Annotated in this window: 53 protein-coding genes and 1 pseudogene (1 of these 54 running past the window's edge); 37 read left to right on the top strand and 17 right to left on the bottom strand. The window is 55.4% G+C overall.

What is annotated here, in order from left to right; genetic code table 11:
* Positions 1-528: the 3' portion of a flagellar basal body L-ring protein FlgH gene (gene flgH, locus Q8O73_RS00965; RefSeq protein ID WP_305553542.1), read on the top strand. It extends 246 nt beyond the left edge of the window; only the last 528 of its 774 coding nucleotides appear in the window; its start codon lies beyond the left edge, outside the window; it ends in the stop codon at positions 526-528.
* A 248-nt stretch (positions 529-776) separates the two neighbouring features.
* Here the strand turns inward: flgH and dksA are convergent, their stop codons facing one another.
* The gene (gene dksA / locus Q8O73_RS00960) at positions 777-1,196 is read right to left on the bottom strand and encodes an RNA polymerase-binding protein DksA (RefSeq protein WP_305553539.1); all 420 of its coding nucleotides are present in this window, start codon (positions 1,194-1,196) and stop codon (positions 777-779) included.
* A gap of 149 nt (positions 1,197-1,345) precedes the next feature.
* Positions 1,346-1,789: a flagellar assembly protein FliX gene (locus tag Q8O73_RS00955; protein WP_305553536.1), complete on the bottom strand. Its 444-nt coding sequence runs from the start codon at positions 1,787-1,789 to the stop codon at positions 1,346-1,348.
* A 299-nt stretch (positions 1,790-2,088) separates the two neighbouring features.
* Between Q8O73_RS00955 and Q8O73_RS00950 the strand changes: the two genes are divergently transcribed.
* The 25 genes from Q8O73_RS00950 to Q8O73_RS00830 all read left to right on the top strand — a co-directional run bounded on the left by Q8O73_RS00950 (position 2,089) and on the right by Q8O73_RS00830 (position 32,745).
* A complete protein-coding gene (locus Q8O73_RS00950) occupies positions 2,089-3,231 on the top strand; it encodes a flagellar basal body P-ring protein FlgI (RefSeq protein WP_305553533.1) in 1,143 nt (380 codons plus the stop codon).
* A gap of 2 nt (positions 3,232-3,233) precedes the next feature.
* Entirely contained in the window at positions 3,234-3,572 is a 339-nt protein-coding gene (locus tag Q8O73_RS00945) for a rod-binding protein (RefSeq protein ID WP_305553531.1), read from the top strand.
* 1 nt (position 3,573) lies between these two features.
* Positions 3,574-4,035: a hypothetical protein gene (locus Q8O73_RS00940; RefSeq protein ID WP_305553528.1), complete on the top strand. Its 462-nt coding sequence runs from the start codon at positions 3,574-3,576 to the stop codon at positions 4,033-4,035.
* Between the two features lie 15 nt (positions 4,036-4,050).
* Positions 4,051-6,465, top strand: a complete 2,415-nt coding sequence (flgK, locus tag Q8O73_RS00935; protein WP_305553525.1) for a flagellar hook-associated protein FlgK — start codon at positions 4,051-4,053, stop codon at positions 6,463-6,465.
* Between the two features lie 27 nt (positions 6,466-6,492).
* The gene (locus Q8O73_RS00930; protein ID WP_305553522.1) at positions 6,493-7,704 is read left to right on the top strand and encodes a flagellin; all 1,212 of its coding nucleotides are present in this window, start codon (positions 6,493-6,495) and stop codon (positions 7,702-7,704) included.
* Between the two features lie 64 nt (positions 7,705-7,768).
* Positions 7,769-8,236: a flagellar assembly protein FliW gene (gene fliW, locus Q8O73_RS00925; protein ID WP_305553519.1), complete on the top strand. Its 468-nt coding sequence runs from the start codon at positions 7,769-7,771 to the stop codon at positions 8,234-8,236.
* Positions 8,237-8,373: 137 nt separating this feature from the next.
* A complete protein-coding gene (locus tag Q8O73_RS00920; RefSeq protein WP_305553517.1) occupies positions 8,374-9,543 on the top strand; it encodes a flagellin in 1,170 nt (389 codons plus the stop codon).
* 139 nt (positions 9,544-9,682) lie between these two features.
* Positions 9,683-11,920: a class I SAM-dependent methyltransferase gene (locus tag Q8O73_RS00915; RefSeq protein WP_305553514.1), complete on the top strand. Its 2,238-nt coding sequence runs from the start codon at positions 9,683-9,685 to the stop codon at positions 11,918-11,920.
* A gap of 328 nt (positions 11,921-12,248) precedes the next feature.
* Complete coding sequence (locus tag Q8O73_RS00910; RefSeq protein WP_305553511.1) at positions 12,249-13,418, top strand: flagellin; 1,170 nt, start codon at positions 12,249-12,251, stop codon at positions 13,416-13,418.
* 86 nt (positions 13,419-13,504) lie between these two features.
* Positions 13,505-13,882, top strand: a complete 378-nt coding sequence (locus Q8O73_RS00905) for a flagellar protein FlaG (protein WP_305553508.1) — start codon at positions 13,505-13,507, stop codon at positions 13,880-13,882.
* 125 nt (positions 13,883-14,007) lie between these two features.
* Positions 14,008-15,780 carry a flagellar filament capping protein FliD gene (gene fliD / locus Q8O73_RS00900; protein WP_305553505.1) on the top strand — a complete coding sequence of 591 codons (1,773 nt, stop codon included), beginning with the start codon at positions 14,008-14,010 and terminating at the stop codon, positions 15,778-15,780.
* A 57-nt stretch (positions 15,781-15,837) separates the two neighbouring features.
* Complete coding sequence (gene fliS / locus Q8O73_RS00895; protein WP_305553503.1) at positions 15,838-16,350, top strand: flagellar export chaperone FliS; 513 nt, start codon at positions 15,838-15,840, stop codon at positions 16,348-16,350.
* A 227-nt stretch (positions 16,351-16,577) separates the two neighbouring features.
* Positions 16,578-18,215 carry a flagellar hook-length control protein FliK gene (locus Q8O73_RS00890; protein ID WP_305553501.1) on the top strand — a complete coding sequence of 546 codons (1,638 nt, stop codon included), beginning with the start codon at positions 16,578-16,580 and terminating at the stop codon, positions 18,213-18,215.
* A 15-nt stretch (positions 18,216-18,230) separates the two neighbouring features.
* Entirely contained in the window at positions 18,231-19,022 is a 792-nt protein-coding gene (locus tag Q8O73_RS00885; RefSeq protein ID WP_305553498.1) for a flagellar hook assembly protein FlgD, read from the top strand.
* Between the two features lie 52 nt (positions 19,023-19,074).
* Positions 19,075-20,775 carry a flagellar hook protein FlgE gene (locus tag Q8O73_RS00880; protein ID WP_305553496.1) on the top strand — a complete coding sequence of 567 codons (1,701 nt, stop codon included), beginning with the start codon at positions 19,075-19,077 and terminating at the stop codon, positions 20,773-20,775.
* Between the two features lie 316 nt (positions 20,776-21,091).
* The gene (fliF, locus tag Q8O73_RS00875) at positions 21,092-22,696 is read left to right on the top strand and encodes a flagellar basal-body MS-ring/collar protein FliF (RefSeq protein WP_305553493.1); all 1,605 of its coding nucleotides are present in this window, start codon (positions 21,092-21,094) and stop codon (positions 22,694-22,696) included.
* A gap of 164 nt (positions 22,697-22,860) precedes the next feature.
* Positions 22,861-23,841, top strand: a complete 981-nt coding sequence (locus tag Q8O73_RS00870; RefSeq protein WP_305553490.1) for a FliH/SctL family protein — start codon at positions 22,861-22,863, stop codon at positions 23,839-23,841.
* Positions 23,842-23,941: 100 nt separating this feature from the next.
* Entirely contained in the window at positions 23,942-24,196 is a 255-nt protein-coding gene (fliN, locus tag Q8O73_RS00865; RefSeq protein WP_371135026.1) for a flagellar motor switch protein FliN, read from the top strand.
* Positions 24,197-24,218: 22 nt separating this feature from the next.
* Positions 24,219-25,013 (top strand): motility protein A, encoded by a 795-nt coding sequence (locus Q8O73_RS00860; RefSeq protein ID WP_305553484.1) that lies wholly within the window; start codon positions 24,219-24,221, stop codon positions 25,011-25,013.
* A gap of 64 nt (positions 25,014-25,077) precedes the next feature.
* Positions 25,078-26,634 (top strand): sigma-54 dependent transcriptional regulator, encoded by a 1,557-nt coding sequence (locus tag Q8O73_RS00855; RefSeq protein ID WP_305553481.1) that lies wholly within the window; start codon positions 25,078-25,080, stop codon positions 26,632-26,634.
* A 53-nt stretch (positions 26,635-26,687) separates the two neighbouring features.
* Entirely contained in the window at positions 26,688-28,838 is a 2,151-nt protein-coding gene (gene flhA, locus Q8O73_RS00850; RefSeq protein ID WP_305553478.1) for a flagellar biosynthesis protein FlhA, read from the top strand.
* A 21-nt stretch (positions 28,839-28,859) separates the two neighbouring features.
* Positions 28,860-29,849 carry a GTP-binding protein gene (locus Q8O73_RS00845; protein ID WP_305553475.1) on the top strand — a complete coding sequence of 330 codons (990 nt, stop codon included), beginning with the start codon at positions 28,860-28,862 and terminating at the stop codon, positions 29,847-29,849.
* Positions 29,846-30,634: a MinD/ParA family protein gene (locus tag Q8O73_RS00840; RefSeq protein ID WP_305553472.1), complete on the top strand. Its 789-nt coding sequence runs from the start codon at positions 29,846-29,848 to the stop codon at positions 30,632-30,634. The genes Q8O73_RS00845 and Q8O73_RS00840 overlap by 4 nt, the downstream gene beginning before the upstream one ends.
* A 7-nt stretch (positions 30,635-30,641) precedes the next feature.
* Positions 30,642-32,312 (top strand): hypothetical protein, encoded by a 1,671-nt coding sequence (locus Q8O73_RS00835; protein WP_305553470.1) that lies wholly within the window; start codon positions 30,642-30,644, stop codon positions 32,310-32,312.
* 31 nt (positions 32,313-32,343) lie between these two features.
* Positions 32,344-32,745 carry a hypothetical protein gene (locus tag Q8O73_RS00830; protein ID WP_305553467.1) on the top strand — a complete coding sequence of 134 codons (402 nt, stop codon included), beginning with the start codon at positions 32,344-32,346 and terminating at the stop codon, positions 32,743-32,745.
* On the opposite strand, the gene rraA is transcribed toward Q8O73_RS00830, so the two are convergent.
* Both rraA and Q8O73_RS00820 read right to left on the bottom strand, forming a co-directional pair.
* The gene (gene rraA / locus Q8O73_RS00825) at positions 32,746-33,237 is read right to left on the bottom strand and encodes a ribonuclease E activity regulator RraA (protein ID WP_305553465.1); all 492 of its coding nucleotides are present in this window, start codon (positions 33,235-33,237) and stop codon (positions 32,746-32,748) included.
* A gap of 75 nt (positions 33,238-33,312) precedes the next feature.
* Positions 33,313-33,702, bottom strand: coding sequence for a RidA family protein (locus Q8O73_RS00820; protein WP_305553462.1), 390 nt, complete (start codon positions 33,700-33,702; stop codon positions 33,313-33,315).
* A 101-nt stretch (positions 33,703-33,803) separates the two neighbouring features.
* Between Q8O73_RS00820 and Q8O73_RS00815 the strand changes: the two genes are divergently transcribed.
* Positions 33,804-34,295: an Lrp/AsnC family transcriptional regulator gene (locus Q8O73_RS00815; RefSeq protein ID WP_305553459.1), complete on the top strand. Its 492-nt coding sequence runs from the start codon at positions 33,804-33,806 to the stop codon at positions 34,293-34,295.
* Here Q8O73_RS00815 and Q8O73_RS00810 read toward each other — a convergent pair whose 3' ends face one another.
* The 4 genes from Q8O73_RS00810 to Q8O73_RS00795 form a co-directional block, all read right to left on the bottom strand.
* Positions 34,296-34,850, bottom strand: coding sequence for a 2OG-Fe(II) oxygenase (locus Q8O73_RS00810; protein ID WP_305553456.1), 555 nt, complete (start codon positions 34,848-34,850; stop codon positions 34,296-34,298).
* An 85-nt stretch (positions 34,851-34,935) separates the two neighbouring features.
* Positions 34,936-35,607: an ATP-binding cassette domain-containing protein gene (locus tag Q8O73_RS00805; protein WP_305553454.1), complete on the bottom strand. Its 672-nt coding sequence runs from the start codon at positions 35,605-35,607 to the stop codon at positions 34,936-34,938.
* A 14-nt stretch (positions 35,608-35,621) separates the two neighbouring features.
* Positions 35,622-37,337 (bottom strand): ABC transporter permease, encoded by a 1,716-nt coding sequence (locus Q8O73_RS00800; RefSeq protein ID WP_305553451.1) that lies wholly within the window; start codon positions 37,335-37,337, stop codon positions 35,622-35,624.
* 15 nt (positions 37,338-37,352) lie between these two features.
* Positions 37,353-38,612 carry an ABC transporter substrate-binding protein gene (locus tag Q8O73_RS00795; protein ID WP_305553448.1) on the bottom strand — a complete coding sequence of 420 codons (1,260 nt, stop codon included), beginning with the start codon at positions 38,610-38,612 and terminating at the stop codon, positions 37,353-37,355.
* 311 nt (positions 38,613-38,923) lie between these two features.
* Between Q8O73_RS00795 and Q8O73_RS00790 the strand changes: the two genes are divergently transcribed.
* From Q8O73_RS00790 to Q8O73_RS00765, 6 genes are all read left to right on the top strand, one after another.
* Complete coding sequence (locus Q8O73_RS00790) at positions 38,924-39,262, top strand: hypothetical protein (protein WP_305553446.1); 339 nt, start codon at positions 38,924-38,926, stop codon at positions 39,260-39,262.
* Positions 39,262-39,990: a hypothetical protein gene (locus tag Q8O73_RS00785; RefSeq protein ID WP_305553443.1), complete on the top strand. Its 729-nt coding sequence runs from the start codon at positions 39,262-39,264 to the stop codon at positions 39,988-39,990. The genes Q8O73_RS00790 and Q8O73_RS00785 overlap by 1 nt, the downstream gene beginning before the upstream one ends.
* A 171-nt stretch (positions 39,991-40,161) precedes the next feature.
* On the top strand, positions 40,162-41,103 hold the full coding sequence (locus tag Q8O73_RS00780; protein WP_305553440.1) for a hypothetical protein: 942 nt from the start codon (positions 40,162-40,164) through the stop codon (positions 41,101-41,103).
* Between the two features lie 183 nt (positions 41,104-41,286).
* Complete coding sequence (locus Q8O73_RS00775) at positions 41,287-42,018, top strand: TerC family protein (protein ID WP_305553437.1); 732 nt, start codon at positions 41,287-41,289, stop codon at positions 42,016-42,018.
* On the top strand, positions 42,015-42,494 hold the full coding sequence (locus Q8O73_RS00770) for a YbaK/EbsC family protein (protein ID WP_305553434.1): 480 nt from the start codon (positions 42,015-42,017) through the stop codon (positions 42,492-42,494). Before Q8O73_RS00775 ends, Q8O73_RS00770 begins: the two co-directional genes overlap by 4 nt.
* Positions 42,495-42,655: 161 nt before the next feature.
* Positions 42,656-43,234, top strand: coding sequence for a hypothetical protein (locus Q8O73_RS00765; RefSeq protein WP_305553431.1), 579 nt, complete (start codon positions 42,656-42,658; stop codon positions 43,232-43,234).
* 10 nt (positions 43,235-43,244) lie between these two features.
* Here the strand turns inward: Q8O73_RS00765 and Q8O73_RS00760 are convergent, their stop codons facing one another.
* On the bottom strand, positions 43,245-43,673 hold the full coding sequence (locus Q8O73_RS00760) for a flagellar FliJ family protein (protein ID WP_305553428.1): 429 nt from the start codon (positions 43,671-43,673) through the stop codon (positions 43,245-43,247).
* Between the two features lie 35 nt (positions 43,674-43,708).
* Positions 43,709-45,166, bottom strand: coding sequence for a flagellar protein export ATPase FliI (gene fliI / locus Q8O73_RS00755; RefSeq protein ID WP_305553425.1), 1,458 nt, complete (start codon positions 45,164-45,166; stop codon positions 43,709-43,711).
* A gap of 367 nt (positions 45,167-45,533) precedes the next feature.
* Here fliI and ctrA point away from each other — a divergent pair, with 367 nt between their 5' ends.
* A complete protein-coding gene (gene ctrA, locus Q8O73_RS00750; RefSeq protein WP_305553422.1) occupies positions 45,534-46,235 on the top strand; it encodes a response regulator transcription factor CtrA in 702 nt (233 codons plus the stop codon).
* Positions 46,236-46,300: 65 nt separating this feature from the next.
* Here the strand turns inward: ctrA and Q8O73_RS00745 are convergent, their stop codons facing one another.
* The 7 genes and pseudogenes from Q8O73_RS00745 to Q8O73_RS00715 all read right to left on the bottom strand — a co-directional run bounded on the left by Q8O73_RS00745 (position 46,301) and on the right by Q8O73_RS00715 (position 54,384).
* Positions 46,301-46,939, bottom strand: coding sequence for an isoprenylcysteine carboxylmethyltransferase family protein (locus Q8O73_RS00745; RefSeq protein WP_305553419.1), 639 nt, complete (start codon positions 46,937-46,939; stop codon positions 46,301-46,303).
* Between the two features lie 507 nt (positions 46,940-47,446).
* A pseudogene (locus tag Q8O73_RS00740) lies at positions 47,447-48,256 on the bottom strand (protein-glutamate O-methyltransferase CheR); the annotation flags it as partial.
* A 9-nt stretch (positions 48,257-48,265) separates the two neighbouring features.
* Positions 48,266-49,915, bottom strand: a complete 1,650-nt coding sequence (locus Q8O73_RS00735) for a chemotaxis protein CheB (RefSeq protein ID WP_305553416.1) — start codon at positions 49,913-49,915, stop codon at positions 48,266-48,268.
* Positions 49,916-49,989: 74 nt separating this feature from the next.
* Positions 49,990-50,355, bottom strand: a complete 366-nt coding sequence (locus tag Q8O73_RS00730; RefSeq protein WP_305553413.1) for a PleD family two-component system response regulator — start codon at positions 50,353-50,355, stop codon at positions 49,990-49,992.
* A gap of 85 nt (positions 50,356-50,440) precedes the next feature.
* Positions 50,441-50,947 (bottom strand): chemotaxis protein CheW, encoded by a 507-nt coding sequence (locus Q8O73_RS00725; RefSeq protein WP_305553410.1) that lies wholly within the window; start codon positions 50,945-50,947, stop codon positions 50,441-50,443.
* Positions 50,948-50,962: 15 nt separating this feature from the next.
* Positions 50,963-53,632, bottom strand: coding sequence for a chemotaxis protein CheW (locus Q8O73_RS00720; protein ID WP_305553407.1), 2,670 nt, complete (start codon positions 53,630-53,632; stop codon positions 50,963-50,965).
* 140 nt (positions 53,633-53,772) lie between these two features.
* Positions 53,773-54,384: a histidine phosphotransferase family protein gene (locus Q8O73_RS00715; protein WP_305553403.1), complete on the bottom strand. Its 612-nt coding sequence runs from the start codon at positions 54,382-54,384 to the stop codon at positions 53,773-53,775.
* Positions 54,385-54,526: 142 nt separating this feature from the next.
* On the opposite strand from Q8O73_RS00715, the gene Q8O73_RS00710 reads away from it, so the two are divergent.
* From Q8O73_RS00710 to moaA, 3 genes are all read left to right on the top strand, one after another.
* Positions 54,527-54,712: a DUF3553 domain-containing protein gene (locus Q8O73_RS00710; protein ID WP_305553400.1), complete on the top strand. Its 186-nt coding sequence runs from the start codon at positions 54,527-54,529 to the stop codon at positions 54,710-54,712.
* 121 nt (positions 54,713-54,833) lie between these two features.
* Positions 54,834-55,682 (top strand): hypothetical protein, encoded by an 849-nt coding sequence (locus Q8O73_RS00705; protein WP_305553397.1) that lies wholly within the window; start codon positions 54,834-54,836, stop codon positions 55,680-55,682.
* A 156-nt stretch (positions 55,683-55,838) separates the two neighbouring features.
* The gene (moaA, locus tag Q8O73_RS00700; RefSeq protein WP_305553394.1) at positions 55,839-56,837 is read left to right on the top strand and encodes a GTP 3',8-cyclase MoaA; all 999 of its coding nucleotides are present in this window, start codon (positions 55,839-55,841) and stop codon (positions 56,835-56,837) included.
* Positions 56,838-57,671 lie beyond the last annotated feature (834 nt).

Raw genomic sequence — 57,671 nt, 5'->3', positions numbered from 1 at the left:
TCTTTCTTCAAGGATCAGCGTGCCAGCCAGGTGGGCGACATCCTGACCGTGATGATCGAAATTGATGACAAGGCAGAACTGGCCAATACCACCGAGCGGTCACGCACCAATTCCGAAGATCTTGCCGTTCCGAACTTTTTTGGACTTGAGGCTGAATTGACCGGTGTCCTGCCCGAGGCGATTAACCCCGCCAACCTGTTTGACATGAACAGCGCCAATTCCAATCGCGGCAGCGGGTCTCTTGACCGTGAAGAAGCGATCAACCTCAAGGTTGCCGCCATCGTGATACAGGTGTTGCCGAACGGCAATTATGTCATTCATGGTCGCCAGGAAATCCGGGTGAATGCCGAAGTCCGCGAAGTTCAGGTCGCAGGCGTAATCCGGGCTGCCGACATCACATCGGCCAATACCGTTCCCTATGAAAAAATTGCCGAGGCCCGCATTTCGTATGGTGGACGCGGCACCATTTCCGATGTCCAGCAGCCACGCTATGGCAGCGAGGTCATGGATATCGTTCTGCCCTTCTAAACCGAATTTCCTCCGGTTCCGCCCCCCTGTTTTTTTCGACCAGTCAACAGACTGTTGGCTGGTCTTTCTTTTTGCGTAATCATGTAAAAACAAGGGGCAGGCACCAAGGTGCCTGCCCCTTAATTCGGGTTATCCCGATCCGTGCGCTTCTCCCACCAAAAGGCAGCTTTTTGTGCCTTTCCGGGCTTTTCCAAATGTCATTGCGAATGACATTATTCCCGCTTGCGCTTTTATTTACGTTGCGACGGTTAATCGTCGCGACGGGTGCGTTCCATCCGTTCGTGACGTTCTTGCGCTTCGATGCTCAGGGTCGCAATCGGACGGGCCTCTAGTCTCTTCAGGCTGATCGGTTCGTCGGTTTCTTCGCAGTAACCATAAGATCCGTCTTCAATTCGACGTAAAGCAGCATCAATTTTAGAAATCAGTTTGCGCGCCCGGTCACGGGTCCGAAGTTCAAGCGCCCGTTCGGTTTCCGCAGAAGCGCGGTCCGTAATATCAGGCTCTTGCAGTCCTCCGCCATCCTGGAGGCTCGCCAGTGTTTCAGATGAATCGTGCAAAAGCTCGGCCCGCCAGGCCAGAAGTTTCTGCCGAAAATACTCCCGCTGACGCGGGTTCATGAACTCCTCGTCCTCTGCAGGACGATAGTCAGGTGCTAGCGTGATAGTCATGTATGCCCTCTATACAAGACTCACCGATCGCGCGGGAATATAGAAGGACCGGGCCACAGGTGCAAGCTGATTGCGTCGCACAACCGGAAAAACAATTAGGTGTTTGAAACCAGATGGTTAGGCGGGGCGAAATCGTTCAATCACCAATTTCACACCAACCCGGCCACCTCAAGCTTTGCCAGTTCGACCCGCGCACGCAATTCTATTTCGTCCAGAACCCCGGAAAGAGCAGGATCGTCAAGCAGGTCACGCTTGTGGTCAAGAATACCGACAAGCTGTTGTAATTGCCCGGCGGCAAGCGTTCCCGATAACAAGGCATCGCGAATACCATCGAGATATTCCAGCACGGTTTCAGCACGGACCACCGCCCGTTTCTTGGGCGAATCCAACGCATCGCCGCTTTGCTGCAAGGCCAACAGGGCATCAAGGGCACTGACACCGCCCGCCCCGTGAACGCCACCAGCCGCTGTCGCAGCACTGCCGCCCGCATCAAGGGATCGCACGGCATCGGCAAAACCACTACTGCCGCCACCCACTGATTTTTTGCGAACAGATGACCCAGAACCGGGCCCCTTGGAACCGCTGACCTTCATGATTGTCTCTCGCCTTGTTGGTCGTCGTTCATATCCCGCCTCTGTGAATTTGTGGTGGCCTGACTATATGGAAGCCAGAGGCAGCGAAAAGCCGAGTCTCCCGCAAAGTCGGGATCAGGGCAATCGGAAAAAAATGCCGGGTGGTCGAAACGCCTTCCCTGCGCGATGCGTCTGATCGAAAAACTTTGCCACAACACATCCAAAATTCGCAGAAAACCGGCTTTGGCACAAAATTCGCTACATGTGTTTCAGAATAACACCGGCGGCAAATTCCGCCCCCAGAATAGCGGAACGGCAAAATGATCAAACGTCTTGGCAAATATGCATTACAGGCTGCTTTAAGCGCCGTGCTTGGCATTGTGGCCCTGGCCCCGTTATCCGAAAGCCAAGCCCAGTCGCGGATCAAGGATATCGCCGATTTTGAAGGCGTTCGGGACAATATGCTGGTTGGCTATGGTCTGGTTGTTGGCCTGAATGGCACCGGCGATGATCTGGGCGATGCCGAATTTACCCGGCAAAGCATGGTCGGCATGCTCGAACGCCTTGGCATCAATGTCCGGGATCAGCTTGACAATATCGACTCTGACAATATCGCCGCTGTCATGGTAACCGCCACCCTGCCGCCTTTTTCACGGCAAGGATCGCGCCTTGATGTCAGTGTCAGCGCGATTGGTTCCGCCGAAAGCCTTCAGGGCGGCACCTTGCTGGTGACCCCGATGGTCGGCGCGGATGGCGAGGTTTATTCGGTCGCCCAAGGGCAGTTGGCGGTGGGCGGCTTTTCGGCCGCAGGCAATGCCCAGACCGTGGTCAAGGGTGTTCCCACATCGGCACGGATTGCCAATGGGGCGATTGTCGAACGCGAAATCGATTTCAACCTGAATTCCCTGAGTTCGATGTCTGTTGTGCTGCGCAACCCGGATTTCACCACCGCACGCCGGATTTCCGATGCGATCAATGCCTATCTGGGGCAAACCGCGTCGCGCCCCAGCGATCCGGGAACAGTCCGCATCGAAATCCCTGAAAATTACGGTCAGGATGTTGTCGCCCTGCTGACCGATATTGAACAATTGCGGGTCCAGCCCGACCAGATCGCCCGTGTGGTGATTGATGAGAATACCGGTACCATTGTGATGGGCGAAAATGTCCGTATCAACCGTGTTGCCATCGCCCAAGGCAATCTGACGATCCGGGTGACCGAAACACCGCAAGTATCGCAGCCCAACCCTTTTGCCCAGACCGGCAATACCGAAGTGGTTGACCGCACCCAGATTGAAATTGACGAAGATGCCGACCGCCAGTTGGGCTTGCTCGATACCGGCGTCAGCCTTCAGGAACTGGTCAGTGGCCTGAACAGTCTGGGTGTTGGCCCACGCGATATGATCACGATCCTGCAAGCGATCAAGGCATCGGGTGCCCTGCAAGCCGAAATCGAGGTAATGTAATCATGATGATCGACAGCACCGCCGCGATGTTTGCCCAGGCGCAATCCGGAATCGAAAGCGCACAGGACGCCCGCCTGAAATCCTATAGCGGCACAGCAACCAAAAATCTCGCCCAGGCCCAAAAAGCCGGTGAGGAATTTGAAGCGATGTTTTTGTCCCAAATGCTGGGTCACATGTTTTCCGGCATTGAAACCGATCCGAATTTTGGCGGCGGCCACGGCGAAACCATGTTCCGTTCCATGCTGGTTGATGAATATGCCAAGGAAATGGCCCGCGGAAATGGCATCGGAATTGCAGATGCCGTCACCAGAGAAATTCTGAAGGCCCAGGAGGGGTATTGAGATGACCACCGATCAAATGGTAATCGAACTGAAAAGCGTCACTTATGACCTGATTTCGCTGCTGGAGCGCGAAACCGATGGCATCCGGACCCTTGATATTTCGGAATATGACCGTTTTGTCGCCGATAAATCGGCGTTGTCGATGCGCTATGAACAACTGGTTCTCAAATTGCGTCAGCGCGGTGACGAACTCAAATTGCTGCCCGAAGAAAACAAATCGGAATTGCGCGATCTTCAGGCCCGTTTTCAGGAAGCCGCCCGTCGCAACATGATTGCCCTCAAGGCGGCGGAGGCCACCAACAGACGCATGGTTGATGCCATTGTGCGTGCGGTCAAGGACCGCGCCGAAGAAGGATGCACCACCTATACCAGTTCCGGCCGCGCCAGTAGTGCCCCGGGCAATGGTTATAGCCAGAAGCAACCAAAATCGACCTTGTCGGTCAGCCTGAACCAGACGCTTTAGGATCGGAGCAAGACCATGTCCCTGACACAGTCGCTCAACACCGCCATTAGCGGGCTGAATACGGCACAATCGCGCATTGCAATCACATCGTCGAACATCGCCAATGTGAATACGCCCGGCTATTCGCGCAAAATTGTCGGTCAGGAAACCCTGACGCTGGGCGGCATGGGTGTGGGTGTTCAGGTCGGCGACATTTACCGCAGTGTCAGCGAAGGCATGCTCAAGGAATTGCGCAGCGAACTGGGCAAGGCCGGACGTGACGAAATTCGCAACGAATTTTACACCCGCCTGCAAACCATGTTCGGCACCCCGCAATCCAGTTCATCCATCAGTCAGCGCATCAACGATCTGGGCAATGCGTTCGAGCAAATGGCCACCACGCCCGAACAGAATTCTCCCAAAATTCAGGTGATCGAAAGCGCCGTTCAGGTTGCAACAACGCTGGAAAACCTGTCGGACCAGATCCAGCAATTGCGCAATGACACCGATGCCAAAATCAAGGAAGAAACCGATCGCGCCAATTCCCTGCTGGTTGAAATTTCCGAACTGAATGCCACAATTGTCCGCATGAGCAATCTGGATCAGCCGACCACCGAATTGCGCGATCAGCGCGACCAGAAGGTCAACGCGCTGTCAAAGATCATGAACGTCAATACCTATACCCGTTCGGATGGGTCGATGGTGCTGTTTTCGGGCAACGGATCACGCACCTTGCTGGACCGGACACCGGAAACCCTTGAATTCACCCCTGCATCGGGCTATGCGCCCGGAACCGGCGGCAGCGGCATCAGCCTTGGCGATGTCGATATCACGGGTGAATTGCAAACCGGCACATTGCGTGGATTGCTTGACATGCGTGATAAGGATCTGCCGCAGCTCAATGACCAGATCAACGAACTGGCCGGGGAATTGCGCGATGCCATCAATGCCGAACATAATAAAGGCACGGCCTTTCCACCGCCCGCCAACCTGACAGGCACCCGCGTTGTCACCGGCACCGATCCGGTAACCGCAACCGGAACGTTCCGGATTGCCGCCCTGAATGCCAGTGGCGATCTGTTCGCCGCCAACAGCTATGCCGATATCGCCCTGCCAACGACCCCGGCGACGGTTCAGGGTCTGGCAGATGCGATCAATGCCTCGGCGGCGGGGACGCATCTTACGGCCTCCATCGTCGATAACCGTCTGGTGATCGAAGGCCTGAACGGTGCCCGCGTTGCGATCAATGAACTGAATAGCGAAATGACCCTCAGCGATGGCCGCACACAGGGTCTGTCGCATTATTTCGGGCTGAATGACTTTTTTGCATCGGCCAAACGGTCCGATACGATGACATCCATACCCTTTGCCAATGCCAACAACGCCCTGAATTTGACGGCAAGTTCATTTGTCATCAATGCCGGGGCCGGTATTTTCAACAATGGTGGCGCCGGTATTACGGTCAATTACGGCCCTAATGACAGCCTGACCGATGTTCAGGACAATATCCGCCTTGCCCTTCAGGGTGCCGGATTGTCCGCCGCCGATGCCGCCGAAGCCGTTTATCTTGTCAATGACGGTTCCCGGTTCCGTCTGGTGATTGATTCGGATGCCAATCTGTCGATGACAGATTCCGGCACCATGCTCGAAACCATCGGCATGACCGAAGATCAGCCCAATCTGGCGGGAAATATCGAGGTTTCCAGAAGCATTTTCAACGACCCGTCGCGACTGGTCCGCGGAGAATTGAATGCCTCGGTCTATGAATCGGCAACAGTCATCACCAATCCGTCGGCCCCGATTGCCACCCTGCCCTCCAACCCGCCAGACCCTGACGGGATTTACACCATTTCCGGGGCATTCGGCGATGTGACAATCAATTATAATGATACGATGTCGCTTGAGGATATTGCCGATGCCATCAATGGCAACGCGACCCTGACCAACAACAACATCACCGCCAGCGTCGTGTTTGACAGCAGTCAGGGCGGCTATATCCTGCGGGTTCAGGATGGCGATGGTGACGCGTTTTCCTTTACCGATAGTCTTGGCACGGGTGCCGACAGCCTGACCACCGCCCTTGGCCTTGGCATCAAATATGGCGTCCATGAAGGCGACAACCGGGCCGCTGCGGCATTGAGTGGTGTTTTTGACAGCACCGGCATAAAATTCGAGGCCGCAGGCGGCCTGTCGGGCGCAACCACCAGCCTGACGGATTTTGCGGCAGGCATTATTGCCTCAAATGCAACAAAGGCCGCCGCCGCGACCAGCGATTACGAGTTCCGCGGACAGCTGACATCCGATCTTGAATATCGCCTTCAGAACGAGGCCGGCGTCAATCTGGACGAGGAAATGTCCGATCTGATCATATTCCAGCGCGCCTATTCCGCATCGGCCAAGGTTATTACCACAGTTGATGAATTGTTTGATGCTTTGCTGAATGCAGTCTAAGATGACGCAGCATAAGGAGACGCGGTTATGACCCGTGTGGCAACATATTCCAATCATACGCTGCTAAGCGATCTTGCTTTGCGCAATGCATCAAATGTTACGAATTTGAACAATCAGGCATCCAGCGGTTATAAATCGCGTGATTATGCCGGTATTGCCGACAGCACCCAGCGCCTGCTTAATCTTGAAGGCGATGTCACGCGCATTGACCAGTTTCTGAAAAATTCGACCCAGGCCAAATTGCGCCTTCAGAATATGGAAAGTGCGGTCGATACCATGACCGACATCACCAACAAGATGAAAACCCTGCTGGTTCAGGCCCAGAACCTTAATCAGGCAGGCGATGTCAATCTTGACGTCGAGGCAAGGCAGGCTCTGGAACAGGTTTCCACATTGCTCAATACCCGCCTTGATGGTCGCTATCTTTTCGCGGGGGGCCGGTCCGAGGCCCCGGCGGTCGATATTGATGATATGGTTCTTCCGGATGCCTATTTCACCACATTGCCCAACATCACGGGCACCATGACGCTGGCGCAACTTGGCGTTACCGCCCCGCCGCCTGCAACAGACAATAATCTGGTCATTAATGGCAATACAGTGGATTATGATGATACCTTCACGGTCAATGACCTGATTGATGCCATCAATGTCAATCCGCCTGCAACAGCATCGCTGCGCGCCGATCCGGGTAACAACACCATGCGTCTGGTGATCGAGGATTTGTCCGGTGACGATCTGGCCATTTCCGAAGGTGGCCTGTCACTGGGCAATCTGTTTGACACGCTTGACATGACCAACGCCCCCAATCCGCGCGCCGACACCAGCTATTATCAGGGTGACCAGCAGCAACTCAATGCGCGCGTTGACCGTGAATATGATATTTCCTATGGCATTCTGGCCGATGACCCGGCATTTGAAAGCCTGATCCGCAGCCTGCAAATCATGAGCAGCACCACTGACCCGACGTCTTTGAATATTGCGATGGGCCATCTGGATAATGCCATTAAAAATTTGCCAAATGTTCAAAGCAAGATCGGCATCGATATTTCCAATATCGAACGCTATGAAAACCAGCACAAGGATTTCAGGGTTTTCGCAAGTCAGGCAATTACCGATATTGAATCGGTTGATGTCCCGCTGACTATGATAGAACTCGAACAACATAGAACGGCGCTTCAGGCAAGCTTCCTTGCGATTTCGCGATCATCCGAAATTTCGCTGGTGAATTATCTGCGCTAGCACCACATATTGTTTTAATCAGGCTCCAATCGCCTGAAAGATGATCACGGGGAAATTGAATATAATGACAACCAGCGAAACCGAACAAAAAGTTCCAGAAACTGTAACCGTCGAAACCCGGTTCGGCGATATCGAGTTTTTCTGGAACAAGGCCATCTATATGCCGGTTGGCCTGCTGGGCTTTGCCGAACATCATGCCTTTGGTCTGGCCAATATTCCCGGCAGCACTCTTGATCAGTTCAAGCTGTATCAAAGCCTGACCGATGCTAATCTGTCTTTCATCATTTCCCCCTATAATCCTGACGCAAATATTTATTCTGCCGAAGATATCGAGCGCGCCCTTGGCAGCCTTGCAATTCCGCAGGAAGACATGGTGATTTTGCTGGTGGTAACCATTCGCCCCTCACCATCTGGCACGGGAATTGCAATGTCGGTAAATCTGCAAGCGCCGATCATCATTGACACCAAACGTCAGGTCGGCTGGCAACATATCATGGCGCACGACAAGTATCCTGTGCAGCACGATATTTAAGCCGGAATACCTGAAGTTCTTTTGAATTTTGTTAGAATACCTGAAGTGCCTTGAGGAAAACCACAGTAGCGGTGGGCAAATTTTTCCGGTTTTACCGTCAAAAGCCCATCAGATACATCCAGGCAGGAGAAGTTAAAATGGCCCTTAATATCATTTCCAACTATGCCGCCAACGTTGCCCATCGCAATCTGTTGGCTTCTGATGAAATGGCCACCCGGTCGCTGGCAAAACTGTCTTCGGGTACCCGCGTTGTGTCGGCCCGTGACGATGCCGCATCAATGGCCATTGGTGCCCGTCTGAATTCCGAAGTCCAGTCGCTTAAAACCGCAACCGTCAATGTCGGTCAGGCTGGCTCTATGTTGCAGATCGCCGATGGCGGGCTGGCAACAATTGATAACATCCTTGTCCGCATGAAAACCCTTGCGGTTCAGGCCGCATCCGGCAACCTTTCGGGAACGGAACGTGGCTTTCTGGATGATGAATTCCAGTCGCTCAAGGATGAAATGGATCGTGTTTCCTCCTCGACCAAATTCAATGGCATACAACTGCTGTCAGGCCAAAATACTTTTGGTGTCGATCCAGCCGCTGTTGGCACCAACATCGAAGCCGCTGACGGTGTTGCCGCGATCAACATCAAGGCCGATGCACCGCTGACCGCCAACGACACCATCTCCATCACCTTCGACAACGCCACCAATATCATGACGTTGACGAACACCAACAACGCCAACTTCTCGCAATCTGTCGATCTGACGGACTTGTCGACGGCTGGTTTGGCTGGTGCACAAACGTCGGATGTCAACTTTGGTGATCTCGGCATCACCATTACCCTGAACTCGGCGTTTGCCTTTGGTACCGATATCACCGCCAACAACACGTTTGATGTTCTGGCGACTACCGGCCCAACCTCTCTGACTTTCCAGATCGGCTCGGGTAACGTTGCCGCAGAAGACCAGTTGACCTTCAACCTGACCACCGTCAACACGGGTGCGTTGGGCGTTACGGGTTCGGCTGTTGATACTGAAGCCAACGCACAAGCTGCGATTGACGAAGTGAATGCAGCCATTGACACCTTGCAGGCCGCCCGTTCCGCGGTCGGTGTCGGACAGAACCGTCTCGATTTTGCCGGTCAGAACCTGCGTTCCTCGCAGGAAAACAACGAAGCAGCACGTTCGACCCTTCTGGACCTCGACGTTGCAGCCGAAATGACCAACTTCACCTCGAAACAGATCCTGGTGCAGTCGGGCGTTGCGATGCTGGCCCAGGCCAACCAGATGCCGCAGAACCTGCTGCGTCTGTTGCAGTAATCCGGATAACCGGACGGCATGGCAAGCCTGCCATGCCGTCCGGCAATAAAAAAATCAGGGAAAGATGAATACCGTTATGAACAGGGCAGAACGCAGGCGTCAGGACAAGCAGGCAAAAAAAACACCGCACGCCAAACCAATGATCGCCCCCGCTCCGCCCCCCGCCCCATCATCCCCTGAAAATGCCGAAACACTTGCCGCCGCCACCCGGCATCATGGCGCAGGTCAACTTGTCGAAGCTGCACAGCTTTATCAGCAGGTCTTGGCCATTGAACCGACACAGCCGGTTGCCCTGCATCTTCTCGGCATGATTCTCCATCAAACCGGCAATAATGACCGGGCAGTTGAACTGCTTCAGAAATCGTTGGCCGTGGCACCCAATTATTTTCAGGCCCATAACAATTTGGGCGTTGTCTATAACGCGATGGATCGTACCCTCGAGGCCGAAACCAGTTATCGTAAAGCCATAGCCATCAATCCCGGCTATGCTGAAGCCCACAAAAATTTGGGAGCCTTGCTTGCAACAGGCAAAAAAACGGTCGAAGCCCTAAAGCATTATCAACAGACCGTTACGCTGAATCCCAATCATGCCGAAGCCCACAAGGCAATTGGTGATTTGCAACTGAGGTTGAAGAAACCTGATCTTGCGCTGGAAAGTTATCTGCGTGCACAAGCTCTGCAAGGATATAATGCCGATTTGCAAACCGCAATCGGTATTACCTTGCAACATCTTGGCCGGAACAAGGAAGCCCTGATCCATCACAGCCGGGCCATCAGCATGAGCCCCGGCGAGAACCAGCACTGGCTCGCCTTTGGGGATTGCGTCAAAGGCCTGTCCTTCACGACCACAGATGACAATCTTGAAAAAGCATTGCTGGATTTGCTGGAAAGACCCGATACCCGCCCGGCAGAGATTATGTTCCCGACCATCAGCGCCTTGCGGTGCCAGCCTGACTTCCATTCTGCGCTGGAAATTTTCAACACAAACCCGAATGTAGCCGCCGCGCAATGCCTTAAAACAATTGATATGCTTTCCGGCCTGCCACTGTTTTTGCGGTTACTGAATCTGGTCCCGATTGCAGAACTTCGGGTTGAACGCATGCTGACGCAATTGCGGCGGCATTTGCTGACTATGGCTTCGCAAGACAACAATCTGGATGCTCTGACACCTTTTATCGCCACACTTGCCGAACAATGCTTTGCCAATGAATATGCGTGGTTCGTAACCGAACCTGAAAAAGACATACTGACACATATTCATGACACAGCCCGCAATCTGTTTGCCGGTGGGAATCGCATCAATCCCGGTCTCCTTGCCCTCATTGGATGTTACGATGCCCTGCATGTGTTTGACTGGGCTTCAGCCATTTCATCGCATGACTGGCCCGACACCGTTGCAAATGTGATTTCGCGACAGGTAACCGAACCCCGGCAAGAACAGGCGTTACGCACCGAAATCCCGGATGCCACTGGCATTCAGGATGAGGTATCACAAGTCGTCCGCGCCCAATACGAGGAAAACCCCTATCCGCGCTGGATACGCACGGCCTTGCTGAACGATGCACGTTCCGTACGCGATATTTTGACTTCATCACCGCTGGGCTTCGATCTGGGGGATTATCAATCACCCGAATCACCAGAAATCCTCGTTGCCGGTTGCGGCACCGGACAGCATGCCCTTCAAACCTCTGCCCGGTTTGCCAACGCACGGGTAACGGCAATTGATCTCAGCCTGTCCAGTCTGTGTTATGCGGCGCGCAAAACCCGCGAAATGAATATCGATAATATTGAATATATGCAGGCAGATATTCTAAAATTGGGTCAGCTTGACCGGCAATTTGACATCATTGAATGCGGGGGCGTACTTCACCACATGGCCGATCCGCTGGCAGGATGGAAAGTTTTGACCTCGTTGTTGCGGCCCGGCGGCCTGATGAAAATCGGCCTCTATAGTGAAACCGGGCGGCCAGATGTCATTGCAGCACGTGAATTTATTGCCAAACGCGGCTATGCGTCATCCACAGACGATATGCGGCGCTGCCGTCAGGACATCATTGTCGAGGCTGAAAAAGGCGATCAGAATCTGATCACTCTTTGCATGCGGTCCGACTTTTTCAGTCTCAGCCCCTGTCGGGATTTGATTTTCCACGTTCAGGAACATCGCTTTACCCTGCCACAAATTGAATCCGCCCTCAAACAACTGGACCTGACCTTTATCGATTTTGAAACACCGACTCCGCAACCCCTTATCCGATTTCGGCAGGAAAATCGGGGATGTCCGGATCAGGAAAGACTCGCCCGTTGGCACAAGTTTGAGGAACAGCATCCTGAAACATTTCGCGGAATGTACCAGTTTTGGTGCCAAAAGCCCCGATAACACGGTCCCTCATCCCTTGCACGACAACCGAATCGATACCAATCACATGATTATTGACCGGGGTTTTTCCTGCAAAATCCCCTTAATTTTGAGCATTTAAAAATCTATACCCTCGAATCGACGACCTATACCTTTATCTAAGATCATTGAATCCAAACGCTTTTTTAGCCGAAATAATTTCTCTGGACTCTTGTTCTTTATTTTCGTATGTTTTCGCTACTAACCAGTGTTTTTGCGGACAGGAAGTCCCGGAACACGAACTCCGGCGATGTGCCGGGTCTTGAGTGGCAATTAGCCACTTCGAGCTATCCATGTAGGAGAAGTAAAAATGGCTCTTAATATCATTTCCAACTATGCCGCCAACGTTGCACACCGTAACCTGTCTGCTTCTGACGAAGCAGCCACGCGTTCGCTGGCAAAACTGTCTTCGGGTACCCGCGTTGTGTCGGCCCGTGACGATGCCGCATCGATGGCCATTGGCGCCCGGTTGAATTCCGAAGTCCAGTCGCTTAAAACCGCAACCGTCAACGTCGGTCAGGCCAATTCGATGCTCCAGATCGCCGACGGCGGCATGGCAACGATTGATAACGTCCTTGTCCGTATGAAGACCCTTGCGGTTCAGGCGTCGTCCGGCAACCTTTCGGGAACGGAACGCGGCTTTCTGGATGACGAATTCCAGTCGCTCAAGGAAGAAATGGATCGTGTTTCCTCCTCGACCAAATTCAACGGCATTCAGCTGCTCTCGGGCCAGAACTCTTTTGGTGTCGATCCGGCTGCTGTTGGCACGAACATTGAGGCCGCTGACGGTATTGCTGCAATTTCCATCAAGGCCGATGCCCCGCTGACCGCCAACGATACGCTCTCCATCACCTTCGACAACGCCACCAATATCATGACGTTGACGAACACCAACAACGCCAACTTCTCGCAATCTGTCGATCTGACGGACTTGTCGACGGCTGGTTTGGCTGGTGCGCAAACGGCGACTGTTGCTTTTGGTGATCTCGGCGTCAACATCACCCTGAACTCGGCATTTGCCTTTGGTACCGATATCACCGCCAACAACACGTTCGATGCCTTGGCAACTACCGGCCCAACCTCTCTGACTTTCCAGATCGGCTCGGGTAACGTTGCCGCAGAAGACCAGTTGACCTTCAACCTGACCACCGTTAATTCAGGTTCGCTTGGTGTAACCGGTTCGGCTGTCGATACTGAAGCCAACGCACAGGCCGCGATTGACGAAGTCAGCGATGCGATTGACCTTCTTCAGGCTGCCCGCTCGGCGGTCGGTGTTGGACAGAACCGTCTCGATTTTGCCGGTCAGAACCTGCGTTCCTCGCAGGAAAACAACGAAGCAGCACGTTCGACCCTTATGGACCTCGACGTTGCAGCCGAAATGACCAACTTCACCTCGAAACAGATCTTGGTGCAGTCGGGCGTTGCGATGCTGGCACAAGCCAACCAGATGCCGCAGAACCTGCTGCGTCTGTTGCAGTAATCCGGATAACCGGACGGGATGGGAAGCACGCTTCCCATCCCTTCTTCGGTTAACCGGTCGCCGCATTCGCGGCATCGGAGGACCAAATGGAAATTGTAAATTCACTGCAATATGCCAAACCCGCCGCATCGGCAAGTCATGGTGCAGCAGGATCGACAGGCCCGGCATCTTCTTATACCGCCTCGTCTGGTGACAGTGCAGTTGCGATTTCCCCGGCATCCGACCCGCGTCGTGGCCCCTCGGAACAAAAGCTGAAACAGGCATTTGCCGCCCTTGATCTGCCGGAAATGCCGGTTGATGATTATCGCGTTGAACTGAATTTCAATCGGGATACCGGGCGTGTTGTCGCCAAGGTCATGGACACAAATGGCGAAACCCTGCGCGAAATTCCAACCAAGGAACTTCAACGCCTGTTTTCCCAGATTCGCGAATATCTCGGTTCAGTCGTTGACGAAGAAGCCTGAGCCTATTGCGCCTGATGGTTTTGTGGTTTCGGCACGTTTATTGCAGGCTTGTTTTCTGCTAACGCTTTGCCAAAAAAGACCCAGGGCAATTTTTGCCGCTTCTTCCGAAGATACGGAGTACCGCTATGAGCAGCGCCAATCTTAACAACATTTATGTCGGTGAAAACGGCAGGATTCAGCTTTCGGGCCTGAATTCCAATATCGACTTTGTCGATGTCGTCGACAAGATGATTGCGGCGCGCCGTATTCCTGCCAAAAGTCTGGAAGACCGCATCGAAAAGAACGATGAAAAACTCTCTGCCTTGCAAGAGATGAAATCGCTGACCAATGCGTTTAAAGACGCCATGGCCAATCTTTACGGTGCCACCAGCTTTGACAAATCCAAGAACATTTTTGAAACCAAACAGGTTTTTGCGGCTTCGTCAAACCCGAATGGCCCGGCATCCTCGGCTGGCCAGCTAATGGGATTTGTCGCCACCAATGCGGCGGCAACCGGCTCCTATACCTTTGAAGTGTCGCAAATTGCCTCCAAACACAAACTCGCCAGCAACACAATTGCAGCCAATCCAACTGACTCGGCAACCGGCGTAACCGGAACCGGCAGTTTTACCATTGGCACCGCAACCGGCAGCACCCAGATCACAGTGGATGATGGCGATTCCCTGACCGATATCCGTGATAAAATCAATGCCACATCCGATGCCACCGGTGTTCAGGCCTCGGTCATCAAGGTTGCGGACGGTCAATCGACGCTGGTCTTTAACTCGACCGCAGAAGGCGTTGCCAACCGCATCGAACTCAGCGATGACGCAGGCTCTGTCTTGCAAAATATCGGCATCCTGTCGGATGCGACGACCATCAATGTTGCCAATGAAATTGATGTCGGAAATGATGCGCAATTCACCCTTGACGGTGTCGCCATTACCCGGTCATCAAACAATATCAGCGACCTGATTGATGGTGTCACCATCAGCCTGTATGATGCCGAACCCGACACCAAAATTCGGATTGAAATTGAAAAGGATCTTAATCAGGCCAAGGAAGCCATCATCAGCTTTACCGAAGCCTATAACGAGTTGCAAACCTTTATCAATGAAAAGACCTATGTCGATCCTGACACGGGGGAGGCTGGCGAAGATTCCATTTTGTTGGGTAATTCGACCGTCAAAAGCATTGAATCGATGCTACAACGGCTTGTCGGTTCCGAAGCACAGGGCGTTACAGACCGTCCGGATAAAACCGATTATTCTGTTTTGCGCGAAATTGGCATCACATTTGTGACGCAAGCCGAAGCCACTGATGATTTGGCGATCAATACCCTCAAGATTGATGAGACCAAACTGAATGCGGCGTTGCTCAATGAATCCAACGAAGTAATGGAACTGTTCAACTTCAAGTCAACGGGCGACAATTCCAACCTGACAATGCTCAATTTCTCCAGCAAAACAACTGCCGGGCAATACAGCTTTGATATTCAGGCCAGTGGCGGGGCGATTACCGGCGCGACCTATACAATTGATGGCGGTGCGCCCATTGCGGCAACGGTAAATGGCAATACCATCACCACAGAAAATGGTCTCAGCTATCTTTATACCGGCTCCGGGAATGCCAATGAGACCATGACCGCCAATGTCAGCGTCGGCATCGGGACCCAGATGTTTTTCAGCCTGCAAGACATTCTGAACGAAGAAACCGGATCACTGACGCAGGAAATTTCATCAATTGAAACCCAAAATACCGGGTATGAGAAAAAAATCGATATAATTGACTGGCGCCTTGAAGGCCAACGCGAAAGCCTGCTGAACCAGTTCATTAACATGGAAACGGCACTTGCCAAGATGAAAAACATCCAGACATCTCTCGATGAATTGATGGCTGCTGGAAAAAATAACAATTAACCTGTCTGCGTCTATCATGCACATTGGTACGATGTCTCAAAGTCCAAGGAGTGTGGCATGAACCAGAATGCAGCACGCATTTACGGCAATCAGCAAGTCAACACCGCATCGCCCGCCAAGATGGTGCAGATGCTGTATGACAAAATGATCTCATCCCTGCGCGAAGCGATTCTTGCCATCGAAAAAGGCGATATTCAGGCCCGGTGCGATGCAACCACCAAGACGCATGAATTGATCGCCCATCTTTCCGATACCCTTGATATGGAAAGTGGCGGGGAAATCGCCCGCAATCTTGAAAACCTGTATCTGTTTTCGTTGCGCCATCTGATGGCGGTTGACCGTTACAATGATCCGAAACCGGCACAGGACGTTATCAATCTGATGATTCCCTTGCGGGATTCATGGAAAGAACTGGCCGATAAAAGCGAAGGCGAAATGCGCATCGCCATTCAGGCAGCACAAACCGCCCAACCAAAACCGACCCCCGCACCGCAACCTGCGGCGAAAAACACATCCGATGACGATACCGATGTCAAACCGCGTTCCGGCGGGTTCTCTATTTCGGCCTGATCGTCCTCATCCCTGCTTTCTGTTTGCGGGCCTCTGATTTCAGGGGCCCGTTTTCGTTGCGGGCCTTCATGTCGCGGCCTCGGCTGCTTCGGCCTGTCTTGCCGGGCATTTTTTGCCCTGTATTTTGCCGATGTTACCAAGCCCCTGTTTTTTCATCTTTTTTCAACATCTTGTAATTGGCCCGGTGCTTGCATGATCCCTGACAGCTTTATCAGAAGGACCGTGTCATGCACAGCTCCGCTATCGACAAGACCCTATCGACAACCCTGGCCGCACCAGCGCCCCAGCCATCGGCATCCAATGGCATTGCCTTTACCGATGTCATGGACCAGATCAATGCCGGGCGCGCCGATGCCCGCGACAAGCGGACCCAGACCCCGGCAAATAATGCCGATAGCCGCTCGTCACGTGACGATGACCGTGCCCGTGCCGCGCGTCAGGATGACCGCGCCGCTCGGGATGCGTCACGCACAACGTCCAATGACCGTGATCAGACCCCGGCCCGCGACACGAAAACATCGCGCCCGGACGATCATGACAACACACGCACCGCGCCCAAGAATCAGAAAGACACGGTAACGGCGTCTGACGACAAGGCAACCGCCCCCGAAACCGTCGCCGAAAAACCGGCAGAAGGCACCCCTTCTGTCGAAACAGTTCAGAACGACCCATCGGCCCCTGTCATTGAAGACACCGCAAACAGCACCGGCTCAAAAACCGAATCCGAAGCCAAAACCGACGATACGCCGGTTGACGCCACCGTCATTGCCATGCCCGCCCCCCCGGTGGCACAGACCCCGGCGGAACTGGCCCTTGCCCTTGCCGCTGCCCAGCAAGGCGGCACGACCATACCGTCAAACCTGAATACCGGGGATGAAACCGGGATGGCCACAGGGATGGCTGGCGATGCCGGTGCCAAAAGCACCCTGATGGCATCAACCGCCCTGTCGCAAACCGCGCCGGTATCCCCGGTCTCAACGGCGGCAACCGGTACCAAATCATCGACGCCCGGCAATATCGGCCCCGCTGATGTCGCCGACAGTTTTGATGCCCTGGTCAATACCCGCGCCACTCTGACCGGACAGCCGGCATCGGCCGGTTCGGAATCCGGTGGCAATACCGGCAACGGCAGTAACAACAGCAACAGCCAATCTGGCACGACCGGCCAAAACCCGGCCGCAACCGGCAATGGCACGGCGCAAGCCACCCCGAACAATCTGGTTGGCATGGCCAATGTTCCGGCGGCAGCCAATACCACCGCCCAACAGCCTGCGGCCACGGTCGCCACTGCCGCCAATTCCACCCTTGCGGCCAATAGCGTGACCGGCACCGACAGTCTGGGGCAGGTCACCCTGGGCAATACCAATGCCGGAACAAGTACGGGTGCCAATAATCTTGCCGGGCAAACCGCGCAAACCGCCCGCAATGCCCCGACCCAACAGGTCCAGCAACAGGTCGCCGTTCATATCCGCAATGCCGCCAGCGATGGCGTTGACCGCATTTCGGTACAGTTGCGCCCCGAAAGTCTGGGTCGCGTCGATATCAAAATGGAAATCAGCCATGACGGTCGCGTTCAGACAGTCATTCAGGCCGACAACCGCGAAACGCTTGATCTGTTGCGACAGGATGTCCGGGGCCTGCAACAGGCCCTCAAAGATGCCGGTCTGAATGCCGATTCCCAAAGTTTCACCTTTGAGCACCGGCAAGGCGGTTCCGGCCAGGAACAGGACGGACGCAATCAGGCCACCGGTTCTGGCAAACAATTACCCGATGAAGGCGATATCCTGACCGGGGCGGAACTGGCCGAACATGTTGCCATTGGCTATGGGATCAATCCCAACGGCCTGGTTGATATCCGGATTTAAGGAAGGAAAACGGTAATGACCATTTCTTCGATGACCAATGTGGGCCTGTCCGGGACGGACATCAATGCGGCGTCGAACAGTGCTGGCAACCAGTTGGCACAGAATTTCGATACCTTCCTGATCCTGCTGACCACGCAGTTGAAAAATCAGGACCCGACATCGCCGATGGAAAGTGACAAATTCACCGACCAGCTCAGCCAGTTTGCCCAGGTTGAACAGGGCATCCAAAGCAACAAAAACCTTGAAAACCTGATCGCGATGCAGGGACAGCAACGGCAATTGTCGGCCCTGTCCTATGTCGGCGCGGAAATTCAGGCGGTTGGCGATACCAACTGGCTCGAACAGGATGGCGAGGCCAAATACAAATTCAGCATCTCGCCGGAAGTCCCGCAGGTCGAACTGCAAGTCGTCGATCAAAGCGGCAAGACCGTTTATTCCGAAAAAATGACCAAAGTTTCCGGTCTCAAGGATTTCGTCTGGGACGGCAAGAATAACAGCGGAGAAACCCAACCGGAAGGTGCCTATACCCTGGTGGTCAAACCGCAACTTGCCAATGGCGACACCTTCAAGGATGACAAGGGCAAAACTGCCGATGTCGTGATTGGCATCGTCGGCACCGTCGACAGTGTCGATATTGGCGACGACGATATTTATCTGCGGATCGGCGATGTTGCCGTGCCGTTCTCGACCCTGACCAATGTCAAACTTGGTGCCAATGACGGAACCCCCAATCCCGATCCCGATCCCGATCCCGGTTCTGGCGACGACACCGGCAATGACGATACCGAACAGGACGAGGCCGCGTGACGCGACCGGTTCTTGCATATCTTAACAAGCCTGTAACGACAGGAGACGAACAATGAGCCTCTTTGGTGCAATGATTTCCGGTGTATCCGGCCTGAACGCGCAAAGCCAGAATCTGGGCGTGATTTCAGATAACATCTCGAACCTCAATACCGTGGGGTATAAAAGCACGGTCGGCCGGTTTTCAACACTGGTGACAGAATCGGCCACCGCCACCCGCTATACCCCGGGCGGGGTGCGCTTTCACCCGACCGCCCTGATCAGCAAACAGGGCCTGTTGCAGTCGACATCCTCGGCCACGGCGGCTGCGATTTCGGGCGATGGTTTCTTTATCGTCCGCGATACCAACAATCCGGGCCAGAATGACGAATTGTATTTCAGCCGTGCGGGTGATTTCCGCCCGGATGATGACGGTTTCCTGCGCAATACTGCCGGTTTCTATCTCCAGGGCTGGGCAACCGACCGCGAAGGCAATCTGCTGGATCAGAACGGCAACCTGACCACGTCCAACAGTTCGGCAGTTACCGATTTGCGCGTCATGGACATCAACAGCATCCTGACAGCAGCGGCCGCCACCACCAGCCTTGAATTCGGGGCCAGTCTCAATTCCGATGAAACGGCTCTCGCCTCGACACAGGCGGTTTCCGCCACCGCAGGTATTGACGGTTCTGCCGCCCTTGCCGGTCAGGCCGGTATTGCCGCCGGTGACAGCTTCGACATTACGGTCAATGGTACCACCACCACCATCACCATTGGTGCCGGTCAAACCCTTGCCGACATCGCAGCTGCCATTTCGGCCGTTACCGGTGTGACCGCCACGGCCACCACAACCGGCACCAACGATACCCTGACGATTACCCCGTCAAACGCCGATCAGACGGTCACCCTTGCCAACAACAACAACGCCCCGTTGACCGGATTGGGTGTTGCCCCGCTGGCACTGACCGCGACCTATGCCGCAGGTGACCTTGCCGATGGCACGGTGACTGAAAACAACTTCATGCCGGTCACGATCTATGACTCGCTGGGTTCGGCCCATACGGTGCAGTTGCAGGTGGTCAAACTCGGCCAGAACCGCTGGGCATTTGAACTGATTGGCGATACCGGTGCCAATCAGCTGGATCCGGCCCTGCATCCCGACGGCCTGATCCAGTCCGGGATCATGACCTTTAGCGGTAACGGCAATCTTGCGACCTTTACCGACTCGACCGGCGCAACCCTTGTCGATACGCCGGTTACCGCCAACTGGACCAATGGCTCTACCCCGTCGGAAATCACCCTTAATATGGGGACGATCGGGCGTGGCGACGGCATCACACAGTTTGCCGCCGGGCAGGATGCCAGCGGCAATCTGGTCAATTACACGACCCATTTCATCAATCAGGATGGCGCACAGGCCGGCACCATGGTGGCCTATGGCTTCACCGATGACGGTTTCCTCAGCATCGAATTTGCCAATGGCGTGAAACGCCCGGTCTACAAGATGGCCATCGCCACCTTCGAGGCCCCCAATGAAATGGAAAACCATAGCGGGAATATTTATCGCCAAACCCGCGAATCCGGTGATTTCCTGTTGCGCGAACCCGGACAGAATGGCGCCGGTTCGGTTGTACCCTCGGCACTTGAGGCCTCCAACGTCGATCTGGCCGAAGAATTCACCAATATGATCATCACGCAGCGCGCCTATTCGGCGAACACCAAAACCATCACCACCACCGATGAAATGCTTGATGAACTGATCCGGGTGAAACGTTAAGGTCCGGGCGCTGTTCGCAGCGCCCTGCCCGGTTCCTCATTGTTCAGACTCGGCCCGGCCCTGCCGGGCCTTTTCTTTTGGAGTCCCGCTCCCCATATACAAAATCATCACAGGCAAAAGCCAAAGGATTCAAATCACTGGGCAAATTTTGCCGGTCGTTAACCTGTTCTTCAATTTGCCGTCCTATTCGTGATAGATGTCGGCAAAGGAAATTTGTCGATTGCGGGTCCGGACGGGCGGGGCAAAAGTGGGATAGGAGCAGTCGAAAGTGGGCGGCTTGTTACAGACATTAAAAGGCCTCGGGCCAACACGGCTGATGGCGCTTTCGGGCGTCGGCGTGCTGTTGGTGGTATTCTTTGCCTTTTTGATCCTGCGCGTTTCGGCGCCGGATATGCAACTTCTGTATCGCGATCTTGACCCTGCCGACGCCGGACAGATCGTCACCCGCCTTGAAGAACAGCAGGTTTCCTATCGCATCCTGTCAAACGGAACGGAAATTCTTGTCCCGGCCGATCAGGTCAACCGGCTGCGTCTGTCGATGGCCGAAGCAGGCCTGCCGTCTGGCGGGTCTGTCGGTTACGAGATATTTGACCAGCAAAGCGGCTTTGGCTCCACCAGTTTCGAGCAAAACATCAATCATGTCCGCGCCCTTGAAGGCGAACTGGCGCGCACCATTGCCTCGATCCAGTCGGTCAAGCAGGCCCGTGTCCATCTTGTCCTGCCCAAACGCGAGATGTTTTCACGCGAACAGCAAGCCCCCAGTGCCTCGATCGCCATCCGCCTTCAGGGCGGTGAATTGCAACCCGAACAAATCATTTCGATCCAGCATCTGGTTGCCGCCGCTGTCCCGCAACTGACACCGGGCAAGGTGTCAATCATTGACGAGCGCGGCCGTTTGCTGGCACGCGGTCAGGGCGAAGAACAAAGCACCACCTTTCTGACCCAGACCGCCGATGAAATGCGCATCCGCAATGAAAGCCGCCTGCGCAACACCATCGAAGACCTTTTGTCACGATCCCTTGGTTTCGGTCAGGTCCGGGCCGAGGTCGCCGTGGAAATGGATTTCAACAAAATCACCACCGCCGACGAACGGTTCGACCCGGACCAGCAGGTTGTGCGGTCCAGCCAAAGCATCGAGGAAACGGCGGTTAACACCGAAAACGAAGGTGCCGACCCCGTTACCCTGCAAAATAACCTGCCGGATCCCAATCTGGGTGCCGCCGATGGTGCGGGCACCCGCAGCGAGGAATCCCGGACCGAAGAAACCGTCAATTATGAAATTTCCCGGACCACCACCACCAGGGTCAAGGAAATTGGCGAGATTTCACGGGTAACCGTCGCGGTTTTGGTCGATGGCACCTATACCACCGATGAAAATGGTGAACAAATCTATCAGGAACGTACCCAGGACGATCTTGAAAAGATCGCCGCCCTGGTCCGCAGCGCCATCGGATATGATCCGAACCGCAATGATCAGGTCGAAGTGATCAATATGCGCTTTGCCGACGCGACCAACCTGTTTGCCGACGAGGAAATCGAAACCTTCCTTGGCCTCGACAAGGCTGAAATCTTCCGCATTGCTGAAATGCTGGTGCTGGCGATTGTGGCGATCCTTGTCATCCTGCTGGTGGTGCGTCCGTTGCTGACCCGCGCCTTTGAAACCCTGCCCAGTGCGGCGGATATGGCGCAGCGGCAATTGCTGGCCGATGATATGACCGCCGATGGCACCCCCGCCCTTGCCGGGCCGGCCCCGGTACCAAGTGCGCCGGGCATGATGGATGATGGCGAGGAACTGATCAATCTGTCGCAGGTCGAAGGGCGTGTGAAAGCATCGTCGGTCAAGAAAATCGGCGAGATTGTCGAAAAACATCCCGAAGAGGCACTGGCGATCATTCGCAACTGGCTTTATCAGGAAAATTGATCCTGACGGCTTCATTCCCAAGACAGTCTGGCAGTTTTGTCATGCTGTCCAACAGACTGCCGGTTTTATAAATGGCTGCGATAGAAAAATTCAGGTTCGATCTTAGTTTCGATGATGCCGACAATGTCATCCGTCCGTCCGGCTCGGAAGAGGGTGACTATGGCATGAGCAAAAAGAGCCGCAAAAAAAAGCCCGAAGAAGACGCCCCGCCCCCACCGCCGCCGCCGATCTATACCGAAGAACAAATGACCGAAAAACTGGCCGAAGCCAGTGCCCTCGCCCACGAGGAAGGTCTGGCCGAAGGCAAGGCGCAGGGACTGGAACAGGGCCGACAGGAAATTTTGCAATCGCTGGACAAGGCCGTCAGTGATACCGCCATTGTGGTTGGCGGGCATCTGGCCCATATAGATGAACAGCAAAAACGTGCCAACGCCCGCATTGCCGAAGATTCCATTCATGTTGCCCGCGCCATCATGCGCAAGATCGCCCCGGCCTGGGCAGCCCAAAACGATCTGATGGAAATCGAACAGATCGTCCGGCAATGTCTGTCAAACCTGTTTGATGTGCCCAAGGTTCTGGTACAGGTCCATCCCGATATCGCCGCCGCCCTGAATGACCGCATTACTGAAATCGGTCGCAGCCGGGGATTTTCGGGGCAATTGCTGGTGGTCGGCGAAGCAGATGTTCTACCCGGCGATTGCCGGGTTTCATGGGGCGATGGCACCGCAGTGCGTGAAACAGCGGCCCTGTGGGCCGAAATCAACGATATTGTCGAACGTGCCATACTGGCACACCGCGAAAGCCATGATCTGACGGCAAGTGACATGGCCGACCCCGCCCTGCAAAACACACGCAAAGCCGATATCGCCGCCAGACCTGTGCCGGAAACAACCCCGGATACCGGGATCGGCGGTGACGGCGACACCGCCGATGTTCAGGCGGGTCATCTGGCGACAGACGATGCCACAGACGATGCCACAGACGATGATGGTGCAATGCCCGCGAATATGCCAACATCACCATCACAGGCAGATACAGACGATCTGAATGACGACGGGAATGATGCCGATATCGTGGCATCGCCGGTCACATCAGACGATATGCTGCCCCCGAACGACGAAGACGCAGGAGACAAACATGGCTGAAGATGACGATCTTGAATTGTCTGAACTTGATGATGACGAGATCGAACTGGAAGGCGAAGGCACCGAATTGCTGGCCGGGCTGGATATCGGCGGCGAGGGCATGAAAACGTCCAAGGACCTTGAAGCCGTTTATGATATCCCTGTGCAGGTATCCGCCGTACTGGGAAAATCGACCATGCAGGTCAGCCAGCTTTTGAAACTTGGTCGTGGTGCTGTCGTAGAGCTTGACCGCAAGGTTGGGGAAGCTATTGATATATATGTCAACAACCGGCTGGTCGCTCGTGGCGAAGTGGTTGTGGTCGAGGACCGTTTGGGGGTAACCATGACGGAAATCATCAAGTCCGAACGTAACTGAACCGCACAAAGGGGATCTGGGAATGGCGGATGGGGGAACAAGGACGACGTTCGATATCGCAACCGTCGCCGGTTTGGCGATCGGGTTTACCCTGATTATCGCAGCGATCGTTTTGGGGGGCTCGCCCGGGGCTTTCATCGATATTCCATCGGTTCTGATTGTGATCGGGGGAACATCCGCGATCACGGCGGTCTGTGTTTCCCTTGGGGAATTTCTGGGCGTCTGGAAAGTGCTGCTGCGTACCATTTTCTATACGTCGCGCAATCCGGCCGATGCCGCCCTGCAAATCCTGCAATTGGCTGAAATCGCCCGCAAGGGCGGGGTTTTGTCGCTTCAGGGCCATCTCGACAGCCTGCAAAGCGAGGAATATCTGTGGAAAGGCCTGTCGCTTGTTGTGGACGGCACCCCGGCCGAAGACGTCGAAGGCATCATGCGCAAGGATATGAACGCCACGATTTCGCGCCATCAGAAAGGGGCGAATATCATGCGCAAGGCGGGCGATATTGCCCCGGCCATGGGCCTGATCGGCACCCTGATCGGTCTGGTGCAGATGCTGGGCAATCTTGATGATCCGTCCTCCATCGGCCCGTCAATGGCGGTTGCCCTTCTGACGACATTTTATGGCGCGATTCTGGCCAATATGGTGTTCATGCCGCTGGCCGCCAAACTGGAACGCAATTCACAGGAAGAAGAATTGCTCAATTCCGTTTATATGGTCGGCGCAGTATCGATCGGACGGCAGGAAAACCCGCGCCGTCTGGAAATGCTGTTAAATTCCATTCTGCCGCCGTCCAAGCGCGTCAGCTATTTCGATTGATCGGCCCTGTGGCAGATTTGAACGATAATTACAGCCCAAAACCGGAGCAGAAAGAGATTACGATATGCAGGTTTTGATCGTTGGTGGACTGGGCGGGCAAATAGGCGCAGCCAGCAAGATCGCGATGGCACGGGGTGCATCGGTACAATTGGCCGAAAGCATCACCACCGCGTTAAACATCCTGCGCGCAGGCAAGGGTATTGATCTTGTCATGGCCGATATCACGCTCGATGTCGGGGCATTGATCGTGGCGATTGCCCGCGAACGCATCAATGTACCGGTCGTCGCCTGTGGCGTTGGCAATGACATCAATGGTGCGGTCAATGCGATCAAGGCCGGGGCGCAGGAATATATCCCCCTACCGCCCGAACCCGATCTGATTGCCGCGATTTTCGAGGCCGTAACCGAAGAAAGCCACGCCCTGATCCATCGCGACCCGCGCATGGCCGAAACCCTGCGTCTGGCCGAACAGGTCGCCAAAAGCGATGCCAGTATCCTGATCACGGGCGAAAGCGGCACCGGCAAGGAAATCATCAGCCGGTTTGTTCACCGCAAATCGCGCCGCGCCGACAAACCCTTTGTCGCGGTCAATTGCGCCGCCATTCCCGACAATCTTCTGGAATCCGAACTGTTTGGTCATGAAAAGGGTGCCTTTACCGGTGCCGCGGCCCGACGGATCGGCAAATTTGAAGAAGCCGGCGGTGGCACCTTGTTGCTTGATGAAATCAGCGAAATGGATGTCCGCCTGCAAGCCAAATTGCTGCGCGTCATTCAGGAAAAGGAAGTTGACCGTCTGGGCGGCAGCAAACCGGTCAAAATTGATGTGCGCATTCTGGCAACCTCCAACCGCAATCTTGAAGACGAAGTGCGCGCAGGCAATTTCCGCGACGATTTGTATTTCCGTCTGAATGTCGTCAATCTCGATATTCCATCCTTGCGCGAACGCCCCGGCGATATTCCGGTTCTGGCCGAATTTTTTATCCGCAAATATTCCGAAGCCAATGATGTGCCGGTGCGCCCGCTCAGCCCGCTGGCAGTCGAACGTTTGCTCAGCCATTACTGGCGTGGCAATGTCCGCGAACTGGAAAATACCATGCACCGGGCGGTGCTGGTGGCAGGCCCCGGCGAAATTGGCCCCGAAGCCATTATGCTATCGGGCAGCAGCAACGAAACACCCCGCCCGCCAATGGCCGCGGCACCTGCTCCGGAACCGGCTCCTGAAGATATCGCCCATACCCATCCGGGCATCGCCGCACAGGCCTATAACCCGATGGCGGGCCGGGCCTCGATGGCCTATGCCAGTGCGGCCAGCGGAACACCGGCATCCTATTCCCGCCCGGCGCCCCCGATACCGGCATCGATACCCGATGAAGAATCACCCCGGCCAACGGCCCCGGCAACACCTGAAAATGAGGCCGGCAGCGGCACCACCGGGCTGGTCGGGCGCACTGTGGCCGATGTGGAACGCGATCTGATCATCGATACCCTGAAACACTGTTTTGGCAACCGTACCCATGCGGCCAATATTCTGGGCATTTCGATCCGCACCCTGCGTAACAAGTTGCGGCAATATACCGACGAAGGAATGGCGGTTCCGCCCCCCGGCGACAATCAGATGTGATACGTATACCCGGAACACAAACGACGATTTAAAGACAGGTAAAGCAGCATCCTATGGCCGACGGTCGTGACATAGCCCCGACAGGGACAGCAAAGACCGAAAATACCGGTGTCTTTACCATGGCCAATGCCAAATCGCGGGTAAGTTCCGCGATGCGCCGTGGCGATATCGCGATGGCACTGGGCTTTATCATGATCCTTGTGGTCATGATGTTCCCGATGCCGCCGTGGTTGCTCGATATGTTTCTGGCCCTGTCGATCAGTTTTTCCGTCCTGATCCTGATGACGGCGCTGTTTATTCAAAAACCGCTGGAATTCAATTCCTTTCCAACCATCCTTCTGGTGGCAACATCGTTGCGTCTGGCGCTGAACATCGCGACAACGCGCCTGATTCTGGGCCACGGCCACGAAGGAACCGATGCTGCCGGGGCGGTAATTCAGGCTTTTGGCGGTTTTCTGATCAGTGGCAATTTCGTCATCGGGATCATTGTGTTTGCCATTCTGGTGATCATCAATTTTGTCGTCATCACCAAGGGTTCGGGCCGTATCGCCGAAGTCGCCGCCCGCTTTACCCTTGATGCCATGCCCGGCAAACAGATGGCGATTGACGCCGACCTGTCGGCGGGCCTCGTCAACGAAGAACAGGCCAAGGCACGGCGCAAGGAACTGGAAGACGAAAGTTCGTTTTTCGGGTCGATGGATGGTGCGTCCAAATTTGTACGCGGCGATGCGGTTGCCGGTATTCTGATCACCTTTATCAATGTGATTGGCGGCATCATCATCGGCACCGCCCAGATGGGCCTGTCTTTGGCCGAGGCCGCAGAAACCTATACCATCCTGACGGTCGGTGACGGTCTGGTCTCGCAAATTCCCGCCCTGATCGTTTCGACTGCGGCGGGTTTGCTGGTGACCAAGGGCGGCCTTGACGGCGCCACCGAAAAAGCCGTTTTCGGACAAATCAGCGGCTATCCCGCCGCCTTGGGTATTGCGGCCGTCCTGATGGGCGGCATGGCGCTGTTGCCGGGCATTCCGATGATCTGGTTTGTGTTGCTGTCCGCCCTTTTCGGATTTCTGGCCTGGAAAATCGGCAAGACGCAGCAAAAAGCCAAAGACGTGATTACCGACAAGGCTGCCAGCGACATCGCCGCCGAAAATGCCATTCCCGTCCCCGATGAACCAATTGCCAATGCGCTGCGCATGGATTATGTGCGGCTTGAACTGGGATATGGGTTGCTGTCGCTGATTTCGACCGAACGCGGCCAGAAACTCACCGATCAGATCAAGGCCCTGCGCCGCCAACTGGCATCGGACATGGGGTTTGTCATGCCCAGTGTCCGCATTCAGGACAATATGCAATTGCCCGCCAACACCTATGTCGTGCGGGTCAAGGAAATCGAGGCCGGGCGCGGCGATTTGCGGCCCAATATGTTGCTGGTGATGGACCCGCGCGGCGAGGAAATCACGCTGGCCGGTGAAAAAACCATCGAACCTACCTTTAATCTTCCGGCGATGTGGATCGAACAATCGATGAAAGAAGAAGCCATGTTCCGGGGCTTCACCGTTGTCGATCCGCAAACCGTGATCACCACCCATCTGACCGAGGTGATCAAGGACCATATGCCGGAATTGCTGTCCTATGCCGAAACCCAGAAATTGCTTGATGAACTGGACGACGAACAGAAAAAACTGGTCGAAGACATAATCCCCGGCCAGATTTCGGTGGGTGGGGTTCAGCGGGTTCTGCAAAATCTTCTGGTCGAACGGATTTCGATCCGCGATTTGCCGACCATCCTTGAAGGCATTGCCGAGGCCACCGCCTTTACCCGCAATTCCACCTTCATGACCGAACATGTGCGATCCCGCCTTGCCAGACAGCTTTCGGATGTCAACACCAACGCCGCAGGCGTCATTCCGCTGGTCACCCTGTCGCCGGAATGGGAACAGATTTTTGCCGAAAGCCTTGTCGGCACCGGCGAGGAAAAACAGCTTTCGATGCCGCCCAGCAAGTTGCAGGAATTCATCAACAAGGTCCGCACCACGTTCGAGCGCCTGGGCATGATGGGTGAAAGCCCGGTTTTGCTGACCAGTCCGGGCATCCGTCCCTATGTGCGGTCCATCGTCGAACGGTTCCGGCCCTCGACGGTCGTGATGTCGCAAAATGAAATTCACCCCAAGGCACAACTGAAAACCATGGGGCAGATTTGATGACCGGCGGGAGGATTTGTTTTGCATCTTAAAACCTTTACCGCCGCCACGATGACCGAGGCGATGTCGCTGGTCAAAGAGCATATGGGTCCCGATGCCATCATCGTTTCAACCCAGGACATCCCCGGATCGGGCGTGCGCCTGACCGCCGCCCTTGACCGCGACCCTGAACATGATTTTACCAGCGATCTGGCAACATCGGCACCATTGCGCGCCGATTTTCTGGAATATGCGACCAACGCCCTGATCCGCCATAACCTGCCCGAACGGTTGCGTTTGCGGTTATGCGACCTGATGGGGCGGGAAAAAAAGGCAACCAGTGCACAACAATTGCTGGCGACCGCCCTGGACGAGATTTTCGATTTTGCGCCCCTGCCGGAAAAAAACACGCCCCGCGCCCTGGCCTTTGTCGGCATTCCCGGTTGTGGCAAAACCCTGACCGTGGCCCGTGCCGCCGCCCGTGCCGTGATGAAAAAACGCAAGGTCGCAGTCCTGACCACCGATTGCAAACGCGCAGGCGGCATTGCGCAACTCGAAGCCTTTACCAAAATCCTGAAAATCAATCTGGGTGTGATCAAATCGCCCGCCGATTTTCTGCCCCGGATCGAGGCGGTCCGCGATGCCGACATCGTGCTTGTCGATACCGCCAGCAGCAATCCTTTTGTCGCCTCTGAAATGGCCCTGCTCAAAAGCTATCTTGCCGCGGCCCCGTGTGAACCGGTTCTGGTCTGTGCGGCGGGGGGCGATGCCGATGAAACCGCCGATATCGCATCGGCCTTCGCCGATTGCGGTTCTTCGCGCATGGTCCTGACCCGTCTTGATGTCGCCTCCCGTCTGGGCGGGGTATTATTTGGCGCGGATTCAGCAAATCTTTCCCTTTGTAATGTCACTATGACATCACAGGTCGCCGACGGCCTTACCGCAATCAGCCCCGTTGCCCTGGCAAAATTGCTGATCCCTGCATCGCGGACCGCATCGGCGAAACCGAGCTTCTCTGAGGTCGTGAAATGATAACCAAGAGCGATACCGCCAAAAAGCCTGCACCGCGCCGCAAGGGCGACAATATTATTGCCATCGCATCGGGCAAGGGCGGGGTAGGCAAAACATGGTTTTCCATCACCCTGACCCATGCGCTGGCGATGCAGGGTTTCAAACCGTTGCTGTTTGATGGCGATCTGGGTCTGGCCAATATTGATATTCAACTGGGCCTGATGCCCAAACACGATCTGGGCGGGGTAATTTCCGGGCGCATTGCATTAAAAGACGCCATTACCCGCTATCCCGAGGGCGATTTCGATATTGTCGCCGGGCGCAGCGGATCGGGCAGCCTTGCCAATTTGCAGGTCTCACGCCTTCAGGCGCTGGGGGATGATCTGATGCAAACCGGCAAATCCTATGACCGGGTTCTGGTCGATCTGGGGGCCGGGGTGGATCAGGGCGTGCGGCAAATGACGGCGATGGCCAATACCGTGATCGTGATTACCAATGGCGATCCGACATCCCTGACCGATGCCTATGCCTTTATCAAGATTACCCATATGGAACGACCCAAAACCGACATTCGGGTCGTCGTCAATATGGCAAAGGACAAAAAGGAAGGCGAGGCGATTTACACCAAATTGCTGAAAGCCTGCGAGGGGTTCCTGAAAATCTCGCCGCCCTTGCTGGGCGTTGTGCGCCAGGACCCCAAGGTTTCGGAATGTATCCGCAACCAGACCCCGCTTCTGACCCGTCATCCCAATTCAACGGCGGCGCAGGATATTGAAAAAATCGCGCTCAAGCTGATCGAAAGCTGAGGATATCATGACAACCGGCGCTGTTCCTCCCGCTCCTCCTGCCACGGGTAGTGGCGCGGTTGGCACGGGTGCGGGCAGTGCTGCCCCATCCGGCACGGCCATTGGCGGCACGGCGCAAAATGTGCCCGCCGCCGTTGCCAAATTGCCGGTCGATGCCCTGTTGCAGGCAACAATCCAAAGCAAATCCGGCACAGAAATTCAGCTTCAGACCGCCCTTGGCCCGATCACGGTCAAATTGCCCGCCCCCTTGCCGTCAAACCTTGGCGATCTGTTATGGATGCGTGTCCTGACCCAGCCCGGCCGTAATGACGCCGCCAATCTGATGCGGTTTCAGTTTTTGCCGCAAAGCATCACCACCCCGCCCGGTGGCGGTGGTACGACCCCGTCATTATCCAGCCCCCTGATCCCCGGCCAGACCTTTAACGCCATCACCACCACCGCCCTGTCCCTTCCCGGTGGCAACAGCCTGCCCGCCGGAAGCAATCTGCAAGTGATGTTTATCGGGGCAGGCACCGCCAATCCGGCACAGGCCGCCAATCTTTTGGCGGTGGCATCCGGTGGCACCGGCCTTGCGATCGGGGGCAATATGGCCGGGGTTTCACCGATGATGCCCGGCGGTGCACCGGTTGCCGGGGGCGGCCCGGTTTCCGTTCCCGGCATGGCATCGGGGCCTGTACCTGTACCGGGCGGCATCCCCGCCGCAGGCGTCATATCGACACCCGGCGCGGGAATCGCACCCGGAAGTGGCACCGCACCGGCCCCCCTGATCCTGACCGGCACGATCCTGCCTGCCAACAGCCCCGAGGCCCGCCTGCTCCCCGATGGTTTTACCGCCCTGCGGACTTCCGCCGGGGTGGTCGGGGTCAAACTGCCGGTTCCGGCCCCGGCGGGGGCGACGGTTTCCTTTGCGGTCGATGGCAGTATCGCGGCCAATGCCGCCCGGTCCCTTGCCATGTCGGTGATGACCGAGGCCGATCTGATGGCACGCGGCGAAACCGCGCAACTCAGCCGCCAGTGGGGCAGTCTGCAAAATGCACTGACAACACTGGCGCAAGGCGACCCACAGGCCGCCGCCCTGTTGCAAAACAATATTCCTGCCGCAGGCCCGCGTTTGACGGCAACGATGGTGTTTTTCCTGTCTGCCCTGACCGGATCGGGCGGCAGTTTGCGCGGCTGGGTGGGCGACCGGCCGATTGGCGCCCTGGAAACCCGCGATGCCGGTCTGGCGAAAAAGCTGGAAGGCGATTTTGCCACCCTGCGCAATATCGCCACCGAAGAACGGTCAGATGGCTGGCGCATTGCGCCAATGCCCTTTCAGATGGGCGATAAAATCGAACAGATCCGGCTGGCCTGGCGGCAGGGGCAGGAAGATGAAGACACCGACAATCCGTCTGATGATCCCGGTACGCGGTTTTTGCTGGATCTGTCTTTCAGCCATATCGGCCACACCCAGCTTGACGGGTTGATGAAGGCGCGGATACAGCATTTTGATTTGATTGTGCGCACCGAAAACCGTCTGGCCGAAGCATATCGGAACGATATCCGAACGATTTTTCAGGATGCCCTGACGATTACCGGCATGGCAGGCGGGCTGCTTTTTCAGGATGGCAGCCGCTTTGTCATCCTGCCCGAAACCCCGTCGCCCGACGATCATGGCGGGCGCGGGATCGAGGCCTGATTGTTTTAACGACGATAAACGGAACACCGCCATGCTGGAAATTTTTCAAAGACGCAATCTGTTACTGACCGAGGGAAACCCCGGATCAGGCCTTGATTATGTCGTGACGTTGCAAGGCACCCTCAAGGGCAGTTCAGTCGTCTTTCCGGCCCGCCTCACCTTGCGCTATGTGCCGGACCGGTTGATCCTGCGGCCCGATTGCCTTGGGGCCTATTTCGCGGAAATCGAAACCATCGCGTTCGACAATTTTGAAACCGCCGCCGTCATGCTGATGGAAGATTTCAACAATGAACTGGTGCCGCGCTGGATCAATCTGCGGATCGACAAACAAACCGCCGATAACAAAAGCGTTGCCCACCACGAAGCCGCCCTTGAAGACCGGCAACCCAAATGGAACAATCCCCGCCTGCTCGAACGCCTCGAACGCTATTGATTACGCGGGGTCCAGCAACAACAAACCATCCTCATCGGCAAAAACCCGGTCATCGGGGGTGCACAGGATATTGGCAAGGGTGACGGGAATATTGACCGTGCCTTCGCCCCGGCGGCTGGATTTGCGCGGCAGGGTGCCCAGCGCCATCACCCCGATATCAAGGCCGGCCAATGCCACCCGGTCCCGGACACAGCCATAAATCACCACCCCTTCCCAGCCGTTTCGCTGCGCATCCCCGGCAATCATATCACCCAGAACGGCACAACGGGTCGATCCCCCGGCATCCACCATCATCACCTTGCCGCGCCCGTCGGTTCCGGCCAGTTCCTTGATTCTGGAATTGTCCTCGAAACATTTGACGGTGACGGCAAGGCCGGAAAATTTCTTGCGCCCGCCAAAATGCTGAAACACCGGCAATGCCACACGCGCAGCATCCAGATAATCATCATAAAGATCGCAAGTGGTGAAATCGGCGGAAACCGGATGGTTCATGATCGTGCCCCTGATTAAATTGGATACAAAAGTATGCAATTATACCATCCCCAAGGCAACTGCACATCCCTTCTGTCAGGCGGCTGCAATCACTTCGATTTCCACAAGCCACTCTGCCGAAAGGGTTTGGGCGACAATGGTGGTCACCGGCACCGCCCGGCCATCAAGTGCCGCTACACGGGCATCCTGATTTTGCTGCACAAAATCCGCATCGCGCAAATAACTTGTGACACGAATGATATGCTCCATCCCCATCCCCGCCTCCGCAAGGATCCGGCGGATATTCCCCCATATCAGATCAAGCTGTTCTGCCAGATTCCGGCCCGGCGTCCCATCTTCGCGCAATCCCATCGTGCCGCTGACGAATAAAAACCGGCTTGGAAGCTCAACCTCCATTGCGTGGATATAATCATCTGTTGCGCGGTAAATGCCGGAATTTGGGTTGCGAATATGTGTCATCATCATAACTCTCCTGTTTTGCAAAAATCAGGATATGCCTTATATTTTTCTGTGAAATCGAAAAAAGGCAGAATGGAAAAGTTATGAAGCCTGTTCAGCAAAAAGAAATGCGCAGCCTGTCCCTGGACCCGTTTGACCGAAAAATATTAGGGGCATTGGTAAAAGACGCGACCATCACCTATACCGAGTTGGGAAGACTCGTCAGCCTGTCGGCACCGGCTGTCCATGAACGGGTGAAACGCCTGCGCAAATCCGGCGTGATCCAAGGCACATCGGCACGGCTTGACGGCCCCGCCATCGGCAAATCCTTCATTGCCTTTGTTCATGTCGATACCGAAGGCTGGGGCAAAAGCCAGCGCATGATGAAAATCGCAGACTTTCCTGAAATTGAGGAAATCCACTCGGTGGCCGGTGATACCTGCCTGATTCTCAAGGTCAGGACCGAACATGCCCGGGCATTGGAGGCCCTGCTGTCGCAAATTTATATTCTTCCCGGGGTGATAGGCACCCGCAGCTATGTCGTGCTGTCCACCTATCTTGAACGCCCGGTTCAGGCCGATATCACACAGGACTGGCCGGAAATTCCGATGCCCGAATAACTACCGGAACGGCGCCCCATGCACCCAGCAGGTCAGGGAAAACCGCGTGCCCTGTGTGGTCGGCGCCACCCGGTGCAAAACGAAACTGGGAAACAGAATGGCGGTGCCGCGTGTCATCGGCGCATCAATAATATGCCCGGACGGGTTCAGTTGCAGCAACCCGCCGTCATAATCCGCCGGGTCCGATAACTGGACCACCAGTGTCAGTTTGCGACGCCGGGCCACGTCGCTGGCCCCGGTGTCGCTGTGCCAGTCATAATGGCCGCGTTGATCCCCTTCATACCGGGCGATTTGTGCATTTTCGGCAAAATCGGTCAGGTTGAAATCAAAACAGCTGCGATTGGCCTCGGCGACCAGATCAATGATCCGGCGCATCACGACGGGTTCCTGCTCCTCGTTAAACCAGGCGATCTGGCTGCGGCGGATATGGCTGGCCGATTGTCCCTGCACCAGCCCGCCATCATCAAGCTGATCGGCAAAACCATCAATCAGACGATCACAGCTTGCCGCATCAAACGCGCCGGGAACCACAAGAAACATTTCTTCGGGGAACATTGCCGACATCCTTCTGCCGCCCTATCGCCCACAGGCGACGATCCCCCGATTTAGCGACTATTTCGCCCACTGACCAGTGGCTAGATCAATCACGCCCAAGATTGATCACCCGCCCGCCTGCCGCCCTTGCATCATCCGGGTCATGGGTCACCATCAAAACCGGCAATGATTTTTCCAGCGCCCGGTCAAAGACAAATTGCCGGATTTGCCCGCGCCGTTCGACATCCAGTTTTGAAAACGGTTCATCCAGCAACAAGACAGACGGTTCGGACAACAAGACCCGCATCAACGCCACCCGTGCGCGTTGCCCGCCCGACAGGGTTGCCGGGTCTCGCCCGGCAAATCCGCCAAGGCCCGCAGTTTCAAGGGCCGCCTCGATCCGCGCCATCCGGGCGGCCCGCCCGCGCACCGATGGCGGCAGGGCAAAGGCCAGATTGCCTGCCACCGATAAATGCGGAAACAGCAAATCATCCTGAAACAATATGCCGACATGGCGGTCTTGCGGCGGTAACGGGTTCAGACACATTCCGTTTAAAAACACCTGCCCGCTAACATCAAACCCCACCGGCAACAGGCCGCAAATATACGCAAGCAGGCTGGATTTCCCCGATCCGCTGGGCCCCATCAGGGTCACAACCTCGCCCGGTGCAATGGCAAGCGACAGATCCACCAGAACCCGCCCGTCAAGACGCAGGCAGACATGATCCAGTCGCAATCCGGTGGCAGCGGCGGTGGCGGTGGCGGTGGTTTCAGTCATATCGGTCCCATGTCCTATTTTCCTGCCGCCATCCCGCGCCGGTGGCGAAACAGCACGGCAGGCACAATCATCGCCAGAACAAATCCGCAAAACGGCAAAATCATTTGCAACAGGCCATAAATGCCAATCATGCGCCGGTCGCCGCCTGCGGCAAGGGCTACCGCCTCGGTCGTGATCGTGGCAAACCGCCCCGCCCCGATCAGCAATGTCGGCAAATATTGCCCGATACTGACGGCAAAACCGATGGCAAGCGCCACCAGAACCGCCCGTAACAACAACGGCAGACGCACCTGCCAAAACACCCTGTTCGCCCCGGCCCCCAGACACAGGGCCGTTTGCCCGTATCGCCGGTCCAGGGCGCGAAACGGATCGGCCAGCGCCAGAAACACATAAGGCAACACAAAAACCAGATGCCCAATCACCACCGAAATCAGGGTCCGATCCAGCCCGATATAGGTAAAAAACACCTGCATCCCGAACATGAAACTGACCTGCGGCACCAAAAGCGGCACATAAATCAACGCCATCCCCCGGCGACCGGGCCGCCCGGCACCACGTTCTTCCTGTTCCAGACAGGCCAGCACCAGAACAATCGCCATCCCCACGGCCAGCGCCCCAATCAGGGCGGTCTGGCCCAGTGTGATCATCAACCCGTCAAATTGCCGCTGCCACAGGCGCAGGCTCCAGTGTTCGGGCAACAGATCGGGAAAGCGCCAATATCCGGCAAAACTCCAGACCATCAACCCGGCCAGCCCGAAAAAAACCGCCGCCGCACTGATCATGGCAATCGCGGCGGCAACCCCGCGCACCGCCCCGTCGCGCCGCCCGCGCCGCCCGGCCTGTGTCAGGATACAGCCCATATGCGCCACCACACGTTCGCCCGCCACCCAGACCAGCATCGCCGCCAGCACCAACAGCAATTGCGCCATCGCCCCGGCAGACGCCACAAACCGCATGGATAAATCCGGGTCCGACAGCCATTGCACAATCCGCACCGCCAGGGGCGGCGGCGTGGTCGGGGCCAGGATCAACGCCACATCGACCACCGATGTCGAATAGGCCAGAACCGCCAGAACCGGCAGGCGGATTTGCGGATAAATGTGCGGCAACACCGTTTTGATCCAGCCACTGACCCGCCCATATCCCAGCGTCAGCGCCACCTGTTGCGTGCGCTGCGCATCGGCCTGCGGCAGGGCGGCCAGTGTCATCAACAGCAAAAACGGAATTTCCTTGACCACCAGCCCGGCAATCAGCGCCAATCCCCAACCATCCTGCACCGTCAGAATATCGGGCGGACGATCCCACCCGCCGATATTGGCAAAGATACGCGCAATCCAGCCCGACGGCGCAATCAGAAACGCCAGCCCGAATGCCGCCGCCGCATGCGGAACCGACAGGATCGGCGACAACACACGCTGCATCAGGGCAAAGGACCGCGTGCCTTGCCATGCCGCACAAAACAGCACCACCGCCCCAAAGGAAATCAGGGTCGCCGCCAGCCCGTTGACAAACGACAACCGCATCGATTGCCCCAAACCGGGCATCGCGGCCAGATCCCGCCACGGATCAATGCGGAAATGATCCCCGCCCAGAACCGGCAAATAGCCAAAGGCCGGCAACACTGTGCCGATCAACCCGGCAATGACCGGCCCCAGCATCACCGCAACGGTCAGGATGGGCGCTAGGCGCAACAGGCCGGGCCGTTTTCGGATTTGCGCAATATCCGGCACAAAAGGCACCCCTTCTTATGGGGCCACGCCATACCGGCTTTGCCAGCCGGTTTCCACCAACTCCATCCAGCTTGGATGGGGTTCGGGCAATGCCTTGCCCAGTTCTTGCGGGGTCAGAGTGGCAATGCCAAGATCAAGCGCCTCAAACTGTGCGCGCACATCGTCCGGAATTTTGGCAAGGTCCAGCACGGTGGAACTGCCCAGAATATCCGGGTCCTGTTTCATCACCTGGGCTTCGGGTGACATCAGGAAATCGGCCAGCACCATCGCCCCGGCCTTGGCCGAGGCATTATAGGGAATGGCAACAAAATTGGTATTGCCCAGCGTGCCGCCCGTAAACACAAAACTACGCACCGTATCGGGCAATTCAAAATTGGCAATCGAACTGGATGCCTCGCCGGGGCTAAAGGAAAAGGCGATATCAATCGCCCCGTCATTCATCAGGGCACGCATATTGGCGGCATTTTGCGGATAAGCCTTGCCCCCCTGCCACAACAAGGGCTGCAAATCTTCCAGATACCCCCATAACGGGGCCAGCACCGCATCGGCATCGGTTTGATCGGCGGGCTGTTGCAATACCGACGCATCCGCCACCACCTCCACCAGAATCTGTTTCAAAAAACTTGATCCCATAAAATCGGGCGGCTGCGGATAGGTGAACCGCCCCGGATGCTTCACCAGCCATTCCAGCAAGGCCTGTGCGCTATCGGGGGTGTCGGTGACGCGCGCGCTGTCGTAATAAAAACTGAATTGCGCCATGCCCCACGGGGCCTCAAGACCATCGGTCGGAATGGTGAAATCGTTGCGAACGGTCGGTTTACCCTCGACATCGACATAGGCGAAATTGGGGGTCTGTTCCACCCACGGGCCAAATAACAGGCCATTGCGCTTCATCGCCGCAAAATTTTCGCCGTTAATCCAGATCAGGTCAACCGCCGCCCCATCATCAATCCCGGCGGCTTTTTCCGATACCACCTTGCTGACGGCATCGGCGGTATCGGTCAGTTTGACATGCACAACACTGACATCATACCGGTCGCTAACCTGCTTTCCGGCCCAGGCGATATAATCATTGATGCGTTGTTCGCCGCCCCAGGCATGCCAATAAACCGTCTGGCCGCGTGCCTGTTCCAGAACGGCGTCCCAATTGCCAATATCGGGGGCCGGATCGGCAAGGGCCGGTGCCGGGGAAACCGCCGTTGCCCCCAATGCCGTTGCCATCCACAAACCCGCCCATAATTTCCGCATATCGCCTGTCCCTGTTGCAAATGTCATATTCAAATTCTGTCTGCTGTCGCTAACAATCTGATTTTACAGATGGTCGGGCCGCATGACAGTTGTCGGTCCCCGGCATCAAAACGTCAATTCACGCTTGCGTTAATCCGGCGCGATCCACATCCCATTCCGGCTTTCATGATCACGCAGGATTTGCTGCCCTGTCCTTTTTGATTCTGGTCGGGGTTGTGCTGTTGCTTGATGGTGTGGAAATCCATGCGGCCATAAAATTTGCCGCCTTTTGCCGTCTCGGACAGCAATGCGCCAGAAGTTCTTGAGGCGGCCAAACATCCGTTCGATGACAGCATGTGGTGGCAGAGATCATACTGGCGAACCGCGACGCGGGATTTTTTGATATCGGCCAGAAAACCCGAATCAAGGTGGAGACATTCGGGTTCGCCAAGATCAGGGCGATTGATGGCATGGTGATTGATATGTCGCCCGATGCCATCATTGATAAAAAACCGGGGCAGGTTTATCTCGCCAGGATCGAACTGATGCCGCAATATCTAACGGTGCGTGGACGGTATGCACCGTTGCAGCCGGGGATGACGTTTATGACAGATATCCAGACCGGTGAGCACCGTTTGCTGGAATATGGCCTTGGCCCGATGTTGCGGTATCGGGATGAGAGTTTGAGGAAGAGGTGATGCAGAACATAATAAAAACAGAAAACAAAATGGTTATGGTAAGATTTTACTGTTTCTTGTTTATCTTTCTTTTGTCGTGTTTTTTTCTATTAATTGCGCCGCTTAAGGCGTCAGAAAATATAACCCTGTGTGACCAGATCGGATCTGTCGCATTCGATAAAGATCGTGTCAGTGATCCAATTCCCAAAGAGGAATATGATCCATTCAAGGTTGTTCCAGCTTGTCAGGAGGCGCTTTCGGATAGCCCAGACAACCCTAGATTTTATTTTCAGCTGGGCATTGCAATGGCAATGTTGCTCGAAGTTGACAAGGCTGTAGAGCATTTGGAAATGTCAGCAAACAAAGGTTATGAGGCCGCCAAAGGCTTTTTAAAAAAATATGAATCTAAGATTGGACAAGAAACCAGTAGTGCTTCCCCTGAACTGAACCAAAATGACAACAAGCCACTGAATGATTGTGACCGCATTGGCTCAATGCCAATCGATGTAAGGCGGGTCGGGCAACCGCTTCCTATTGAGAAATATCAACCTGAGAAAGTTGTTAAGGCCTGCAGGGAAGCCTTGAAAGGAGATCTGGTAAATCCACGATTTCATTTTCAACTAGGGATGGCGCTACTCGGTACGGGAGAGGTAGATGACGCCTTGATCGAACTTCAGACTGCTGCTAGCCGAAACTATGTTGCAGCTAAATTGGTGCTCGATAAATTCAACGAGAAATCTGCGAAATAGAGGCAAGATATGCCTGATCAAGAAGAGAATGATGGGCCGGAAAATACTGGAAACAAAACATTAGACAAAATAAATACTATTCGCGACTTTGGTTAAGGTATAATCCTACGTGTGCACAATCATGATATCTTAATTATTTGTGATGAGAGACGGATGGATAGGTAATTTTTTATGAATTTTTACAATAAATTCAGATCAATTTTTATTTTGTCAGTATTTATTGGATTTTTCATAATAACTACTACTCAAAATTCATATGCAAAAAACTGTTCTGATCTCAAATATTCAACTTTTAAAGATAATTTTTATACTGATCATATTAATGAAATGTATGATTGCGCCTCTGATGGAGATGATTATTTTAAATCTTACCTTCAGGGTTTATTTTTCTCTGGAATGATCACTGTTTCCAGTGAACTGCTTGATTTTTTAAGAAGTCCCGTTGACGGAGATAATTATTCATTACTTAAATCTTACTTAATTAATGCTTCGAGGGTAAGAGATGAGAAAGATGCAGAAAATTCGATAAAATTCCTTATGCAGTCTGCAAAAAATGGAAACCCTTATGCTGGTTATCTTTCTTCGGCCAGATATCTTTATGAAGATGGGGATCTGGCAGATATTATTTCTCATTTTTCATATAATTATGGTCATAGATACGGATTATTTTTCTTTAGTATAAGGAGTATGTTGCAAAATGGGTGTTATAAAATAAGTAGAGCTTTCGAAAAATCTATCGAGAAAGGTCTATATTTTGATCCTCATTTTGTAAATTTTCTCCACATATTTAAGAATAATGGTTGTGATATCGGAAAAATGAATGGAAATGAAATGATATTTTTCCATTTACCGATAGATGATTATATTATTTCAGATAATGAAAATTATGATGTTGACTATGAGCATGTCGATAGGTGGATAGAGGTGCATTCTGATTTGAATGCAAAAAGCCCTTTAAATTTCTGCTCTGGTGATGGGGACTATACTTGCAAGAAATTTGCCTTCTATGATGATTTTTATTGCAGGGCAATTTTGTCTGTTGGAGATAAAGATATATCTGTATCTCCAGAATATGAAGATTGCAGGGAAAACTTTCTGAGACAGCATAAATAAATCTCAAGATGAGTTCTGATGATTTAGATAAACCTGCTGTCGCTAACAATCTGATTTTACGGATGGTCGGGCCGCATGACAGTTGTCGGTCCCCGGCATCAAAACGTCAATTCACGCTTGCGTTAATCCGGCGCGATCCACATCTTGGTCTGGCCTTCATGATCACGCACAGGATTTGCAAACATGTTTGAATGGATGGCCGACCCGCATATGTGGATGGGGCTGGCGACGCTGACCGCGCTCGAAATCGTGCTTGGCATTGATAATATCGTTTTCCTGTCTGTCATCGTTTCCAAATTGCCCAAGGCGCAACAGGCATCGGCCCGGCGCATTGGCCTGATTGCCGCGATGGGGATGCGTCTGGCACTGCTGGCCTCCATCACCTGGGTCATGCAACTGACCACCCCGCTGTTTGCGGCATTCGGCCAACAGGTCAGCGGTCGGGACATGATCCTGATCGGCGGCGGCCTGTTTCTGATCGCCAAGGCGTCAAAGGAAATTCACCACACGATTGATGAACCCGACGAACAACAGGTCAAAATCGTGACCGGCTTTGCCGCCACCATTGTGCAGATCATGTTGCTTGATATCATCTTCTCGCTTGATTCCGTGATCACCGCCGTCGGGCTGGTTGATCATTTGTCGATCATGGTGATTGCGGTGATATTGTCGGTTCTGGTGATGCTGGTTTCCGCACGGGCCATTGGCGAATTTGTCGAGAATCATCCGTCGGTCAAAATGCTGGCCCTGTCCTTTTTGATTCTGGTCGGGTTTGTGCTGTTGCTCGATGGTGTCGAAATTCATATCCCCAAAGGCTATATCTATTTCGCCATGACCTTCAGTCTGGGCGTTGAAACCCTGAACCTGATCAACAGCAAACGGAAAAAGGCGGCCCGCGCCAGATTGCCATCATGAAGAAAATCACCCCGCCCGAAAGACTGGCCGCCCTGTTTGCCGTCCATGACATGGATATTGACGTTCTGGAATTTCCCGATGGCACAAGGTCGGCGCTTGATGCCGCACGGGCGGTCGGCTGCGACGTTTCCGATATCGGCAAATCGCTGATATTCATGACCGCCGATGACAACAAACCGGTTCTGGTGATCATGAATGGCGCGGACCGGGTGGATGAAAACCGGGTCGCCACCCTGATCCATCAACCGATCCGCAAGGCCAATGCCGATGATGTCCGAACGGCCACCGGATACGCAATTGGCGGTGTGCCGCCCTTTGGCCATCTGACCCCGGTGATGACCCTGATCGATGAAAAACTGCTGATCAAGGATATCATCTGGCTGGCCGCCGGAACCCCGCGCAGCGTCTTTGCCATGACACCCGATCAATTGCGGAAAATAACCGGGATTGAAACAGGTGTTGCTGTCTCGGTATGACACTTGGATAAAATCTGGAATTGCAGAAACAGGAAACAATTTCCAATTAATATTCTTCCTGATAAAAATGACAATCAGCATGATTATTTTCAGGTGCAATACCCGCATAAAAATAATCTGCATGATGGCTGATTTCATTGAATTGACGGAAGAAAACCAAAATGACGTTCACACCGAAAAACATTCTGGCCATACTGGCCGTCTCCTTTTTGGCGGCTTGCGCCTCCCCGGCGCAATTCCAGAACATGACCGTCGATACCGGGACCAATACCTTCGATACGAGCAATTCGCCTTATCATGATGCGATTCTTGTCAAAAATATCGAAGGCGGCGAAGAAACCAATCCGCTCTGGACATCAGAAGTCAGCAGCACGGCATTCAAGGAAGCCCTGATTGCGTCGCTGGAGAATGTCGGGTTGCTGGGCAACCTGACCGCCGATGCGCCTTATGAATTGCAGGCGACACTTTTGCGCGTCGATCAGCCGTTTTTTGGACTTGATCTGAAAGTCGACTCTCTTGTCCGTTACGAAATTTTCGACAAAAAAACCGGCGCATCCGTTTTCGAGAAAGAAATTCCCGCGTCTCATACCGCGACATTCGGCGATTCCCCGTTTGCCGTCCAGCGTTTGCGCCTTGCCAATGAGGGATCGATGAAAAGCAACATTACCGGCTTCATCGAAGCCTTGCTCGAATCAGACATGCCCATCGAAAACAAAACGACGGCACCGGCGACAAGTTAGGGTCCGCACCCTAAATCCCGTCATCCTTCCGGGTCGCAGACCGCGCACCGATTTCATCAAGATCGTTCTGTTCCTTGCGGTTTTCTTCGGCCTGTTCGGCGTCAATGCGGTTGCGTTCGGAAATCTCGATGGTTTTGAGTTCCTTGAACGCATCCGCCACCACGTCGCGAAAGGATTCAATCGCACGTTCCTGATCATGGATGCGTTTTGTCAGAACCTCGCGTTCGGCTATCACCGCGCTGGCAAAATTGCCATAGGCAAACCCGGCAAGTTCCGGGTCGGTTGCCGCCACTTTTTGTTCGGCAATCACCGCCCGTTCCAGTTCGGCCTTTTCGGCCACCAGATGATCAAGGGCGGCCTGCATGTCGGATAACTCGCGGCGCTTTTCATCCAGCGCCCATTTGCGGATGCGGATCAGGGTTTTGAAATTTTTCGCCATGATGCGTCACGCCTTCGCCAATGGGGGCCGGGGGATCATCCCTGCCCGCCCAGGGCGCGTTTTGCCGCATTCAGATCGGCGGCAGTCCGCGACTGGCTGATAACGCGCCCGCCCCCCTGCGCCGGGCCCGTCGCCGATGCCGCCGGTGCCTCGGCGGCAGGTTCATCAAGCATATCAAGCCTGCGCGCCAGTTCCAGATAACCTTCGGCCAGACGGGTGCATTCATTACGGCCCTGACTGAGAAATTCCTCGATCAGCGGAAAATAATGGATGGCCTCATCCACCTTGGGATCGGCCCCGCGCCGATAGGCACCCAGCCGGATCAGTTCCGCCATATCGTTATAGGTCGCCAGCAATTTTCGGGCGCGTTGCACAACGTAATTTTCATTGTCGCTGTTACAGCCGGGCATGGTGCGCGATACGCTGCGCAAAATATTGATCGCCGGATAACGCCCCTGTTCAGCAATGGCGCGGTCCAGAACAACGTGACCATCCAGAATACCGCGCACCGCATCGGAAATCGGTTCGTTATGATCATCACCATCGACCAGAACGGTAAACAGCCCGGTGATCGATCCCTGCCCCGGCCCGCCCGGCCCGGCCCGTTCCAGAAGACGCGGCAATTCGGCAAACACCGTCGGCGTATAGCCCTTTGACGCCGGGGGTTCACCGACCGACAGGCTGATTTCACGTTGCGCCATCGCAAAACGGGTGACGGAATCCATCATGCACAAAACATCGCGCCCCTGATCGCGGAAAAATTCCGAAATCGCCAGCGTCATATAGGCCGCCTGACGGCGCATCAGGGGTGGCTCGTCCGATGTCGATACCACCACCACCGACCGCCGCAACCCTTCCTCGCCCAGATCATCCTCGATAAATTCGCGGGCCTCGCGGCCACGTTCGCCAATCAGGCCGACCACGGCAACGTCCGATGTCGTATGACGTGTCATCATCGACAGCAAACTGGATTTACCGACACCGGACCCGGCGAAAATCCCCATGCGCTGCCCCCGGCAACAGGTCAGAAACGTGTTCATGGCCCGAACACCCAGATCAATCTTGCCCGACACCCGTTGCCGCGAATGGGCCGAAGGCGGCGTACTGCGGATCGCATAGGGTTTGATGCCTTGCGGTAACGGGCCCTTGCCGTCCACCGGCTCGCCAAAAGCGTTAACAACCCGGCCCAGCCAGCCATCATCGGGAAAAACCTGCGGTTGGGTATCGGACAATTCAACCGAACAGCCAATACCAATGCCGTCCAGCGCCCCGAACGGCATCAAAAGGGCGCGTTCATTGCGAAAACCGACAACTTCGCAGATCACCGGGTCGCCATCGCGCCGCCGCACCTTGCACCGGTCGCCAATCGACAATGATCCTTCAACCCCGCCAATTTCGACCAGCAGGCCCAAAACCGCCGTAACCCGCCCGACCACGCGGTAATCGGGGATACGACGAATTTCGGCAGCGATGTTTTTGCCAATCTGAAACACAAATTTCCGCTTTTTTCTGTCAATCCACCGGACCATCGGGGGTGGATATCGCCCCGCGTCGTTCCTATATATAACTGCCATACAGGCAATTAAAAAGGCGTGTATGGCAAAATGCGCCAATTGCCGCCCGGTGTGCGCCCCCCGCCCCAATCCGTTAAACCCTTGTGAAATCTGGGATTGAGACGATTGGTTAACCGACGCCGGAAAAAAAGTTAACACAATGCGACTCGCCTGCTTGCCACGAGTCGCAAAGCAACGTATCGTATCGTTAACAAAATAAAGCACGGCAGTCGTTGGGGCGCTTGCCGGAGCCAGACCGGATTACAACGGAATTTTTGCGGAACACGGTAACGGAGCGGAGCGGATAATGCGGGTGCTGCTTGTCGAAGATGACAATGCAACGGCTGACAGCATCGAGTTGATGCTGAAATCCGAGGGCATGGTCATCGATACAACCGATCTGGGCGAGGATGGCCTGGAAATCGGCAAACTGTATGATTACGACATCATACTTCTGGATCTTATGCTGCCGGATATTGACGGCTACGAGGTGCTGCGCCGCTTGCGCGATGCCCGGGTCGAAACACCGGTGCTGATCCTGTCCGGTCTCAGCGAGACCGAGGACAAGGTCAAAGGCCTTGGTTTTGGTGCAGATGATTATCTGACCAAGCCCTTTGACCGAACGGAACTTCTGGCGCGCATCCAGGCAATTGTCCGGCGCTCCAAGGGCCATGCGCAGTCAGTGATTGCGACGGGCAAGATCAATGTCAATCTGGACGCCAGAACGGTCGAGGTCGAGGGTGCCCCCCTGCATCTGACCGGCAAGGAATACGGCATTCTTGAATTGCTGTCCCTGCGCAAGGGCACGACCCTGACCAAGGAAATGTTCCTGAACCATCTTTATGGCGGGATGGATGAACCGGAACTGAAAATCATCGACGTTTTCGTCTGCAAACTGCGCAAGAAAATCCAGTCTGCAACCGAAGGCGACAATTATATCCATACGGTATGGGGGCGCGGCTATGTCCTGCGCGATCCCGAAAGCAACAGCGGCGCAAACGCCGCCTGATCCTTTCGCCATACCCCGATATAACGCAAAAACGCCCCGGTTTTCCGGGGCGTTTTTTATGGCGATCAGGGCAAATATATCAGGGGGTGAATGATGTCGTTGACTTGCAGCCAGTCAATCAGTTCAAACAACGGCACCACCATGAAGAACACCATCCCGTCCCGCAAGGTGCGCCATAACAGATTTGGCCGAACTTCAATGGTTTCCATATCGCGCCACGCCGAAAATCGCGGAAACAGTCGCGGTGTCTGCTGTTTATAGGCCCCAAAATCCGCACCAAAGATATTTTCCAGTTCGCGTTCTTCCCGCAAAATCACCGGCAGGAAAACCGCAACCGCCCCGGCAAGAAAAATACCCGTCATCAGTAAACTGCCGGTTTGCGCCCCGACACCGGCCGCCCCGATAAAGCTGAACATATAAAGCGGATTCCGGCTGATGGAATAAGGTCCGGTTGCCGTCAGTTCCTGCGCCTTGCGTCCGCCGATATAAAGCGTACACCACGCCCGCCCCAATATCGCCAGTCCGATCATCACCAAACCGGCGATCTCGATGGTCTCGTGGGCGAAACGGTCAATCTCGGCCAGTGACTGCACCATCGGCAAGGCCACAATGACCGCAAGGACCAGAACAAGAAGCACCAGCTTGCGCTGACGCTGAACCCGCGAAAGACGATGGCGGGAAGACGCAATATCGGATGTGCTCATCATGGTTTCCTGAAAAGCCGAAAGTTATTTCTTGTCCTCGGGCTTGCCAAAGCGCGACCGGTCAAATGCCGGGGCCGGTTTGGCCGGATCGGGCCGGGCCGGGGCAGACCCCGTGCCGCTGCCCAAAGGCGGGCGCGCAGTCCCCGGTGTGCCGCCGGTCGTTCCGGGGGACGGGCGGGAATATGTCGATCCCGCTGGCGTTGCCGGACGGCTGGCAATATTGCCGGTTGGCGGTGGTGCCGGACGGGTATAGCCGGTCCCGGTCGTACCCGATGCCGGGGTTGCCGGGCGGGCATAGCTGCCCGTACCGCCGGTCGCACCGGTTGTCCCCGGCGTGGCAGGCCGTGCGGGCGGCGGTGTCGTGGTTCCGGTCGCTGCCGTTTGCATGCTTTTGGGTTTGGGAAAGGCAAATCCGCCTGCGGCGGGGGCTGCATTGCCACTGCTGGGTGCTGCCGTGCCCCCGGCCTGCGCCTTTTCCAGCGCGGCCAGATCAACTTCCGGTGCGCCGGGGCGGTTCAACTGATAAATGCCGCGCTGACGTGCCAGCGGCTTGAATTTATCGGAAATGCCCAAAACCGTTTCCGCCCCGCCCAGAAACAGAAATCCGTCATCGGGCATCTGGGCGGAAATCTTGGTCAGAACATCGGTCTTGGTCACCTGATCGAAATAAATCAGCACATTGCGGCAATACACAACATCGAACTGCCCCAACGGTTTGAGGTCATCAAGCAGGTTATATTCGCGATATTGCACCCTGGAGCGCAAATCCTGCGAAATTTGCCACATATCGTCCTTTTTCTGGAAATGCTTGACCAGAAGCTGGATCGGCAGGCCGCGCTGAACTTCAAATTGCGAATACAGACCCGCCTTGGCCTTGTTCAGGATGTCGCGCGAAATATCGGTGCCGATAATTTCGATGCGCCATCCGGCCAACTGGCTGGCAAATTCCTGCAAGATCATCGCCAGCGAATAGGGTTCCTGCCCGCTGGAGGCGGCGGCACACCAGATGCGCAAATGGCGCTTTGTGGCCCGCGCCTTGATCATATGGGGCAGGACAACATGGCGGAACTGGTCAAACGGCTTGGTATCGCGAAAGAAAAACGACTCATTGGTCGTCATCGCCTCGACGACTTCTTCAATCAGGGCGCGATCATGGCCGCGCAAGGCCCCGATCAGTTCGGTCAGATCTTTCAGATTGCGTTTGCGGGCAATCGGCATCAGCCGGCTTTCGAGCAAGTACAATTTGTCCTGCGTCAGGACAAGACCCGAGCGGGATTTGATCAACTTGCTGACGAAATCAAAGTCTTCCGGCTTCATCATTTTGTTCTAACGACCCCCGGCAAATTTTTTAACATAGGTCGCAATATTTCCCAACGGTAACACAGCAGTACAAACACCGGCTTTCGCCGCCGCACCGGGCATTCCCCAAACCACGCTGGTTGCTTCGTCCTGGGCGACCACCATGCCGCCCGCCGATGCAACGTCCTGCGAACCCAGCATACCATCCTGTCCCATTCCCGTCAGAATGATAGTCAAAAGATTCCCGCCATAGCTTTGCACCAGACTGCGCAACATCGGATCGACCGACGGACGACAGAAATTTTCGGGTGCATTCTGGTTCAGCGCAATGCGCCGTGCATTGCCACGCCCTTCAATCACCATATGATAATCGCCGGGCGCAAGATAGATCCGCCCCGGTGTAACCGGCTCGCCATTCACCCCTTCGTGGCATTTCATCCCCGTCAGACGGGTAATATGTTCGGCCAGAATGGTGGTAAAGGTTGCGGGCATATGCTGGGTGATAAACACCGGCTGACGGACTCCGGCCAGACCGCGCAACACCTCGAACAAAGCCTGCGGCCCACCGGTTGAACTGCCAATGGCAATCGCCTCGACATTCAGACGTTTTTCCGGCAACAGCGTGATCGGCCCCTGCGCGCGCAGCATCCGCTTGGGTGCCGGGGCGGCGGCCCCACCTTGCGGCGCGGAAGGACGTCGGGCCGTTTTGCCGGATGGTGCGGGCGGTGCGCCGGGTGTCGCCGGTGCCACCGGCTTGTCGCGCACAATACCGGCCCCCGCCGATTTTGACGGTGCAGGTGCCGCAACAGGTCGTTTGGTATCTGACGCGGAAACTGTTTTCTGAACAGACGATGCCTGCGTTGCCCGTGATCCTGCCGCCGCAGCCGCATCGCGGATCAGCCCCCCCGGATCATGCCGGGGCGGATGTTGCACCAAAGGCCGGGACACCTCTGTATCGTCGCGTTCAGCCTGTTGCGGGCGTACCGGTTGCCGGACATGATGTTGCACCGCATGTTGCGTCGGGCGGGGACGCAATTCGGCGGTAAATCTTTTGCGCTGGATACGTCCGGCTTTTTCCAGAACCTGATGCTCGACCGACATCTGGGCACGAAAGGGTGCCGATTCATCACCGGCATCATCGGCGGTTGGTTCCGGAGCGGCGGCTGCCTCAACAGCTTCCCCGTCCCCTTCATCAACAGATTCGTCTTCATCCGGTTCGTCATATTGCTCTGTCTGTTCCAGCATCTTGCGACGCTGTTCCGCCCATGCCTTGACCTTGTCCAGAAGTTCGGCACGGAACCCCTCGCCAACATTCAGATCCTTGGCCGATGACGGTTTGGGCACATAATCAACCGCACCCAGTGTCATGGCCTGAAAACTGATATCCGCATTGCGCTTGGTCAGGGTGGAGGCCATGATCACGCGAACGGTCGGGTCGATTTCAAGGATTTTCGGAAGGGCGGTCAGCCCGTCCATCACCGGCATTTCGATATCCAGAACAACGGCCTCAACCCCGCCCTTTTCCATCACGGCAAGGGCTTCACGGCCATTCACCACCGATCCGACCACCTCAATATCGGGGTCTTCCTGCAACATCCGCGTGACAAGACCCCGCACAATGGCTGAATCATCAACGACAAGGACTTTGTATGGTGGATCGATGCGGCCGTTTTCCACTATATCGATTTTCCCGGAGTTACGCAGACAGGCCTGCGGCCTGACAGCAAAAGCACGTCAGAAGAACAGCAATCTCAGATCAGGCCAACCTGTTCAAACTTGGCCTGAATGATTTCACTGTCGAAGGGCTTCATGATGTATTCGTTGGCGCCCGCACTGATCGCTTCCTGAATATGCTCCAGATCGTTTTCCGTCGTGCAGAAAACGACAACCGGTTCATCACCGCCCGGTGCATCGCGCAGGTCGCGCAGGAAATCAATCCCGCTTTTGATTGGCATGTTCCAATCCAGCAAGACGGCGTCGGGCATTTGTTCGAGGCATTTTTCAAGTGCCACTTGCCCGTCTTCCGCTTCCCATACCTCGAAACTCATTTCTTCGAGGATACGGCGCGCCACCATTCTGATGACTTTCGAATCATCGACGACGAGACAGCTCTTCATCGACTTCCTTCTCGCATTTTAAACATCGTTAAGCCAAAACCGGCACATCCCGAACGCCTTGCGCGTTCGGGGCTGCGACATCCTGTCAGCCTGCCTGTTTTACAGAAGACGTAAAATCAAGCAAGCGATTGACATCCAAAATCACCAGCAATGTTTTTTCCAGACGGAAAATCCCGTCGGAAAATTCCCGCCAGCGCGGATCAAGCGTCGCCGGGTTCTGTTCAAACGCGCTTTGCGGCACGCTCAGAACTTCACCAACCTGATCAACCATCAGGCTGTAAAGCTCCCCACCCTGATCGACAACGATGCTCATGCCCGGATTTTTATCTTCACGATCGCGCAGGCCAAGACGCTTGCGCACATCAATCGCCGTCACGATGCGCCCGCGCAAATTCAGCGACCCCGCCACTTCGGGCGGTGCCAGCGGAATGCGCGTGATGCGTTGCGGGCCCAGAACGTCCTGCACGGTCAAAACCGGAATGCCGAACAATTGCTTGCCGATGCTTGCGGTCACGAAATCCTTGGCCGATCCGCCCAGATCAAGGGCGTTCATGCGGTCATGGCTGGGAACAAGTGCCTTTGTCATACTCATATGCTCTCTCCCGAATTACACAGCCGCCAGCGTCTGTATCAAGGTTGATACAAGCGCATCCCGGTCAAATTTCGCAACATAGTCGCTAAAGCCAACCTTGCGGCCGCGTTCGAAATCTTCCTCGCTGGTATGCGAGGACAGGGCGATAATCGGCACTTCGCCCCATGCCTCGTCATTTTGCAAGGTCTGGGCAAATTCAAAACCGTTCATGCCCGGCATTTCGATGTCGCTGATAATGGCGTCAAACATCACACCATTGTTTTTCAGTTCCAGTGCCTGTTCGGCATTTTCAACCGTGGTGACATTGAACCCCGACACCGACAGCATCGGCGACAACAGATTGCGGAAGAACGGGCTGTCATCGACCAGAAGAACCCGTTTCTTTTCGCCACCGGTTTCTTCATTGCCGAACCAGTCGCTAAAGGCCAGTTCCAGATAATAACCGGCATCGATCAGATCGGTTGCCTTGCCATCGATCACCGCCGACCCGACCAGACCATCCTGATCCGATGTCAGTTCGACATTCAGCACGTCATCAACGATATCGACGATTTCATCAACCACCAGCCCCATCGTCCGTTCGCGATCCTGGAACACCAGGGTCGGCTGACGGCCTTCGGTTTTCATCTGATAGCTGCTGTCGATAAATACCAGCGGCATCAGTTTGCCACGGTACTGCACCAGCGGCCGGTTGTTGGAATATTCGATATTCTCGCATTCGATTTCTTCAAGACGCGCCACAAGGGCCAACGGCACGGCGCGCATTTCCGATCCACCGGCGCGGAAAACCAGCATCGAGGTGGTCTGGCGTTCCGATCCGTCGGTTTTGGCCTTGGATTCGACACCCTGCGAACCGCCCACGGTGATTTCACCGGTTTTCGAGGCAATGCCATTGGGATCAAGGATCATGATCACGCTGCCATCACCCAGAATGGTGTTACCCGAAAACAGCGACAGATCGCGCAGGATCGGGGCGACCGGCTTGACAACGATTTCCTCGGTGTCAAACACCCGGTCAACAATGATCCCGAAGGAATAGGTGCCAACCTGGGTGACAACGATAAAGGCTTCTTCATCCACGGCCTGTTCGGCCTCGGCGGTATCGTCAAGACCCAGGATTTTCTTGAGCGTGACCAGCGGCAACAGACGGTTGCGCAGACGCAGAACCGGGGTATCGTGGATACGTTCAATCGAATGTTCGGAATTGCTCGATGCCCGGACCAGTTCCAGAACGCTGATCTGCGGGATGGCGAAACGTTCGCCGCCGCTTTCAACGATCAGGGCCGAAACGATGGCAAGGGTCAACGGAATCTTGATGACAAAGGTCGAACCACGACCTTCGACCGATTTCAGCTCAACCGTCCCGCCGATCTTTTCAATATTGGTGCGCACCACATCCATGCCGACACCACGGCCCGACACCGATGTCACCTTTTCGGCGGTCGAGAAACCGGCCTTGAAGATGAACTGGTGAATCTGCGAATCCGCCATACTGTCGAGTTCGCTTTCGGTGGCCAGACCATTGCTGATCGCCTTGGCCCGGATCCGCTCGATATTCAGGCCGCGCCCGTCATCGGAAATCTCGATGATGATATGGCCGCCTTCGTGATAGGCGTTCAGGGTGACGGTCCCGGTTTCCGGTTTTCCGGCGTCGCGACGGCCCGGAATATCTTCCAGACCGTGGTCGGCGGAATTGCGGACCATATGGGTCAGCGGGTCCTTGATCAGTTCCAGAACCTGACGGTCCAGTTCGGTATCGGCACCGATCATTTGCAGATCGATTTTCTTGTTCATTTCAAGGGCCAGATCGCGAACGATCCGCGGCAGTTTGGCCCAGGCATTGCCAATCGGCTGCATACGGGTCTTCATCACGCCTTCCTGAAGGTCGGTCGTGATATGCGACAGGCGTTGCAGCGGCACGGTAAATTCGCTGTCATCCTTGCCGCGCACCATCTGCAAAAGCTGGTTGCGGGTCAGAACCAGTTCGGACACCAGCGTCATCAGGTTTTCAAGCAACTCGACATTGACGCGAATGGTCTGGGCGGCAACGGAACTTTCCTTGGCTTCGCCACGGGCTTCGGCCTTGGGGGCTTCTGCCGCCGGTTTTTTGGCCGTCTGGACAGCCTTTGACGGCGCAGCAACAGGTGCCGCTGCCGGTGCGGGGGTCGGCTCGGGATCGGGTTCGTCTTCCGGCTCGGCATCGATATCCATTTCCGCATCAAGGCTGTAATCGATCACCGATTCCATCTTGACGGCCGGTTTCGCCGGGGCCGCAGATGCCGGTGCCGCACCCTTGCCAACCAGTTCGCCGGTATCGGCAAAATGATTGAGGCGCGCAATCAGATCGGCATCGTTGCCATCTGGCTCGGTTTCGTTGCTTTCCAGTTCGCCCAGCAGATATTTGATCGTATCAATGGATTCCAGAACGAGTGTCACCGCCTCGGCGGTCACGATCAGTTCACCATCACGGATCTTGCCCAGAACGTTTTCCCCGGCATGTGCCACCGCTTCTAGCCGTGGCAGGCCCAGAAATCCGCAAGTCCCCTTGATGGTATGAACCAGTCGAAAAATATTCGACAAAATTTCCGGATCGTTCGGATTTTGTTCAAGCTTGACGAGTTCAACGTCAAGCGTAGACAAGCTTTCCGAGGTCTCCGTCAGAAATTCACTTAACAGATCGTCCATAGAACCCCTCCACTATACCGGCAACCCACGACTGCCAGGCCGGGACGTCAAAATTATCAAAACAAGTTGAAACGTGTCGTCAAACTAACACTTAGGTAAAGCCTGACAAACAGATTTACCAGTATCGTACCGTTATTTTTTTAGGCATGGATCAATGCGATAGACTCATTTTCATGTCTGTAACCCAGATGCCCCCCTGATCTTTCGATCAGGATTCGGGCGAAAAACACCTGAACATTACGCGGATCAAGATCATCCCGATCACCGGCCCCGTCCAATACCTTCAACACTTCGGGCCGGAAACCGGCACGTTTTCCGGTTGCACTGACATGTATGGCCTCGCCGGAGTCGCCCGTCACCGTGATGGCCCCGCCAAACGGCAGGCCATCGCGGACAATCATCACCATATTCAGGATCACCCGTGCGGCTGCGGCATCGACCGCGCCCGGATTGCGCCACTCCAGCGTCACTTTTCCTTCGGCATCAAAAACCTGACGCAGCGCCTCGCGCACTGTCGGGCCATCGACATTATTGCCACCGCGCCCGAATGCCAGCCGGAACAATTGCAGGCGGCGCGCCGCCTCCATCCCGCTTTTGCGCATCAGTTCAAGGGCCTCGCTATCGCTGACCCCGGCCTCTCCCATCAGTTCGGCACCGGCATTGACAGCACCGACCGGACCCACCAGATCATGGCAGATACGCGAACTGATCAGTTCAACCAATGCAAGTTCCAGATGAACGTCGCGTTGCATGTCCCGTTTCTCCTGGGCGTCTTTGTGGGCGACCTCCCCCGAAGCCGCATGGTATTGTCGTTCATAAATCGACAGTTTGTCACCCCACTGTGCAAAAGCAGGCGTTAAAACCTCCTTTACTCCGATCAGCGAGAATAGCGACATGGATTTTTTATTGACCCCCGGCACCATCGTTCGCCACCCCGGCCAGCCCGATTGGGGTCTGGGCCGGATTCAGGCTGTGGACGGGGAACGAATCGCCGTTAATTTTGAAGAAGCAGGCCGACAAATCATTCGCGCCCGCTTTGTCGCCCTTGAAATTGTCGAACCGGCATCGGGATATGAATAAGGTCCCCCGCCCGGTCCGGTGATGAAATACACTGCTGAAATATCCGGTTTATGGTACGGATAGAAAGACTTGCCAGACCAGACTGCGGACAGATCAGGTTCAATTGCCGGAAATACAGCCGATGACCAAAGTAAAAATGACGGAAACGGACAGCTTCAAACAACGCCACCACGATGCGGCCTTTGCCGTGCTGGAACGTTTTGCCGCAGGCCTGAAAGAAAAGGCCGATGCCGGTAACGGCATGATCAGTACCGACAGCCTCAATCAGGCGCTGGCCGTGTTGCGTCATCAACCCGCCCTGTTTGACGACGCCTGGCGCGCCATCCAGACCGAAGTGGGCGCGGTGCAATCGCGTCAGCATGCCGCAATCCGCCATGACCCGTTCGGTCGTCTGCTGGTCAGTCGCTTTGCCCATCTTCTCGAAGGCCGCGAAGCAGGCGATCTGGAACATGGCGCGCTGTCACGCGATATTTTACAGCCGCTGTTTCAGGTTGTCCGCATGATGGTGGGCATGGATACGATTGAAAAAATCGATATCGAAATCCGCGGCATCATTGATGCCCATGCCGATGCCGAAGACGAAATGCGCGACCCCACCGATTACTGGGACCACCTTGCCGAAGACCCGCATGTCGCCGACAGGATCAATATGCTGTTTGCCCGTATGGCCCTGCATTTTGCCGATTATGAACGGCGCAAACAGTGGTTTATCCAGTTGATCAACGACAATCTGAACCGCAATCAGGTCACATGGCATTTTACCGAGGCGCATTTTGTCCGCCTGATCCGCGCCCTGTTCCGCGATGTCCGCGCCATGCTGACCAATACGGAACGCGCCGCCGTACTCGCCGCCAAATTCGGCCATGACGATATGGAAAAACTGCGCGGTGTGATGGCGGCGGTGGATCGTGACATTGCCGCCCTGCATAACAGCGAAGCCGCCCACTGGCAGGAAAAACCGGCAACCTGATCTTTGCCTTTCGTCGGCCCCGAATGATCCCGCCCGGCCTTGCGCCGGGCGTTTTTATGTCCCTCGCCCTTTGCGATAGCCAGACAACCGGCCCATATGCCAGAATAATACCAAAGAACGCCAAGGTTCCCGCAACACCAGTCCGACGGATACGCCATGAACACGCCGCTGATCGATAAATATGGTCGCCATGTCACCTATCTTCGGGTGTCGGTAACGGACCGTTGCGATTTTCGCTGTTCCTATTGCATGGCGGAAAACATGGTTTTCCTGCCAAAATCCGAAGTCCTGACCCTTGAAGAGCTTGATCAGCTTTGCACCGCCTTCATCAATCGCGGTGTGCGCAAATTGCGCCTGACCGGGGGCGAACCGCTGGTGCGGCGCGGCATCATGGATCTGATCAAAAGCCTGTCGCGCCATCTCGAAACAAAGGCGCTTGATGAACTGACCCTGACCACCAATGGCAGCCAGCTCGCCACCCATGCCGATGATCTGGCCCGGCTTGGCATCCGACGCCTCAATGTCTCGCTTGACAGTCTGGACGCCCAACGCTTTGCCGATATCACCCGGCGCGGACGGCTCGATCAGGTGCTGGACGGCCTTGCTGCGGCCAAACAGGCCGGGATCAAAATCAAGATCAATACGGTAGCACTCCGCAATTTCAACGAAGATGAAATGTCGGACCTTGTGGCATGGTGCGGGCGTGAAGGATTTGATTTATGCCTGATCGAAACCATGCCGCTGGGCGATATTGACGGGGATCGCACCGATCAGTATGTCCCGCTGACCGTGGTGCGCGAACGGCTTGAACGCGATTACACCCTGATCCCCAGCACCTATGTCACCCCCGGCCCGGCCCGTTATGTCACCATTGCCGAAACCGGCGGGCGGCTTGGCTTTATCACGCCAATGACCCATAATTTCTGCGAGGGATGCAACCGGGTGCGCGTCACCTGTACCGGCACCCTTTACATGTGCCTTGGCCAGGAAGACCATCTGGATTTGCGCGACATCCTGCGCAGTGGCGATGCCAACGCCCTGGATGCCGCCCTTGACCGCGCCATGCGGCTGAAACCCAAGGGCCATGATTTCATCATCGACCGCAAGGGTGCCAAACCGGCCGTGGCCCGGCATATGAGCATGACGGGCGGATAACCGGCCCCGCCGCACCATGCCCCGCTTTCGGACTGTGGCACCCTGTCATTTCAATGAGCGCACCCGATTAATGAAATCAAAAAATCTGGCGTCGCCGACTCGCTTTCAGTAATCAATCATGATCCCTGAAAACAACCGCTAAAGTTGCTGCATCACACCCATCCGCCCCGGAAAACCGCCAGATAACCGCTGTGACGGCCCCCGAATCGCCAACCGGGCAGGACCGATGCACACAAGACGGACTACCCCCGTGGGATTTTGGCGAGGCTCCATCAGGGGTACTTGATATGGCGCCCATACCCCCGTCTGCCTCACAAGCCGCATCCGAAAATGCAGGCCTGGTCTCCTTCCTCCGCCGGGCCTTCGCCCCGCGTTAACCGAACCCGCCGCAAGACGGCCCGGCCAAAACCCGCCTTTCCCGCAATCACGGGAACCGGGCAGGCACAGCCAACCACAAGGCGCACCTCGGGCAGCCGCCACCCCAAAACCGCCCTTCCCGCGAACGCGGGAATCCAGACAGCCTTGGGGCTTCCGCCCGCCGCGCCAACAGGCCACCTTCGGCCCCGCCACCCGCTCCTGCCTTCCCCGGTAATGCCGGGGTACGATTCGGACAGGACTTGCCACTGACAAGACGCAACTCGGGCGTCCTGACAAATGGCCGGGTTAGCGGACCTGCAAAGGACCACCGTAATGGCTTTTCCACCTGCCGGTCAGGGTCCTGCGGGTGGTTCGCCCGCCATCCTGTCTGTCTTTATATCGCTGCATCATCATTTCTTTCCTCTGGCCCAAACGCAAAAACCCGCAAGGCACAAGGCCTTGCGGGTTTCGGTCCGG

The organism is Thalassospira sp. (assembly GCF_030690045.1).
In the GTDB taxonomy this organism is placed as follows: domain Bacteria; phylum Pseudomonadota; class Alphaproteobacteria; order Rhodospirillales; family Thalassospiraceae; genus Thalassospira.
This window is presented reverse-complemented; position numbering and strand designations above follow the sequence as displayed.

Excerpts from the sequence above, each read along its gene's own strand:
- ctrA (WP_305553422.1), top strand. The coding sequence starts at position 45,534 with ATGCGGGTGCTGCTTGTCGAAGATGACAATGCAACGGCTGACAGCATC.
- Q8O73_RS00885 (WP_305553498.1), top strand. The coding sequence starts at position 18,231 with ATGACCATTTCTTCGATGACCAATGTGGGCCTGTCCGGGACGGACATC.
- Q8O73_RS00945 (WP_305553531.1), top strand. The coding sequence starts at position 3,234 with ATGATGATCGACAGCACCGCCGCGATGTTTGCCCAGGCGCAATCCGGA.
- Q8O73_RS00890 (WP_305553501.1), top strand. The coding sequence starts at position 16,578 with ATGCACAGCTCCGCTATCGACAAGACCCTATCGACAACCCTGGCCGCA.
- flhA (WP_305553478.1), top strand. The coding sequence starts at position 26,688 with ATGGCCGACGGTCGTGACATAGCCCCGACAGGGACAGCAAAGACCGAA.
- Q8O73_RS00830 (WP_305553467.1), top strand. The coding sequence starts at position 32,344 with ATGCTGGAAATTTTTCAAAGACGCAATCTGTTACTGACCGAGGGAAAC.
- moaA (WP_305553394.1), top strand. The coding sequence starts at position 55,839 with ATGAACACGCCGCTGATCGATAAATATGGTCGCCATGTCACCTATCTT.
- Q8O73_RS00795 (WP_305553448.1), bottom strand. The coding sequence starts at position 38,612 with ATGACATTTGCAACAGGGACAGGCGATATGCGGAAATTATGGGCGGGT.
- dksA (WP_305553539.1), bottom strand. The coding sequence starts at position 1,196 with ATGACTATCACGCTAGCACCTGACTATCGTCCTGCAGAGGACGAGGAG.
- Q8O73_RS00805 (WP_305553454.1), bottom strand. The coding sequence starts at position 35,607 with ATGACTGAAACCACCGCCACCGCCACCGCCGCTGCCACCGGATTGCGA.
- Q8O73_RS00840 (WP_305553472.1), top strand. The coding sequence starts at position 29,846 with ATGATAACCAAGAGCGATACCGCCAAAAAGCCTGCACCGCGCCGCAAG.
- Q8O73_RS00725 (WP_305553410.1), bottom strand. The coding sequence starts at position 50,947 with ATGAGTATGACAAAGGCACTTGTTCCCAGCCATGACCGCATGAACGCC.
- Q8O73_RS00760 (WP_305553428.1), bottom strand. The coding sequence starts at position 43,673 with ATGGCGAAAAATTTCAAAACCCTGATCCGCATCCGCAAATGGGCGCTG.
- fliW (WP_305553519.1), top strand. The coding sequence starts at position 7,769 with ATGACAACCAGCGAAACCGAACAAAAAGTTCCAGAAACTGTAACCGTC.
- Q8O73_RS00860 (WP_305553484.1), top strand. The coding sequence starts at position 24,219 with ATGGCGGATGGGGGAACAAGGACGACGTTCGATATCGCAACCGTCGCC.
- Q8O73_RS00930 (WP_305553522.1), top strand. The coding sequence starts at position 6,493 with ATGACCCGTGTGGCAACATATTCCAATCATACGCTGCTAAGCGATCTT.
- fliN (WP_371135026.1), top strand. The coding sequence starts at position 23,942 with ATGAAAACGTCCAAGGACCTTGAAGCCGTTTATGATATCCCTGTGCAG.
- Q8O73_RS00955 (WP_305553536.1), bottom strand. The coding sequence starts at position 1,789 with ATGAAGGTCAGCGGTTCCAAGGGGCCCGGTTCTGGGTCATCTGTTCGC.
- Q8O73_RS00785 (WP_305553443.1), top strand. The coding sequence starts at position 39,262 with ATGCAGAACATAATAAAAACAGAAAACAAAATGGTTATGGTAAGATTT.
- Q8O73_RS00880 (WP_305553496.1), top strand. The coding sequence starts at position 19,075 with ATGAGCCTCTTTGGTGCAATGATTTCCGGTGTATCCGGCCTGAACGCG.
- rraA (WP_305553465.1), bottom strand. The coding sequence starts at position 33,237 with ATGAACCATCCGGTTTCCGCCGATTTCACCACTTGCGATCTTTATGAT.
- Q8O73_RS00705 (WP_305553397.1), top strand. The coding sequence starts at position 54,834 with ATGACCAAAGTAAAAATGACGGAAACGGACAGCTTCAAACAACGCCAC.
- Q8O73_RS00715 (WP_305553403.1), bottom strand. The coding sequence starts at position 54,384 with ATGCAACGCGACGTTCATCTGGAACTTGCATTGGTTGAACTGATCAGT.
- Q8O73_RS00835 (WP_305553470.1), top strand. The coding sequence starts at position 30,642 with ATGACAACCGGCGCTGTTCCTCCCGCTCCTCCTGCCACGGGTAGTGGC.
- Q8O73_RS00920 (WP_305553517.1), top strand. The coding sequence starts at position 8,374 with ATGGCCCTTAATATCATTTCCAACTATGCCGCCAACGTTGCCCATCGC.
- Q8O73_RS00780 (WP_305553440.1), top strand. The coding sequence starts at position 40,162 with ATGAATTTTTACAATAAATTCAGATCAATTTTTATTTTGTCAGTATTT.
- Q8O73_RS00855 (WP_305553481.1), top strand. The coding sequence starts at position 25,078 with ATGCAGGTTTTGATCGTTGGTGGACTGGGCGGGCAAATAGGCGCAGCC.
- Q8O73_RS00940 (WP_305553528.1), top strand. The coding sequence starts at position 3,574 with ATGACCACCGATCAAATGGTAATCGAACTGAAAAGCGTCACTTATGAC.
- Q8O73_RS00765 (WP_305553431.1), top strand. The coding sequence starts at position 42,656 with ATGACGTTCACACCGAAAAACATTCTGGCCATACTGGCCGTCTCCTTT.
- fliD (WP_305553505.1), top strand. The coding sequence starts at position 14,008 with ATGAGCAGCGCCAATCTTAACAACATTTATGTCGGTGAAAACGGCAGG.
- fliS (WP_305553503.1), top strand. The coding sequence starts at position 15,838 with ATGAACCAGAATGCAGCACGCATTTACGGCAATCAGCAAGTCAACACC.
- Q8O73_RS00820 (WP_305553462.1), bottom strand. The coding sequence starts at position 33,702 with ATGATGATGACACATATTCGCAACCCAAATTCCGGCATTTACCGCGCA.
- Q8O73_RS00720 (WP_305553407.1), bottom strand. The coding sequence starts at position 53,632 with ATGGACGATCTGTTAAGTGAATTTCTGACGGAGACCTCGGAAAGCTTG.
- Q8O73_RS00815 (WP_305553459.1), top strand. The coding sequence starts at position 33,804 with ATGCGCAGCCTGTCCCTGGACCCGTTTGACCGAAAAATATTAGGGGCA.
- Q8O73_RS00910 (WP_305553511.1), top strand. The coding sequence starts at position 12,249 with ATGGCTCTTAATATCATTTCCAACTATGCCGCCAACGTTGCACACCGT.
- Q8O73_RS00905 (WP_305553508.1), top strand. The coding sequence starts at position 13,505 with ATGGAAATTGTAAATTCACTGCAATATGCCAAACCCGCCGCATCGGCA.
- Q8O73_RS00810 (WP_305553456.1), bottom strand. The coding sequence starts at position 34,850 with ATGTTCCCCGAAGAAATGTTTCTTGTGGTTCCCGGCGCGTTTGATGCG.
- Q8O73_RS00770 (WP_305553434.1), top strand. The coding sequence starts at position 42,015 with ATGAAGAAAATCACCCCGCCCGAAAGACTGGCCGCCCTGTTTGCCGTC.
- Q8O73_RS00730 (WP_305553413.1), bottom strand. The coding sequence starts at position 50,355 with ATGAAGAGCTGTCTCGTCGTCGATGATTCGAAAGTCATCAGAATGGTG.
- Q8O73_RS00950 (WP_305553533.1), top strand. The coding sequence starts at position 2,089 with ATGATCAAACGTCTTGGCAAATATGCATTACAGGCTGCTTTAAGCGCC.
- Q8O73_RS00870 (WP_305553490.1), top strand. The coding sequence starts at position 22,861 with ATGAGCAAAAAGAGCCGCAAAAAAAAGCCCGAAGAAGACGCCCCGCCC.
- flgK (WP_305553525.1), top strand. The coding sequence starts at position 4,051 with ATGTCCCTGACACAGTCGCTCAACACCGCCATTAGCGGGCTGAATACG.
- fliF (WP_305553493.1), top strand. The coding sequence starts at position 21,092 with ATGGCGCTTTCGGGCGTCGGCGTGCTGTTGGTGGTATTCTTTGCCTTT.
- Q8O73_RS00775 (WP_305553437.1), top strand. The coding sequence starts at position 41,287 with ATGTTTGAATGGATGGCCGACCCGCATATGTGGATGGGGCTGGCGACG.
- Q8O73_RS00915 (WP_305553514.1), top strand. The coding sequence starts at position 9,683 with ATGATCGCCCCCGCTCCGCCCCCCGCCCCATCATCCCCTGAAAATGCC.
- Q8O73_RS00710 (WP_305553400.1), top strand. The coding sequence starts at position 54,527 with ATGGATTTTTTATTGACCCCCGGCACCATCGTTCGCCACCCCGGCCAG.
- Q8O73_RS00745 (WP_305553419.1), bottom strand. The coding sequence starts at position 46,939 with ATGAGCACATCCGATATTGCGTCTTCCCGCCATCGTCTTTCGCGGGTT.